The following is a 57,671-nucleotide window of genomic DNA, read 5'->3' on the forward strand; positions in this document are numbered from 1 at the left end:
CCGAACCAACGGCCATCATCACCATCATGGCGATGAGGATCTTCTTGCGGCCCACAATGTCGCTCAGGCGCGGCAGGAACAGCGAGAACAGTGCTGCGGCCGTGAAGAAGGAGGTCTGGGAGAGGCCGATGACGGCCTGGTTGGTGTTCAGTTCCTCACCCATGGTGACCAGGGCGGGGCTGAGCATGGAGGCGTTGAGCTGGAACGCCACGCAGGCGGCCAGCAGGGCGGTCATGAGGGCCGCGATGTTGGCCGTTCCGGTCTTGGTGCCGGTTGCAGACGCGCTCACAGCTCGACCTCGCCGATGTTGACGAGGGCGTCGGTGACCAGGTTCCAGAACTTGGCGTGGTCCAGGTCCACGGCCACGGAGGTCTTGCAGTCGGCGGGGGCCGGGGCGCGGAAATCGGCCACCGTCATGCCCAGCGTCAGCGTGCCGGTGAGCTCAATGTCCACGGGCACCTTGCGGGTGGTCATCACGGTGGGGTCGATGACGTAGGCGACGGCGCAGGGATCGTGCACCGGCGGGTAGTCGAAGCCCTGGGCATCCTTGTACGTCTTGGTGAAGAACTCCATCAGCTCCATCACGAACTTGGCCGGCTTGGTGCCGACGGCCTCGATCTGGGCCACCACCTCGGGGGTGGCCAGCGCCTGGTGGGTCAGATCCAGACCGACCATGACCACGGGCCAGCCCGCGTTGAACACGATGTGGGCGGCCTCGGGGTCGATGATGATGTTGAACTCCGCGACGGCGCTCCAGTTGCCCACGTGGTAGCCGCCGCCCATCAGGACAACTTCCTTCACGCGCTCCACGATGCGCGGTTCCTTGCGTGCAGCCATGGCGATGTTGGTCAAACCGGCGGTCGGGACCAGCGTGACGGTGCCCGGTTCGTGGGCCATGATCGTCTCAATGATGAGGTCGACGGCGTGGCGCGGATCCAGCTCGATGGTGGACTTTGGCTGGGCGGGGCCGTCCATGCCGGTTTCGCCGTGGATGTCCGGCGCCGTTTCGATGGCGCGCACCAGCGGGCGGTCGCAGCCTGCGGCGAACGGAACGCCGGTGATGCCGGCGATGGTGCCAACGGACAGGGCGTTGCGGGTGACCTTTTCCAGCGTCTGGTTGCCGACGACGGTGGTCACGGCAAGCAGGTCGATGTTCGGGTTTCCGTGCGCCAGCAGCAGTGCGACAGCGTCATCGTGGCCGGGGTCGCAGTCGAGAATGATCTTGCGGACCGTTGAAGAGGGGGCAGTCATGGTGTTCTCCACGTCTTTGGGGGCTTTTCATTGGACCTCGCACAGGGGCGGCGCGGGGTCTTCTATTGGCAGTGTGGCATCCATTTCCATGCCGCGTCAAGCGCTTGACGTGATTTACGTCAAGCGTTTGATGTTCAGGTGGGGGCGCGGGGCGGCAATCCGGCTACGATCGATGCATGGGGTCCACAGAATCATCAGCGCACCGCGCGGTGCATGCCGCGCACGACGGCGCGCCCGGCAATGTCCCCGGGACTGTCACGGCCGGCTCCGGTGCCGACGGCCCCTCGGGGGCATCCGACGGCGGCGGAGGGGCACCGCTGGCCGGGCAGCGCATCACGGCAGCCATGGTGGCCGCCCGGGCCGGAGTCTCCACAGCCACCGTCTCCCTGGTGGCCAACGCCAAGACCGAGGGCCGGGTCTCGGCGGAAAATATTGCGAAGGTCACCCGGGCCATCGATGAACTCGGCTACGTGGTGGACGGCATCGGCAGCTCCCTGGCCCGGGGCGGCTCCAATCTGGTGATCCTTGCGGCCCCGGACATCGCCAACCCCTTCTTCGCCAAGGTCATCGGCGGCGTCCGCGCCGCACTCGGAACCGACTACCAGCTCCTGCTGGCCGTCAGCGACCCGGGCATGCTCCCAGTCCCGGCGGAGGTCCGCCAGCTGCTGTCGCTGCGCCCCGCCGGGCTGCTGGTGGACGCCCCCAATGCCGCCTTCCTGGACCAGCTGAACAGCACGGCCCCCGTGGTGCTGATGGATGCGCCGGGCGTGGAGGGCTACGCGCCCTCGGTGAACCTCGACGTCGGGCACGGCGCCCGCGAGCTGGCCCAGCATCTGGCCGCCCTGGGCCACCGCACCGTGGCGTATCTGGACAGCACCGGCGGTTCCGCTACCTTCCGGGTGCGCCGGGAGGCCTTCCTGGCCCGGGCCGCTGAGAGCGGCATGACGGTGGCCGCGGTCGCCAACACTCCCATCGACGTCGGCGCCGCGGCGGCAGCCTTTGCCGCCGCCTGGCCGCGCTGGCAGCGCGAGGGCGTCACCGCCGTCGTCTGCTGCACCGACACCCACGCCTATGGTGTGCTGCAGGAGGCCCGCGCCGCCGGAGTGGCGATTCCGCGGGAGCTGGCCGTGACGGGCTTTGACGATCTGCCCTACTCGGCCACCAGCAACCCGTCCCTGACCAGCGTCCATCTGCCGGCCACCATGCTGGGGCGGCGGGCCGGCGAGCAGCTGAAGTCCCTGATGCAGGGGCGGCCGCTGGCGGCGCCGCAGCTCACGCTGGCCGGGCGGCTGATCCAGCGCGCCTCGACCATCGGTTGACACCGCGCAAAGCGCTCACACCCCGGTGCACAGCCTCTCTCACATCCGGCTCGGAGCGGACATCCAGCTAAAGCCACTAAACTTGGAAACCGTGAGTGCTGAAAATACCCCAATCCCTGAAGCAAGCGACGTCTCCGAGCAGATGCACATCCGCATGGAGAAGCGTGCCAAGCTGCTCCAGCAAGGCGGCCAGGCCTATCCCGTGGGCGTGGCCCGCACCCACACCCTCGAGGAGATCCGGGCCAAATATGGCCATCTGGATCCCGATGAGGCGACCGGCGAGATTGCCGGCATCACCGGGCGCGTGGTGTTTGTCCGCAACACCGGCAAGCTCTGCTTCGCCACGCTGCAGTCCGGCGACGGTGAGCGCCTGCAGGTAATGCTCTCCCTGGCCAACGTTGGCGAGGAATCCCTGGCGGACTGGAAGTCCCTGGTGGATCTGGGCGACCACGTCTTTGTGCATGGTGAAATCATCAGCTCCAAGCGCGGCGAGCTGTCCGTCATGGCCGACAGCTGGGCCATGGCCTCCAAGGCCCTGCGCCCGCTGCCTGTGCTGCACGCGGAGCTCTCCGAGGAGATGCGCGTCCGCCAGCGCTACGTGGACCTGATCGTGCGCGAAAACGCCCGCAAGCAGGTCAAGACCCGCTCGGCCATCGTCAAGGCCATCCGCGACACCCTGCACGGCGAGGATTACATCGAACTGGAGACGCCCATCCTCCAGCTGGTGCACGGCGGCGCCGCGGCCCGCCCGTTCCACACCCACATGAATGCCTTTGACCAGCCGATGACGCTGCGCATTGCCATTGAGCTGTACCTCAAGCGCGCCGTTGTGGGTGGCATGGACAAGGTATTTGAGGTGGGGCGCATTTTCCGCAATGAAGGTGTCGACTCCACGCACAGCCCCGAATTCACCATGCTTGAGGCATATGAAGCCTATGGCGACCAATTCACCATGGCGAAGACCATGCAGCGCATTATTCTGGCCGCCGCCGATGCCGCCGGATCGCGCACCATTGAAACTCCGCGCGGCGTCATTAATCTCGACGGCGAGTGGCCGTGGCTTCCCGTATACAAGGGATTGTCCGACGGCGTCGGCATGGAAATCACACCCGACACCAGCGCCGAAGAATTGCGGGCCATTGCCGCCAAGCATGAAGTAAAGATCGATCCGGCCTGGGATGCTGAAAAGCTGGTGGTCGAGCTCTTTGGTGAGATTGTTGAGCCCACCATTATCCAGCCGACATTTGTCTGCGATTACCCGCCGTCGGCCCAGCCGCTGGCCCGCCAGCACCGGAATGACTCCCGCTTGATTGAAGCCTGGGATTTGATCATTGACGGCAAGGAAACCGGCACGGCATTCTCCGAGCTGGTGGACCCGGTGGTCCAGCGTGAGCGCCTGACCCGCCAGTCGCTGGCGGCGGCGGCCGGCGACCACGAGGCCATGCAGCTCGACGAGGACTTCCTGCGGGCCCTGGAATACGGCGCCCCGCCCATGGGTGGTCTGGGTCTGGGCGTTGACCGCCTGGTCATGCTGTTCACGGGCGTGGGAATTCGTGAAGCCATTCTCTTCCCGCTGATGAAACCCGAGTAGAAGGGGCAACGTTGTGGAATACCTTGCCGTAATTATCCCGTCGCTGGGTGTTGGTGCGCTTTTCTACTTTGCTATGAAGGCGATCTTCAATGCCGACAGGTCCGAGCGTGATGCTCTGGCCCGCGCCGAACAGGAGCATGTGGACAACGGCGAATAGCTTTTCGCTATTCACTGGCGCTATTGCCGCTGTTGACGCTAAGCACCTGCTACTTCATACTTGAACTGAAATTTATCCCAATTTCATATCCGAGTGTGAGGAATAGGAACCGTCCATGGCACAAAAAGTCGAGATCACGCTTGTTGATGACCTAGATGGCAACAGCGCAGATGAAACTGTGCGCTTTGCCTTGGATGGAGTCAATTACGAGATTGACCTGTCCGACGCCAATGCCGCTGCATTGCGCGGCACTTTGGAGCACTTCATTGCCAAGGGCCGCCGCGTTGCAGGACGTCCGGTCCGTGCGCCCAAGGCCGCTGCCCCGGCCCGCAGCAATGAAGTCGGTTTGATCCGCGCGTGGGCCAAGAGCAACGGCTACCCGGTCCGCGACCGAGGCCGCATCCAGGCCGAAATCCGTGAGGCGTACTACGCCGCGCAGGGCTAGGACCTTTCGGGTCCACCACGGCTGAACAACGCAGAATGCCGGCCCCACGGGGCCGGCATTCTGCGTTTGCGGGCCCATCCCATGGACGCTCATGGACCCGCCGGCGGGTGCTCCGCAAGAGGTTCGTATTTCCCCTGTGGCGAACACGCCCCCACACGGGACTTGTTCTGCGTAGCATCAAGGTACGCAGTAGCTAGGAGTGTGGCGAAATGTTTGAGAGATTTACTGACCGAGCCCGACGTGTTGTCGTGCTGGCCCAAGAAGAGGCCCGCATGCTCAACCACAATTACATCGGCACCGAGCACATTCTGCTCGGCCTCATCCACGAGGGTGAGGGTGTTGCCGCAAAGGCACTTGAATCCCTGAGCATTTCGCTGGACGGTGTCCGCGAACAGGTGCAGGAGATCATTGGCCAGGGCCAGCAGGCGCCCAGCGGCCACATCCCCTTCACCCCGCGCGCCAAGAAGGTGCTGGAGCTCTCGCTGCGCGAGGCGCTGCAACTGGGACACAACTACATTGGCACCGAGCACATTCTGCTCGGCCTGATCCGCGAGGGCGAGGGCGTCGCAGCCCAGGTTCTGGTGAAGCTGGGCGCGGACCTCACACGGGTCCGCCAGCAGGTGATCCAGCTGCTCTCCGGCTACCAAGGCAAGGAGCCCGTGGCCAGCGGTGGCACGCAGCAGGAAGGCACACCGGCCGGTTCGGTGGTGCTGGACCAGTTCGGCCGCAACCTGACCCAGGCTGCCCGCGAAAACAAGCTTGACCCGGTCATTGGCCGCGAGCACGAGATGGAACGCGTCATGCAGGTCCTCTCGCGCCGCACCAAGAACAACCCGGTCCTCATTGGCGAGCCCGGCGTCGGCAAGACTGCCGTGGTCGAGGGTCTGGCCCAGGCCATCGTCCGCGGCGACGTCCCGGAGACCATCAAGGACAAGCAGCTGTACACGCTTGACCTCGGGTCCCTGGTGGCAGGCTCCCGCTACCGCGGCGACTTCGAAGAGCGCCTGAAGAAGGTCCTCAAGGAGATCCGCACCCGCGGGGACATCATCTTGTTCATCGATGAGATCCACACGCTGGTGGGTGCCGGAGCGGCCGAAGGTGCCATTGATGCAGCCTCGATCCTCAAGCCCATGCTGGCCCGTGGCGAGCTGCAGACCATTGGCGCCACCACGCTGGATGAGTACCGCAAACACATCGAGAAGGACGCCGCGCTGGAGCGCCGTTTCCAGCCGATCCAGGTCCAGGAACCCAATGTGGCCCTGGCCATCGAGATCCTCAAGGGTCTGCGCGACCGCTACGAGGCGCACCACCGCGTCTCCATCACCGATGGCGCGCTGGTTGCTGCCGCAACGCTGGCCGAGCGCTACATCTCGGACCGCTTCCTGCCGGACAAGGCCATCGACCTGATCGATGAGGCCGGCGCCCGGCTGCGCATCCGCCGCATGACGGCTCCGCCGGAGCTCAAGGCCATGGACGATGTCATCGCCGAGGTCAAGCGTTCCAAGGAATCGGCCATCGACGAGCAGGACTTCGAGGGTGCCGCGTCGCTGCGCGACAAGGAGCAGAAGCTCATTGCCGAGCGTGCCGAGAAGGAGCGCCAGTGGAAGTCCGGCGGTCTGGACGACGTCGCCGAGGTTGATGAGGAACTCATCGCCGAGGTTCTGGCCAATTCCACCGGCATCCCGGTCTTCAAGCTGACGGAGGAGGAATCCAGCCGTCTGCTGAAGATGGAGGAGGAACTCCACAAGCGCGTGGTGGGCCAGAACGAGGCGATCAAGTCGATCTCGCAGGCCATCCGCCGCACCCGTGCCGGCCTGAAGGATCCCAAGCGCCCCGGTGGCTCGTTCATCTTCGCCGGCCCCACCGGCGTCGGCAAGACCGAGCTGGCCAAGGCGCTGGCCGAATTCCTCTTCGGTGAGGAAGATGCCCTGATCACCCTGGACATGAGCGAGTACTCGGAGAAGCACACCGTGTCCCGCCTGTTCGGTGCCCCTCCGGGCTACGTTGGCTACGAAGAGGGTGGCCAGCTGACCGAGAAGGTGCGCCGCCGTCCGTTCTCCGTGGTGCTGTTCGACGAGGTGGAGAAGGCCCACGCGGACCTGTTCAACTCGCTGCTGCAGATTCTGGAGGATGGCCGTCTGACGGACAGCCAGGGTCGTGTGGTGGACTTCAAGAACACCATCATCATCATGACCACCAACCTGGGCACCCGGGACATCTCCAAGGCTGTCACCACCGGTTTCCAGTCCGGCACGGACACCCAGACCGGCTACAACCGGATGCGCGCCCGGGTCACGGAGGAGCTCAAGCAGCACTTCCGCCCCGAGTTCCTCAACCGTGTTGACGACGTCGTGGTGTTCCCGCAGCTGACCCAGGATGAGATCATCGAGATCGTGGACATGTTTGTCGCACGCCTCGAGGGCCGTCTGAAGGACAAGGACATGGGCATCGTGCTGACCCCGGCGGCCAAGGTGCTGCTGGCCACGCGCGGCTACGATCCCGCCATGGGTGCCCGGCCGCTGCGCCGGACCATCCAGCGCGAGATCGAGGACCAGCTCTCGGAGAAGATCCTCTTCGGCGAGATCAAGGCCGGCGACATCGTGGCTGTGGATGTCGACGGTGAGGGCGACGACGCGAAGTTCACCTTCGCCGGCACCTCCAAGCCGCACATCCCCGAGGCCCTGCCCGCAGGCGCCTAGACCTACTGCACCACCGCATTCGGCGGCCTCCCTTCGGTGGGAGGCCGCCGTTGGCGTTTAACGCCCTGCGGGAGCATCCGGTGCACTCGTTGGACTGTGGCGTGCGCCACAGAAAGAAATGTGTTGCCTGGCTCTGGACGTCACGGTATGTTTACGTAAACTTAACCGTGTTCACGCAAACATGAGCCGATTGGATACTTGACAATGTTGTCGACCTCGACTGCACCATCGCGGCACCGCTTTGCCGCGTTGTTGGCCACAGGCGCCATAGCCTTAACGTCTTTACAGCTTGTTCCCACCGCCGCCATGGCCGCGGAAAACCCCACCGTGTTGACCCCCAACCCCGCGCAGGCCGGCCCGGCCTTCAAAGGCTGGGGCACCAGCCTGGTCTGGATGGCCAACGCCACGGGCAACTACCCGGCCGCCATCCGCAATGACCTGATTGACAAGGTCTTTGGCGACGACGGCCTGAACCTCAACATCGCCCGCTACAACATCGGCGGCGGCAACGCCAGCAACATCCCCGACTACCTCCGCCCGGGTGGAGCCGTCCAGGGCTGGTGGAATCCCAACGCAAACCTGAGCGACGGCTCAGGTCCCATCACCTCCAGCTACGCGGACCGCAACCGGTACCTCGCAGCGTGGACCGGCGACAACGCCTCGGACTACAACTTCAATGCCGACGCCTCGCAGCGCGCATGGGTTTCTGCCATCAAGGACAAGGTGACCACCTGGGAGGCCTTCAGCAACTCGCCGCCCTACTTCATGACGGAGAGCGGCTACGTCAGCGGCGGGCAGGACCCCAACGCCGACCAGATCAAGCCCGGCGCCATTGGCAAGTTCACCAAGTACCTCAAGACGGCCGCACAGCAGGTGGAGCAGTCCGCCGGAATCAAGTTCGACACCATCAACCCGCTCAACGAGCCCAACACCAACTACTGGAAGACCACCTTCGGCGGCAACGGCCTGCCCAACGGCGGCGGCCAGGAAGGCGCCCACGCGGGCCCCGGCCTCCAGTCGCAGGTGCTGACGGCCATGGCCGCCGAGCTCGCCAAGCCGGGAACCACCACCACAGCCAAGGTGTCAGGTCCCGATGAGACGTCTCCCACCGGCTTCATTACCGACTGGAACGGGTGGACGGCGCAAACCAAGCAGGCCGTCAGCCAGCTCAACGTCCACACCTACTCCACCGGCGACCGCCTCGGCGTCCGGGACATCGCCAAGGCAGCCGACAAGCCGCTGTCCATGAGCGAGGTCGAGGGCAACTGGGGCGGCGACTCCTGGAACCCCACCAGCATCGATAACGGCCTGGGCATGGCATCGCGCATCACCGATGACCTGCGCGAGCTCGACCCGGAGTCCTGGGTCTTGTGGCAGCCCGTTGAAGACCTCTACAACATGCAGCTCGGCGAGAAGAAAAACTGGGGCTCCGTCTTCATCGACTTCGATTGCAACGCCGACGGCAAGTCCGCCCGGCGGATCGCCGCCGGAGAGGCGGACCCGACATGCCGCACCACTGTGAACTCGAAGTACAACACCATCCGCAATTTCACCCACTACATTGCCCCCGGCGACCGCATCATCCCCACCAGCGACGGGAAGACCACCTCGGCGCTGAAGCAGGACGGTTCGGGGCTGACCATGGTGCACACCAACGATTCCGATCAGGCACACACCGTCAAGCTGGACCTGTCCCGATTTGCCACCATTGCACCGGGTGCCACGGTTACTCCTATCACCACCACCGAGTCCCCCGCGGGCAGCCCGACGGCCAACGCCCTGGTCTCCGGCACGCCCGTCGCGATCGACGCCGGCAGCCGATCGGCCACGCTGACCGTCCCCGCGAAGTCCGTCACCACCTTCGTCATCACCGGCGCCACCGGTGTTGCCGCCGCGGCTCCGGCAGTGCTGGATGGCCAGTCCTACAGCTTCGTCGGGGTCCAGAGCGGACGGGCCGTGACGGCCTCCACCGGCTCGCCGGCAACGGTGCTGGGCGATTCCGTCGCCGGGGCCAACCAGGTGTGGAAGGCCACCCGGATTGTCGATGAAGAGGGCACCACGCGCGACCGTTTCGCCCTGCGGCTCGCCGACGGCCGCACCCTGGCCGCCGACGCCAACGGAACGACGCTGCGGACGCTCACCGATGCGCAGGCCCTCGCGGACACCTCGGCCCAGTGGATGGTCAGCACCACCGATGGAACCTCCTTCAGCCTGCTCAATGCGGGCCGCGGACAGGTCCTGGACGTCTCCAACCAGTCAACGGCCAACGGATCCTGGATTGGCCTGTGGACCTCCAATGGCGGCGCCAACCAGGCGTTCACCCTGCGCAATGCCAGTGAAGGCACCGGTTACAACAGCTTCCGTCCCGGCCAGGATTGGCGCGACAACAACGGCAATCTGATCCAGGCCCACGGCGGCCAGGTGGTCACCTCCAAGGACGCTGCCGGCCGCACCATCTACTACCTGTACGGCGAGGACCGCACCAACGGCTACCACTCGTCCCCGGGCGTGCACGCCTACAGCTCCTACGACCTCTACAACTGGAAGGATGAGGGCGTGGCGCTGAAGGCCATGACCTCCCAGGCCCAGTTCACCACCGATCCCTACTTCCAGACGCTCTATGCCGGGTACACCACCGAGCAGAAGAACGCCGTCTACCGCGACCTGGGAACCGTGCCGTCCGGCGACAAGCTGCCGCCGATCCTTGAGCGGCCCAAGGTCATCTACAACGCCGCCACCCACAAGTGGGTCATGTGGGTCCATGCCGACGGTCCAACCGATCAGTACAACGTGCAGTACGCCAAGGCCAACGCCGGCGTCGCCATCTCCGACACGCCCTTCGGCCCGTTCAAGTACATCGACAGCTACCGCCTGAACAAGGCGGCAGCGGGAGACCCCACCAACAAGGCGCCGAACAACCCGGGCATGGCCCGCGACATGAATCTCTTCGTGGATGACGATGGCACCGGCTACATCATCTACTCCAGCGAAGAGAACAAGACGATGTTCATTTCGAAGCTCAACGCCGACTACACCAACCTTTCCGCCTCGCCGGACACGGCAGTGGAGGGCGTCGACTTCCGGCGTGCGTTTGTCAACGATTCCCGCGAAGCACCGGCCATTTTCAAGTACCAGGGCCGTTACTTCATCATTTCCTCGGGGACCAGTGGTTGGTCGCCGAACCCGTCCAGATTTGGCACGGCCACCAGCATGCTCGGCGAGTGGAGTGACGCGGGCGACCCTTTCAGCAGTGATGTCTCATGGAACTCCAACAACTCGCAGCCGACATCCGTCATTCCGGTCGATCCCGCCAACGGCAAGTTCATCTACATGGGAGACCGTTGGAACGGCGGATCCGACCAGGCACTGGCCACCGCCCCCATGGTGTGGCTGCCCATTCAAATGGGTGAGGGGGGCAAGTCGCTCAGCGTCGTTTCACCTTCCGAATGGCGTCTGGCAGATCTCGATTCCAACGCGGTCTGGAATGTCACGGGCGTTCCTTCCAGTCTGGCCATGGGCCAAACGTTCAGTGTCAACACCGTCACCGTGACCCAGAATGGCCAGAGCTCCTCCCAGGCTGTGACTTGGCAGGTCAGGGGAAACACCAACACCGCGGGGTCCATCACTGTCACGGGCACCCTCCCAGGATTTGGCGGGCGCACCTTCACCCGCACCATTCCGGTGCTGCCTGTGGGAGTGCGCTATGCCGTGAACGCTGGCGGGAAGACGACGGCGGACTGGTCCGCGCTGATGGCCGCCGCTGCGCAAACCGGCCCGGTTCTGAACAGCAAAGCCGACCAGCCGTACGGCGTCGACCCTGTCACGGGGAAGACCTGGGGCTATGAAAGCGAAGGCAGCGGGGCCAGCGGCACCGACGTTGGTGACATATTCTCAACCCTGCGCTATGCAGCTTCCGGGCGCGATCTGACCTACAAGTTCAACGATCTGGCTCCGGGAACCTACACGGTCTACGCGGGCTACTATGATCCGTGGGCCCAGTGGGACGACCGCGGTGCCAAGGTGACAGTCAACGGTGCGGTGGTCGAGGCCGACCACGACTACAGCGGCGACTACCAGACCGGCACGTACCAGAACGTCACGGTGGGTGCCGATGGCAAGCTCTCCTTCGCCCTCAGCCCCACCCGCGGTCCGGACGTGCAACTGAGCTGGCTGATGATCGCCAACCCGGTCCCGACGGTCCCGGCGGCCCCGGCGCTGAACGTCTCCGTGGCGGCAACCGCCAAATGTGTTTCGGGGAAGGTCATGGTGACGGTCCAGGCGACCAACAATGCCACGGTGCCCGTCCAGATTGGCTTCACCTCGACGTACGGGACGAAGTCGTTCGCCGACGTCAAGCCCGGCAAGAACGCCGTGAACGCCTTCGCCACCCGGGCTGCGACCATCCCCGCCGGTGTCGTGACGGTCCAGGCGGCCGGCACCGTAAACGGCCAGCCGGCCACCGTGTCCAAGGACGCTGCGTACCCCGCAACATCCTGCAACTAAGTCCATGGTGGCGGCCCGCTCCGCGGCGGGCCGCCACCATGGCACCGTCGATGCTCCACCTTTTCAATGCACCACCCGTTCAGTCCGGTCGATGGCCGGGCTTCTGCAAAGGATTTTCCAGATGAACAGAATTGGATTTGCCGCGCGTTGCACCACTGCGGCCGTGGGTACGGCGCTGCTGCTGGGCGTTGCCGGCATGGCGATGGCCGAAGAGAACCACGGCAACAAGGATGTGGATGTCAGCGTTGGCATCACCGCCCTGCCCGGCGGCGGCGCGTTGGCCATGAGTGTTGCCGGCACCACGACAACCCTTACCGAGACGGGTTCGACGGCGACCGTGCGCCAGTTCACGGGCTCGCTGCCGACTGTCACTGTCACTGACACCCGGGCACCGGCGGACATACCCGCCGGGGCCAGCTGGTACGTGCTGGGCACCTCGACCGATTTCACCGGTGACAATGGCCAGCCTGCGATCAGTGCCGCCCACCTGGGGTGGACGCCGGACCTCATCAACGGTGGCGATTCGGGGCTGGTGGCCGAGGGTGATCGGGTGGACACCGTGATGGAGACCGGGCCGAATGCCGTGGGTCTGGTTGACCGGGAGCTGCTCGCGATGGCCTTCGATTCCGGTGCCATCGCCTCCGAGGGGCAGTGGACGGCCACCGCGGGCCTGTTCCTGCGCACACCGGCGACGGTCGCTGCAGGCGACTACACCGCGAGACTGACCCTGTCCCTGTTCGAATAACCGGCAACGACGCCGACAGAAAGAGACCATCGTGACAATTGCAAGCACCCCGCTCAACCGGCGGGGATTCCTCGCCACCACGGCACTGGCTGTCGGCGCCGTCGCCTTCCCCTTTTCACAGCGTGCGGCCGCTGCCCCGCCAGGGTCCGCCGTCCTCCCAGAGCGCGGAATCTATGACACCGTCCCCGCTTCGTCCTGGTCCGAAGGGTTCGTGTCGGGCAATGGCGAGTACGGGGCCATCTTCCATGGCACGCCGGGCGCCGAGAGGGTTGTCTTCAACCACCACCGCTTCGTACTGCCCAACGGCACGCGTGGGATGAAGGCCCCCTACCTCGCCGACCGCCTGTCCCAGGTCCAGGACAAGGCCATGGGAGGGGACTACTGGGGCGCGGCATCGACGTTTGCGTCAGGCTGGGACCTGCAGTGGACGCAGTCGTTCCACCCAGGCTACGAACTGCTGATCACCAGCGCAGACCTGTCGACATACAACGACTACGCGCGGACCACGAACTTCAGGACCGGCGAGGTGGCCACCTCGTGGTCCGACAATGCCGGCCTCTGGAAGCGCAGGGCCTTCGTGTCCAGGGCCAGCACCGCCGTCGTCCAGGAACTCCTGCCGGCGGCGAACGGCACGATCAATACGGTGCTCAGCATCAATACCAACCTCGACGCCGTGCCGTCCTCCGTCTCCTACGGGACCACAGCAACCGTCAGCGGGCGCAACGGGTACCTGGGGCTGCGGGGCACCTACCCGGCCGGCCAGGGAGCCTTCGGATATGAGGGCGTGACGCGCGTCATCGTCACGGGAACCGGTTCGTCCATCACGACGGATGGGTCGACGCTGACCATCGCCAAGGCCACCAAGGTGATCCTGTTGACCAAGCTGGGACGGTACGAGTCGGCCAGCGAATGGAACAGCAAGCCGCTGCACGCTGCCCTGGGCGTTCTGCTGGCCGATTACGATGCCCTGCTGCGCAAGCACACGCCGCTGCACCAGGCACTCTTCGACAAATCCTCGCTGCAGCTCAATGTTTCCCAGGAGGACCGCGCACTGTCCACCAGCGAGCTCAATGCGCGCCAGAATTCGGACCGCTCCACCATCGACCTCGCCCTGTTGGAGCGGATGTACGACTCCGGACGGTACTTCTTTGCCAGCTCCAGCGGCGTCCTGCCGCCACGCCTGACGGGCATCTGGACCGGCAGCTGGGATGGGGCCTGGGCCGATGACTTCACCACTGACGCCAACATCAACCTCCAGGTTGCCGGCGGCAACATCCTCAACCACGGCGATGCGATGAAGGGCTACTTCGATCTGGTCCTCGGCCAGCTCAATGACTGGCGCAGCAATGCCACCCGGATGTACGGGGCCCGCGGGTTCCTGGCCCCGAGCCGGACCGATGGTGAGCACGGCAACATGCTCCACTTCAATGGTGATTTCCCCGGCCAGACCTGGACCGGCGGCGCCGACTGGATGCTCTACCCGCTGCTGGAGTACTACCAAGTCACCGGTGACGAGGCCTTCATGAGGGACAAGCTCGGACCGGCCTTGATGGAACTGGCACTCTTCTACGAGGACTACCTGTCCCGGACGGATGCGCAGGGGAAGGCGGTCTTTGTGCCGTCCTTCTCGATGGAAAACTCGCCGTCGAACACCGGCCAGATGGTGTCCATCAATGCCACCGGGGAGATCATGGCGGGCCGCCATGCCCTGGAGTCGGCCATTCTGGCGGCAAATACGCTCAACCGTGAGCAGGGGGCCGGCCAGGGCGTGGCCCGGTGGACGGCGCTGCTGGCCAAGCTCCCCAGCTACACCATCAATGGCGACGAAGCCCTGGCCGAATGGTCCTGGCCCGGGCTGAACGACCGCTACAACCACCGGCATGTCCACCACATGTATGGGGCCTGGCCGCTCCACGAGGTCAACCCGGAGGACAAGCCCGCTCTGGTGCGCGCATCGCACCGTGCACTGGAATTGCGCGGCGATGAGAACTACTCGGCGCATGGCAGCCTGCACCGCGCGTTGGCTTCCGCCCGGCTCAAGGATGGTGCCGGTGTCTACACCAACATCAAGAAGGTGCTGGGCAACAACATGGTGCTGCCCTCGCTCATGACCACACACAATCCCGGGCTGCACATCTACAACTCGGATGCAGCCAACTCACTCCCCGCAATTCTGGCCGAAGCGTTGATCTACAGCCGCCCCGGCATGTTGGAACTCCTGCCCGCCCTGCCCGAACAACTGTCCAAGGGTTCCATCCAGGGTGTCCGTGGACGCAACCGGGTGCTCGTGGAGAACCTCGTGTGGGACACAGCTGCCCGAACCGTGCAGGCCACGCTCACCTCCGACATCAACCAGAGCCTTGAGCTGGTGTGCCGCAGGGGGATCACCGCCATCACCGCTTCCGCAGGGGTGTTGGGCGCATCCTCGATCGGTGGCCATGCCCGCACCCTGCAACTGTCGGCCGGCGTGTCCACCGTCATCCAGATCAGCCTCCTGCCGACGCTCGTCAAGGTGGTCAACCGTATGAGTGGAAAGGCCATGGACGTCGATGGCCAATCCACCAGCGACGGCGCCGCCGTCATCCAGTGGCCCTGGGGCGGCGGTGACAACCAGAAATGGAAGCTGGTTCCTGTCCACGACGGATCGTTCCGCATCGTCAGCGTCAAGAGCGGAAAAGTGCTCGACAATCCGGCGTCGTCAGCGGCCAACGGCACGCAATTGGACCAGTGGAGCGACACCTACGGCCCCAACCAATGGTGGAAGCTGGTTCCCACCGGGAGCGGCTCCTACTACCGTTTGGTGAACGTCTCCAGCGGACTGCCCCTGGACGTGGCGGGGGCTTCCACCTCCGACGGCGCGCGCTTGGTCCAGGCGACTGCCACCAGCTCCCAAAGCCAGGAGTGGAGCCTCGACGCCGTCTAGGTGATACTGGCGGCTCGTCATTTGACGGGCCGCCAGCGCCCCCCCATTTTGTCCGGACCGGTGCCGGATTTCTGCAAAGGATTTAGTGATGTACAGAATCGCTTTCGCCGCGAGGTGGTCGGCCATTGCCGCGGCTACAGCATTGTCCTTCGGCATCGCCGGCATGGCGATGGCTGCCCCTGTCGTTGTCAATGCCGGAACCGGCACGGCAGCACCAACGGTGGCCGCCGAGGCACCCGGGGTCCAGGATGGACAATCGTACAGTTTCGTTGGTGTTCAAAGCGGCAGGGCCGTGACGGCGTCCACCGGCTCCCCGGCGACAATCCTTGGTGACAACGTCGCCGCGCCCACGCAGGTCTGGAGGACCACCCTCATCGCCGATGAGGCCGGCACCACGAATGACCGCTTTGTCCTCAGGCTCGCCGATGGCCGTGTCTTGGCAGCCGATGCCAACGGGACGGTCCTGCGCACGATCACCGATGAGGAGGCAGCCGCGGATGCTTTGGCCCAGTGGCTGTTCAACTCTACGGACGGAACCTCGTTCAGCATCCGCAACGCCGGACGCAATCGGGTACTTGATGTTTCAAACCAATCCACGCAGTCCGGGGCCTGGATTGGCCTGTGGACCTTCAACGGAGGGGCGAACCAGGCGTTCACCCTGCGGAAGGCAAGCGAGGGTGAGGACTATGACAGCTTCAGGAACGGCCAGGACTGGCGGGACAACAATGGAAAGGTGATCCAGGCCCACGGAGGCCAGGTTGTCACATCGAAAGACGAATCGGGACGGACGATCTACTACCTGTACGGGGAGGACCACACCTTCGGCTACAGCGACTCCCCTGGTGTGCACGGGTATAGTTCCTACGATCTGTACAACTGGAAAGACGAAGGCGTCGCCCTCAGGGCTCTGTCGTCGCGAGAGCAGATCGACACGGATCCGTATTTCACCGCGCTCTACGGGAATTACAGCCAGGAGCAGCGAGCCGCGATATATCGGGATCTGGTAACTACCCGCACGGATCCTCAGATGCCCGCGGCCACCATGTGGCGTCCCAAGGTGATTCACAATGAGGCCACCGGAAAATGGGTGATGTGGTTCCATTCCTCCGGCCCCTCCGAGACATCAAATGCGATCTATGCAAAGGCCCGCGGCGGCGTGGCAATTTCCGATTCGCCCTTTGGGCCGTTCCGCTACATCGACAGTTACCCGCTGCATCACGCCGACCCCTCGGATCCCACGAACCACGCACCCAACAACCCCGGTATGGCGCGGGACATGAATCTCTTCGTGGACGATGACGGTACTGGATACATCATCTACTCCAGTGAAGAGAACCAGACGATGTTCATTTCCAAGCTGAATGCCGACTACACCTACCTTTCGGCTCCACCAGAGTCTGCTGTCGAAGGTGTTGACTACAAGCGCATATTCGTCGGATGGTCCCGGGAAGCCCCGGCGATGTTCCGCCATGGCGATCGCTACTTCCTCCTCACGTCGGGCACCAGGGATTGGACCCCCAATCCCACACAGTATGCAACGACAACCAATATTCTTGGTGACTGGACTGCCCTGGGAGACCCCTTCCCGGGTTGGGCACAGCACAACGCTTGGGACACGCAGCCCACATCCGTGATTCCTGTGGACCGTGAAAAAGGAAAGTACATCTACATGGGTGACCGCTGGAATGGCGGAACGGACCTGGCCAACGCGCAGATGGTGTGGCTTCCACTGGACATGGCGGAGGGAGGCGATGATTTTTCCGTGGTTCTCAAGGATGAATGGAAACTTGAAGACCTCGACGACCATGCCGTCTGGGACGTGTCCGGCATCCCCGCAAGCCTCACCGTCGGCTCGGCCTTCAACGTCAGCACTGTGACTGTCACGCAGAACGGCCAGAGCAGCACCCAGGCTGTGCAGTGGCAGGTCAGCGGAAACACCAGCGCTCCCGGCATCATCACGGCCACCGGCACGCTTCCCGGTTTCGGCGGCCGGACCTTCACCCGCGCCATCCCGGTGGTGCCGGTGGGCGTCCGCTATGCGGTGAACGCCGGTGGAAAGGCGACGGCGGACTGGACAGCGCTGATGGCAGCCGGGTCGGCGTCGGGCCCGGTGCTCAACAGCACCGCAGACCAGCCGTACGGGGTTGACCCGGCAACGGGGAAGACCTGGGGCTATGAAAGTGGGGGCAGCGGCGTTGAAGGCACTGCCGACGGCGACCTGTTCACGACGCTGCGCTATGCCACCGGTGGGCGCGATCTGACCTACCGTTTCAACGATCTGGCACCGGGCACCTACACGGTCTATGCCGGCTACTACGATCCGTGGGCCCAGTGGGATGACCGCGGCGCCAAGGTGGCTGTCAACGGTTCCGTGGTCGAGGCCGACCATGACTACAGCGGGGACTACCAGTCCGCTGCCTACCAGAACGTCACGGTGGGTGCCGATGGCAAGCTCTCGTTTGCCCTCAGCCCCACGAGGGGGACGAATGTGCAGCTGAGCTGGCTGATGATCGCCAACCCGGTCCCCGCGGCGCCACAGCTGGACGTCTCCGTGGTGGCCAGTGCCAAGTGTGTGGCTGACAAGGTCATGGTGACGGTCCAGGCGACCAACAATGCGGCGGTGCCCGTCCAGCTCAACTTCACGTCAGGTTACGGAACGAAGTCGTTCGCCGAGGTCAAACCCGGTAAGAATGCGGTGCAGGCCTTTGCGACCCGGGCTGCCACCATCCCGGCCGGTGTCGTGGCGGTCCAGGCGACCGGCACCGTGAATGGCCAGCCGGCCACTGTGTCCAAGGATGCTGCGTTCCCCGCAACATCCTGCAACTAAATCCATGGTGGTGGCCCGCTCCACCGCGGGCCACCACCAGGCTCCTTCAACGTTCCACCTTGATTGCTCCACCCGTTCAGTGCGGCCGACGGCCGGGCTTCTGCAAAGGATTTTCCTGATGAACAGAATTGGATTTGCCGCACGCGCCTCGACAGTGGCCGTGGGCACGGCGCTGCTGCTTGGCGTTGCCGGCATGGCAATGGCCGAAGAGAACCACGGCGACAAGGATGTGGATGTCAGTGTTGGCATCACTGCATTGCCTGTCGGCGAGGCGTTGGCCATGACCGTTTCGGGCACCACGCCGGGGACCACGACCCTCGGTGAGGAGGGCTCGACGGCCACGATGCGCCAATTCAACAGCACGCTGCCGACCGTCACCGTCACGGACACCCGGGACCCGGGGGACATCCCCGCCGGGGCGGGCTGGTACGTGCTGGGAACCGCCACCGATTTCACCGGCGACGCCGGCCAGCCTGCCATCAGCGCCTCCCACCTGGGCTGGGCACCGAGGATCCTCAGCGGCGGAGAGTCGGGCCAGGTTGTCGAGGGCGAGCGGGTGGACACGGTGATGGACTCCGCTCCCATCACCTCTGGCCTGGTTGACCAGGAGCTGCTCGCGCTGGCCATCGATTCTGGTGCCATTGCCTCCGAGCGGCAGTGGACGGTCACCGCGGACCTGTTCCTTCGCGTCCCTGTGACCGTCGCCGCGGGCGACTACACCTCCACGCTGACCCTCTCGCTGTTCGAATAACCAACCAGGAATTGCCACCACCCATGGAAACCACCTCCCGGGCACACGTCCACCCCACCCTCTTGCACCGGATCGCCATCGGCATCCTGGTGCTGTTCGCAATCGTGGCGGCCGGCCTTGCCGGCATCCCCGCAGCCTCCGCCACCAGCGGCGATGCGGGTGGAGACCCCATTACCTGGGCCGTGGGCCCATCCAATGAGACGGCGCCGGACGGGAGGTCATGGGTTGAACTGAAGCTCGATCCCGGCGCTGGCGCCAGCGACCGGTTCGCGGTGCGGAACCTCGGCAACCGGGAAGTCACGTTTGCCCTGACGGCCGCTGACGGATATCTGACGCCGACGGGGCGTTTCAACATGCTCCCCTCGGACAAGAAATCCGTGGATTCCGGCACCTGGATCTCCATGGACAAGACCGTCACCGTGGCGGCAGGTGGCACAGCAGTGGTGCCTTTCACCGTCACGGTGCCGGCGAATGCGACACCCGGCGACCATGCGGCGGGCATCGCAGCTTCGATCTTCTCGGAGGGCGCCCCGGACGGTGCCCGGGTGGGTGTGGAGAGCCGGATCGGCTTCCGCGTCATGACCCGGGTGGCAGGGGAGGTCCAGCCGCGCCTCGAGGTGCAGGCAGCGGGTGGCTACGACGGGACCTGGAACCCATTCCAGCCCGGATCCGCCACCATTGCTGTGGACCTTGTGAACAGCGGAAACGTCCGGCTGACAGTTGACGCCTCCGCCATGTTCAACGGCGTGCGCGCCCCCAGCGACGGAACCGAGGCGGCCCGGCCCATCGAGCTGCTGCCCGGGGACCGGCGCACCATCCAGCTCCACGAGGGTGGTGTGTGGCCGCTGGGCATCGTCTCGGTGCCGGTGACCGTTGCCCAAGGCGTGACGGCCCTGGACGGCTCGGTCAATGACCTCGATCCGATCGTCCGGGACGTCGCCATCTGGGCCATCCCGTGGCCGCAAATGATTGTTCTCCTTGCCCTGGCCCTGGTGGTTTTCGGCATCTTCTGGGGACGCCGCCGCCGGTCCAAAGAGCTGGCCCGCCTGGTGGCCGAAGCGCGCGAAACCGGGCGCCGTGAGGCAGAGCTCCAGCAGGAGGTTGTGTGAGGGTCTCCACGGTGGTGGCCGCTGCCCTGCTGGGGTTGGCAGCAGCCTGCTTCGCGTCGCCCGCACTGGCCTCGGAACCCGACCCCTCCGACGTCGTACTCCATGTCCGCATTGCCCCGGTCCCGGCGCCGGCCCCGGAATGCGGGGGCGGCCGTGGATGCCCTGGGCCGGAACTTGCGGCGACGGGCGCCGATCTGCGCGGCGCACTGCTGGCAGGCACCGCCGCGATCGGTGGCGGCATCTACGTGAGGATCTCTGCACAACGGCGCGGCCGCTCCAATTGACGGGCGGCCCGCCTCTTACCGCTCTACCCACCCGCCATCCACGCACCACTCTTTAGAGAAAGTGCCCCATGACAATGATGTCGTCGTACCGAAGGTCGGACATCACGTCCGCCGTCATGGCTGTGGCAGTTGCCGCACTCATGGCCACCTGCATTGCCCTCCCGGCCCCGGCCCACGCAGACGCCGGTCCGCTGCCCACACCCGCGACGGCGGGATACGGATCCGGAACACCGATCCAGGCCGACGCTTCGACGTCGGCCCAGCACGCCGCCGCGCGCACCATTGTCGACGTCACAGCGTTTGGCGCCGACCCGACAGGGCAGGCGGATTCCGCCGAGGCGATCGCCAAGGCGGTTGACCATGCCCGCGACGCCGGTGGCCCGACGACGATCGTCTTCCCCCGCGGCACGTACCAGATCTACCCGGAGAAGACCGAGAAGCGCGAGCTCTACGTCTCGAACACGACCGGGGCCGACAGTGCGTACCGGATGAAGAACATCGCCATCCTCATCGAGGACATGTCCGATGTGGTGGTGGACGGGCAGGGTTCACAGTTCGCCTTCCACGGCGCCCAGACGCAGTTCGCCTCGATCCGCTCAGAGAACGTGAGCTTCACGAATTTCACGACGGACTGGGTCGCGCCGGCCACCGTCGACCTGACGGTCCTGGACGCGGGCGTGAAGGACGGCGTCCCCTTCCGCGACATCCAGGTTCCGCCTGGCACCGGCTATCAGCTCAATGGCAGCACGGCGACGTTCGTTGGCGAAACCAGCCCGTACACCGGCAACCCGTACTGGACCTTCGGGCCGAACTCCGCAGGCAATGGCTGGAACCAGGTGCGCCACCTCGCCTCGGGGGAGACGGTCCGCTCCGCCGCGCCGATCTGGAACTACTCCACAGGCGTGGCCGAACTGGGCGGGAACCGGCTTCGGGTCTCCTACAGCGGCAGCACTGATCCCGGCGGGCGGGGCGATGTGTACGAGATGCGCAACAGCGTCAGGGACCACCCCGCCGTCCTGGCCTTCGAGAGCACGAACACGGACCTGAAGAACCTCGGACTGGGCTATCTGCATGGATTCGGCGTGGTGGCCCAGATGTCGACAAACGTCACCGTCGACGGCGTGCGCTTCCGCAGCCAGGACGGCACCTGGCGGCAGACCTCGGGCTTCGCGGACTATCTGCAGATGTCCTCGGTGGCCGGGAAGGTCCAGATCCTGAACAGTCTCTTCGACAACCCGCACGATGATCCGATCAATGTGCACGGAACCTACGTCCAGGTGAAGAACGTGGACGTCGCCAACAAGCGGGTCACGCTCGAGTACATGCACAATGAGACCGCCGGGTTCCCGCAGTTCTACGCCGGCAACACCTTGCAGTTCGTCAACCGCGCCACCATGCTCCCCGCCGCGGGCACGTCCTATGCCGTGACGGCCGTCAGCGGTCCGACGGGCTACGACCACAACACCAGCCTGACCCAGATGACAGTCACCCTGGACCGGGCCCCCGAGGCCATCCAAGCGGACTCCTTCGTAGCGGAAAACCTCACCTACACCCCCGAGGTCCACATCGCCGGGAACAGCTTCGTCTCGGTGCCCACCCGGGGAATCCTGGTCACCACGCCCAAGCCGGTGCTCATCGAAAAGAACCTCTTCGACCAGATGTCGATGGCCAGCATCTACGTCTCCGGCGATGCCCGCGGCTGGTACGAATCCGGCGCCGTCCAAGACCTCACCATCCGGGAGAACATCTTTGACCGGCCGGCCACCAGCAGCCCGGTGGTGTTCGTGGAACCGACCAACACCTCCACCGAGGCGGGCCGCACGGTGCACCGCGGCATCCACCTCGAGGACAACCGGTTCAATTTGCTGCCCGGCACACAGCTGCTGAACGCCAGCTCGGTCTCGGACGTCACCATCACGGGCAACCACATCGGCTGGTACGGCCCCACCACCGCCCCGGACCCCGCACGGACATCCTCCACGCCGCTGTATGCCCTGAAGGCCAGCGCTCGCGTGCAGCTCTCCGGCAACAGCTATGCTCCCGGCTTCAACGTGCGGGTCAATACCAACGGCATGGCTGCCTCCGAGATCACGGGTACCGACCCATTCGCTGTCAACCAGGATGCCCCTGTGGCCGCGCCGGTGACACCGCTGGCCAATGGGCTGGGCTGGATCCGCGAGAACCGCGCCACGTGGGCACCCGTTGCCCTGGATGCCGTCCGCCTTTCCGCGGGAAGCACCGGGCTCTGGGCTACCCAGAACGGTGCGGAGAACATTCTGCTGCGCAACGCTGGCGCGGCCGCACCGGCCACCGTGGTGGCCAAGCTCAGCGGCGCGACCAAATCCTCCTACGAGGAGGCCGGGTTGGTCATCTACCTCAACGATGACAACTACGTGGCACTGCAGCGCAAGCACGCCAACGGCAGCCCCGTGCTCGCCGTCGTGACCGAATCCAACGGATCGCCCAATGAGAACACCAAGATTGCCGCACCCAGCGGTACCGACGTGTGGCTGAAGCTGGCCCGCCAGGGCAGCAGCTTCACCGGCAGCTATTCAACCAACGGCACCGACTTCACCACCATCGGCACCATTACCAATGCCGCCGTCGCCGGTGCGCCGTCCCGGGCCGGCGTCATGGCGGACGGATCGACCACCCAGGGAACATCCTTCGTGTTCAGCGGATTGGCAGTGGACGGGTCGGCGGTACCCTTCTTCGACACGGTCCCGCCGCCCATCCAACTGTCGGCAGCACTGGGCACCGCTGCCTGGAACGGCGTGGACTTCGGCAACCCCGTGGCCACCCGCGCCTGGGTGGCAACGACACCCGCCGGCACCACCTCGGTGTCGGGGCTGCTGCCGGCCGCCGATCCCGGCACCTCGGTCCGGTTGACGCTCAATGGCCGCGCCCTCGCCGCCGGCCCGGGCGGCGCCGTCGTTGTTCCGCTGGCGGCGGGGGCAAATGTGGTTGAGGCCCGCACCGTAGGTGCCAATGGCGACAGCCAGACCTACCGGTGGACCATCGTGTCCCTGCAGCCCGGCGTCGTGGTCAACACGATGCAGCCGGCGTCGACCCTGAATGTGGCACTCACGGCGGCAACGCGGTGTGTGGCCGGGAAGGTGCTGGTGACCGTCCAGGCGGCGAACAACGAGGCTGTTCCGGTGTCTGTGGTGTTCACCTCGGCCTACGGAGCGAAGTCGTTTGCCGGGGTGGGGGCGGGCAAGAACGCCGTGCAGGCCTTTACGACCCGTGAGAAATCGGTGCCGGCAGGCATGGTCGCAGTGGCGCTGACGGCCACCGTGGCCGGTGCCCCCGTATCGGTCCAGGCGCAGACCCCGTATGCCGGGACATCCTGCAGCTAGATTAAACAGGAAGGGCGGCCAACCATCTTCTGGTTGGCCGCCCTTCCTTTGTGCCGTTTTAGCTGCAGGTGGTTGCCTCGTAGCTGTGGGCCGAGGAGTGCAGTACGGCACCGGCTGCCTTGCCGACCACCGTGATCTGCCCGGTGGCCAGGGCAGCCACGCGGCTGTTGAACGCAGCCGATGCGGACTTGCCGGGCTGGACGGCGGCAAAGGACTTGGATCCGATCGGTGTCTGGACCTCGATGTCGATGGCCCTGTCGCCGGCGTTGCGCACGGCCACGCTCACATACACCTTGCCGGCCACGCACTTGGTGGCCACCGCCGGCTCCAGGACACCAGCGGCCCACTCGGCCTCGCGGATCGGCTGCCAGTCCCAGCCCGGCAGCGCCGGCATGGCCCCTGCGGGCTTGTCCACCCCGGAGATTCCGTTGTCCCACCCATCGATCTGCACCACCAGATCGGCACGGGCCCCGGCGTCCAGGCGGTTCAAATCGACCGTCCACCGTTCACCGTGGTAGAAATCGTTGGTGATAGTGGTGCCTGCTCCGATCAGGAATGCGCTGCCGCCCCGGTAGTCCAGCACGATGCGGGCCGCGGCGAGGCCGGCCAACGACGCCGGGTCGCTGGTGATCCGCCATCGGTTGCCGCTCTCCGGGGTGATGGTGGGCGCCGCTCCTGCGGCAGGGAGGTCCACCCGGTACTGCGCAAACAGGCCCGAGGTGGAGACCGGGGCCCACCCCGACGGCGGGCGCAGCCCGGCCGTGGGCAGCATCTCGACGGATACCGTGCCGCCGGCGGGGCCTGCGAACCGCAGCGTCGGCTTCACACCCGCCAGCTTGCCGCCGGAGGCAACAACGAGCCGGGCCCTGCCATCGACATCGACGACGGCGGCGTTGAGCGACTCCTGCTCGGTGAGCACCACAATCCGTGCGGCCGGCAGTCCGCTGCTGCCACGGACAATGAGGGAGCTGCGCTGGCCGCCGGGCAGGCGGACGAGCAGTTCGCTGCCCACCACGTCGCGACCGGTGGTGCCGGTCTCGTCGTCGACGACGACAGTGCTGCCGAAGGCCAGCGTCCGGCTGGTCCAGTCCGGGGCCCAGTAGACCCAGGTGGGCAGGTCGCCGCCGTCGAGCTTCGCCAGCGGCTCGACGGTTGCCCAGCGAAGGTCGACGCCGTTGAGGTCTGTTTTGAACGGGAAGAAGTTGTACCGGTCAACCGGCATGGTCAGAGGGGCCTCGGGGAACGGGATGGTTTCCGTGGGGGTGGTGATGCGGATCTGCAGCCCAGTCTGGGGGACCATGGCGACGTTGCGCTGGGTGTTGTTGACGAAAATGAAGCCTCGGCCAGCGCCATCGAAGCGGCCGATGAACCGGGGGCGCCAAGTGACCGTCGGGTCAAGGACCTGGCCCGGATCCCGGGAGAACCTGGTCTTGACGAGCTCGTCGGCGCTTGTCTGCAGGAAAGTGTGCAGGCGGCGGTACTGGGCATAGGATTCCCGGGTTTGGCCGAACTCGCCAATGGGAGCTTGGAAGTCATAGGTCAGCGGCCAGCTGTCCGACTGGCCGGGGATCTGCGTACCGCCGTGGAACATGTAGTAGCCCAGATAGTTCGAGCCGCGGCCGACGCTGTCATACGCCTGGCCCACCACGTACTTGGCCTCCACCCGGAAGCGGGTGTTGCCCCGCATGGGGCTGCCGGTGCCGAGCTCACAATAGCCGCGGGGGTAGTCCAGGGTGTTGTAGTAGGTGCCGCCGATGTCCGTGTTTGCCGTCCACTCGTCGGTGCCAAAGACGTAGCCCGAAACGGCTCCGGTGCCGCCCTGGGATTCCCATCCACGGTAGCTGTAGGAGCCCTGCAGCGGGATGGCGGTGTTCTTCTCGAAGTGCGAGTTTGCCGTCACAGTGTAGAACGGTGCCAGCAACCCATGGCTCTCGCACATCTGCCTCAGCCGCGTAATGTGTGCGGCATCCCCCGAGGCGAACTCGTTCTCCAGCTGGATGCCGACAATGGGGCCGCCGTCCTTGGCCCAGAGGCCGGACAGCTGTTCGGCAATCTTCGCCAGATAGACGTCCGCCTTGGCCAGATACCCCGCATCATTGCTCCGGGAGCCGTTCAGGGCAAAGGAGGGGATCCCGCCGTTGGTGGTCTCTGCATTGATGTACGGGCCGGGCCTCAGCCACAGCTGCAGCCCCTGCCTTTGTGCGGCCTGGACGAAGGCGCGGAGGTTCCTCCGGCCGGAGAAGTCCCACGTGCCCTCGGAGGTTTCGTGCTGGCTCCAGAAGACATAGGTCGCCACAATCGTGACACCTGCGGCCCGGAGCTTTCCCAGCTCGCGTTCCCACGTGGCTTCGGGCGAGCGGACGTAGTGGAATTCACCGCTGACGGGGAACCACGGCTTGCCATCGCGGGAGAAGCCATTGCGCGTCACGCCATAGGCCACTCCGCCCGCTACGCCGCCGGCATTGGGGATGGGATCGTCGGTGCGGTTCTCACGGTTCGAGGTGTCCAGGGTGAAGGGCACTTCGGAACCGGGGGGTCCCTGCAACTCCCAGCGTTGGCTGGCGTGGCCGGTGTCGGCGCTGACCACTATCCAGGCGCCGTTCCACGTCGAATTGTCGGCCACCGTCAGCAACGTCCCACTGGCCCGGTTCCGGATGGTGGCGTAGCCGCCGTCCGCGGCTTCGATGCGCCACTGCTGGCTGGCCGCTCCGGAGGCCGTCCACTGCACGACGCGCGTTCCGTTTGCGGTGGCCCCGCCGAGGAGGTCGAGCACCTTGCCTGAACTGCGGGACGTGATGGTGGCCCAGCCGTCCGCCGCCAGGGTGAAGACCCACTTCTGGTTGTCACTGCCGGAGGATGACCATTGGATGATCTGGGCGCCATCGCTGGTCTGCCCGCCGTATACGTCCACCACGGCGCGGCTGTTGGCGTTGGTTGCCGTTGCCGGTCCACGGGGCGGTGTGGCGTCGGTGGCTGCGAACGCACTCGTGGGGGCCAGGGCCTGCTGGCCGGCGGACAGCACGACGACGGCCGAACCGGCGCCAAACAGCCGCAGGACATGCCGCCGGGTCATGCCGGGCCCGGCTTTGGGTGGGCGCGTTTGGCCCGCTGGATTTGAGTGCATCGTTGCTCACGTCTCAGTAGTTGGGGGAGGAATGGATGCCGCGTGCGCCCTGCAGCTCTGCATTGGGCGTGCAGCAAAAGTTGGCATGTTTACCTAAACACGCTGGCTGCAAATGTCCGCCAACTCGGGGCGAAAGTCAACCCCCACCTGGCGTTCGACATGTTTCGGGAACGGCAGGACTTCTATTGCCAAGATCACAATGTTTACGTAAACTTCAGAAGGTTCAATGTTTACGTGAACATTGAGGCTCCACCAGTTTTGACACGCAAGAACACAAAAGACTTCCTGTCACCCACGCGGCAGGCTGGAGGCTCTCCGGTTTCCGGGAATTCCGTTGACGCAGGTGGGCGACGATGCACACAGAAGCACACAATGAAGGAGTAGTCATGGCAACAAATCTCGGTCCGTTCCCGACGATCGATGGCGCCGGCACGGGGCGGCGGACCTTTCTAAAGACCATGGGCCTTGGTGCCGTTGGACTGGCTGGCATTCCGCTGCTGACCGCGTGCACGGGTGGATCCGCTCCGGCGGCCGGCTCCACGGCAACGAGCCTGTCGTTTGGGTCCGGGTCCTCCGACGACGTCCCCAAGGCCGCCTACAAGGCCGTCACCGACGCGTTCACCAAGAAGTCCGGCATCACCGTGGCCACCAACGTGGTCCCGCACAACGACTTCCAGAACAAGATCGCCACCTACCTCCAGGGCAGCCCCGACGACGCGTTCACCTGGTTCTCCGGCTACCGCATGCAGTACTACGCCGCCCAGGGCCAGCTCGCCCCGATCGATGACGTCTGGGAAAAGATCGGCGGGAACTTCTCCCCCGCGATGAAGAAGGCCTCCACCGGCCCCGACGGGAAGATGTACTTCGTCCCCAACTACAACTACCCCTGGGGCTTCTTCTACCGCAAGAGCCTGTGGGCCGAAAAGGGCTACGAGGTCCCCACCACCTTCGATGCGCTCACCACCCTGGCCGCGAAGATGAAGTCCGACGGCCTGGTCCCGATCGAGTTCGCCGACAAGGACGGCTGGCCGGCGATGGGCACCTTCGACTACATCAACATGCGCCTGAACGGCTACCAGTTCCACATGGACCTCACCGCCCACAAGGAATCCTGGGACCAGCCCAAGGTCGCCGCGATCTTTGACACCTGGAAGGCGCTGCTGCCCTTCCAGAACCCCGCCGCCCTGGGCATGACCTGGCAGGACGCGGCCATCTCCCTGGGCGCGAAGAAATCCGGCATGTACCTGCTGGGCTCCTTCGTCACCCAGCAGTTCACCGACCCCGCCGTGCTGGCCGACATCGACTTCTTCCCGTTCCCCGAGATCGCCGTCGAGGGCCAGGACGCCGTCGAGGCCCCGATCGACGGGCTGCTGCTGTCCAAAAAGGGCGGCACCAACCAGGGCGCCCGCGACTTTATGGCCTTCATGGGCTCCGCCGAGGGCCAGGACGCCTACGCCGCCGTGGACCCCTCCAACATTGCCACCGTCAAGGGTGCGGACACCTCCAAGTTCTCCCCGCTGAACAAGAAGTGCGCGGACGTGATCGCCAACGCCAAGAGCATCAGCCAGTTCTTCGACCGCGACGCCCTGCCCGCGATGGCCACGAACGTGATGATCCCGGCCCTGCAGGGCTTCGTCAAGGACGGCACCATCGACATCAAGAACCTCGAAGCACAGGCCAAGGCGCTCTACGCCGCCCAGTAGCACACCGCCGGGGGGCGGGGCCGAGCCCGGCCCCGCCCCCCGGCTTTTGAACCAATCTAGGAGAACGTCCCATGAGCTCCACCACCGATGTGCGGTCGGACCACCAGGCGGCGCCACCCGCGCCGCCGGCCGGCCGGCGGGGAATGCCCAAGAACCGCCGCATCAAACGCCTCTCCCGCACGGACAAGATCGTCCTGGCCGTCATGGTCGGGGCCCCGACCCTGATCCAGCTGGTCCTGGTCTGGATCCCCACCCTGCTCTCCATCATCTTGTCCTTCACCCGCTGGAACGGCCTGTCGCTGGAGAACATCCGCGCCGCGGGCCTGGCGAACTACCAATACGTCTTCAACGACAGCCCCGCGTTCTGGCCCGCCGTGCAGCACAACATCCTCTGGCTGCTCTTTCTGGCCGTCGTCGCCACCCCGCTGGGCCTTTTGCTGGCCGTGCTGCTGGACCAGAACATCCGCGGCTCGAAGATCTACCAAAGCATCTTCTTCGTCCCCGTCATGCTCTCCCTGGCCCTGGTCGGCATCATCTGGCAGCTGTTCTACCAAAAGGACAACGGCCTGCTGAACTTCGTCCTGGGCACCGCCGGCACACCCCAAGCCGTGGACTGGTTCGGAGACCCCAGCGTGAACATCTGGGCCGCGCTGATCGCGGCAACCTGGCGCCACGCCGGCTACGTCATGATCCTGTACCTGGCCGGGCTGAAGGGTGTCGACGGGTCCCTGCGCGAGGCCGCCTCCCTGGACGGCGCCAACGCCGTGCAAACGTTCTTCCAGATCGTCTTCCCCGCCATGCGCCCGGTGAACATCGTCATCATCGTCATCACCATCATCGAGTCCCTGCGCGCCTTCGACGTCGTCTGGGTCATCAACAAGGGCACCAACGGGCTCGAACTCATCAGCGCCCTGGTCATCACCTACCTCGTCGGAGAGGGCCAGTCCATCGGCATCGGCTCCGCCTTCGCCGTGATCCTGCTGGTGGTCTCCCTGGTGCCGATCATCATCTACCTGTCCCGCACCTTTGGGAAGGAAAGCAAATCATGACCAGCACACCCTCGATCCTGCGCCCCCGCACCGCCCTGCCCGGCACCAGGGGCGCCGGCAAACGCCACTACGGCACCCACATCTTCCTCACCGTCATGGCCGTGATGTGGATGGTGCCCCTGGGCTGGGCCCTGTTCACCGCGCTGCGCCCCAAGGCCGACACCGACAAATACGGGTACTTCAGCCTCGGCGGGGCCTTCAACTTCGACAACTTCGCCACCGCCTGGACCCAGGGCGGGTTCCTGCGCTACTTCGGCAACTCCCTGATCATCACCATCCCCACGATCATCCTGGTCCTGCTGTTCTCCTCCATGATGGCCTTCGCCGTCAGCCGGGTGTCCTGGAAGTTCAACATCACCCTGCTGATCATGTTCACCGCCGGCAACCTGCTGCCCCCGCAGGTGCTGGCGACCCCGTTGTTTGAAATGTTCAAACTCCTCCAGGTCCCCTACTGGTTCTCCGACTCCGGCAACCTGCTCAACACCTACCTCTCGGTCATCCTGGCCAACACCGCCTTCCAGATCGGGTTCTGCACCTTCGTGCTCTCCAACTACATGAAGGCCCTCTCCCCGGACCTGACCGAGGCGGCCCTGGTCGACGGGGCCGGGCTCTGGCGCCAGTACTGGTCGATCATCCTGCCCCTGTGTCGGCCCGCCCTGGCCGCGATGGCCACCCTGCAGGTCATCTTCATCTACAACGACTACTTCTGGCCGCTGCTGTTCATCCAATCCGGCGACAGGCTCCCGGTCACCACCGCCATCAACAACCTCCAGGGCACCTTCCTCTCCAACTACAACCTCCTCGCCGCCGGCGCCACGATCACCGTCATCCCGACCCTGATCGTGTACATCGCGCTCCAACGCCACTTCGTGGCCGGACTGACCCTGGGCTCCAGCAAAGGCTAAGCCCGCACTACCGTCCAACACAGCAAAGGCTGCGGCCACGGGCTCCACCCCGTGGCCGCAGCCTTTGCTGTTGGGCGTGTGCCTAGTGGGCGGGCGCGGCGGTGCTCTTGCGGACCACCAGATGCGTGCCCACGGTGGTGGCATCGTTGGCCGGGCTCTGGCCGGCAATCTTCTGAAGCAGGTGCTCGATGCTCAGACGCCCCACCGTCTGGAAGTCCTGGTGGATGGTGGTCAACGGTGGCCAGAAGGACGTGGACTCGTCGAGATCGTCGAACCCGACAATGCTGACATCCGCTGGAATGGCGCGGCCCAATTCGTGCAGGGCCCGCATGGCCCCCAGCGCCATCTGGTCATTGGCGGCGAAGATGGCGTGCACGTCCGGATTGCGGGCGAGCTCGCGGCCGATCTGGTAGCCGGAATCCGTCGACCAGTCACCGTTCATTACGGGGGGTGCCTCGATTCCGGCGTCGTGAAGGGTTGCCCGCCACGATGCCTCGCGGTGCTTGGCGGAGAACGACGTCGTCGGGCCGCCGATGTGCCAGACGTTGGTGTGCCCCAGGCCGAGCAGGTGGCTGGTGGCAAGCCGGGCGCCTTCGGCCTGGTCGGTGTCGACCATCGTGTAGCCGGACTTCGGGGCGGAATCGATCACCACGGCGGGGAGGTCTTCAGGGACGGTGATGTCGGCCTGGTCGAGCAGATGGGCCTCAAAAATGATGATGACGCCGTCGACTTCCTGCTCCCGCAGCCTGTCGTACGCCCCGGTGACCATGCCCGGGGTGGGGCCTTCGAGGGGAATGAGCGTGACGGAATAGCCGGCCTGGGCGGCGGCCGTGGCGATCGCATCCAGGGTGCGCATATTGCCGAAGCTTGTCAGCGAAAACATGATGACGCCGATGGACTTGAACCGGCCGCTCTTCAGCGCCCGGGCCGCCCTGTTGGGCCGGTAGCCGAGCCGTTTCATGGCCTCCACGACGCGCTTTTTGGTGGACTCCTCGACATTTGTCAGGCCGTTGGACACCCGCGACACCGTCTGGGCCGAGACGCCGGCTTCCCGTGCGACGTCGGCGATGGACGGACCTCGGGACGCGCGGGGGGCCGCGGCCGCCGGATTTCCGGGGGTGTTTTCCCCCGTTTTGTGGACCGGCTTCTTCGTGGCTTCCCCTTGTATGTTCACCTAAACATGCTACTGTTGTTTTCAGAGATGTTTGCGTAAACATCAAACAATGAAACGAAATTCCCATGACAACGAGGTCTGCGCCGGTGGGAAACCTACGGCCCGGCGCTGCCTTTCAGATTGGACTATTCCTATGTCTAGCTTCACCATCGGCGAGCAGGATTTTCTGCTCGACGGCCGACCCTACCGGATCCTTGCGGGCGCCCTGCACTATTTCCGGGTCCATCCGGACCAATGGGCGGACCGGATCCGGAAGGCGCGGCAGATGGGGCTGAACACGATTGAAACCTACGTCCCCTGGAATGCCCATGCCCCGTCCAAGGAGGTTTTCGACACCACCGGTGGCCTGGACCTGGGACGTTTCCTGGACCTTGTCGCCGACGAAGGCATGCACGCCATCGTCCGCCCCGGACCCTACATCTGCGCCGAGTGGGACAACGGCGGGCTCCCGGCCTGGCTTTTCGACAGCGGGGCAGCGGCCATCCGCGTGGACGATCCCGTGTACATGGCTGCCATTTCCAGGTACATGGACCAGCTGGCTCCGATCCTGGTGCCCCGCCAGATCCATCTGGGCGGCCCGATCATCCTGATCCAGATCGAGAACGAGTACGGCGCCTATGGCGCCGACCAGCTGTATTTGGAAAAGTTGGTGAAGATCAACCGCGGCATCGGCCTGGACGTGCCTTTCACCACCGTGGACCAGCCCCAGGACGACATGCTGGCCAACGGCAGCCTGCCGGGGCTGCACAAGACCGGCTCCTTCGGATCGCGTTCGGCGGAACGGTTGGAGACCCTGCGCCGCCACCAGCCCACCGGGCCCCTGATGTGCTCGGAATTCTGGGTCGGCTGGTTCGACCACTGGGGCGCCCACCACCACACCACCACCGTGGAACAGTCCGCCACCGACCTGGATGTGCTGCTGGAGCTGGGAGCATCAGTGAACATCTACATGTTCCACGGCGGCACCAACTTCGGCTTCACCAACGGCGCCAACGACAAGGGCGTCTACCAGCCCATCGTCACCAGCTATGACTACGACGCACCCCTGGACGAGGCTGGCAATCCGACGGCCAAATACTGGGCCTTCAGGGACGTTCTGGCAAAGTACACCGATCTTGACGACGCCGATGTCCCGGCAGCGGCCACTGCCGGTGCCGAACTGGCGGTGTCCGTCGCCAGGACGACGCCGCTCTGGGACTGCCTCGACAGCCTGGGCCGATGGACCTCCTCCGATGTCCCGCCCACGGCCGACGACGTCGGCCACTACTCCGGCTTTTCGCTCTATCGGACCCGGATCAACGTCCACGGCCCGGGCGTCCTGGTGTTCTCAGAGATCCGCGACAGGGCGCAGGTGTTCCTCAACAGAGGGCATCTTGGCACCCTGTCCCGCGACCACCACGAGGCGTCGCTGGCCCTGCCGGCAGATGCCAAAGGCACGCTGGAGATCCTCGTTGAGGACCAGGGCCGGGTGAACTACGGCCCCCGCCTTGGCGAGGCCAAGGGCCTCATCGGGGGAGTGCAGATCAACGGCGAGCCGCTGCTTGACTGGGACCTGCTGGCCCTGAAGCTCACCGACATCTCCCCGGCGGCGCAGGTCCTGGCCGCGGCGCCGTCGTCGTCGAACGACTCTGCCCCACTGGCCGGACCGGCCTTTGCCTACGGCACCTTTGACCTGCCCGAACCGGGCGATCTGTATCTGGACACCAGCGGCTGGACCAAGGGCCTCGTCTGGATCAATGGATTCTGCCTGGGCCGGTACTGGTCCCGCGGGCCCCAGGCCACGCTCTACGTGCCGGGCCCGCTCCTGCGCGCCAACGGCAATGAGATCACGATCCTTGAACTCCATTCCGCGGCGCGGAGCACGGTTTCCTTCGTGGCCGCCCACGATCTTGGCCACATCGAGTTCTGAGATGGAGGCAACCACAATGCACCAGAACTCTTCCGCCGTCGGCGCGCCCACGCTGCCAACCGGCCGGCAGTTCACCATCTCCTGGGACGACGGCGGCCCCGTGGTCGAGGCAGTGGTCACCGAGATTGGCGGCACCATCCGCCAGCTGACGGTGGACGGGTCGCCGCTGGTGGAGGAGTTTGCGGAATCCGGGCTCCCCGCGCACTGCGAGGGCGAGATCCTCATCCCCTGGCCCAACCGGGTGCGGGACGGGCGGTGGGAGCACTCCGGACGAGTGCTCCAACTGCCGCTCAACGAACCCGAGCGGGGCAACGCCATCCATGGGCTCACCCGGGACCTGCCGCACAGCGTGGTCGGGTGGACCCCCAGCGAAGTCATCCTGCGCGTGGACATCGCCCCGGGCCCCGGCTACCCGTTCGCCCTGGTGGTGGAGACGGCGTACTCGGTGTCGGCCCGTGGGCTGGAGGTTCGGCACACCGTGGCCAATGCCTCGGCGCTGCCGGCGCCGGTGGCCATCGGTGCGCATCCGTACATCCGCGTCGGTGCTGCGCCAACCGAGGAGTCCGCCCTCACCGTCAATGCGGCCTCGTACGTGGTGGTCGATGACCGGTTGAACCCCACGGGCTCCAGGCCCGTCGCCGGAACCCCCTGCGATCTTTCCGCGGGTCCGAAGGTGGGCTGGCTCGACCTCGATACGGCGTTCGCGGACCTGGTGCCGTCGGCGGACGGCTGCTACCGGCACACCCTTGAGGCACCCAACGGCGACACCGTGGAGGTCTGGGGCGATGCCAACTACCGCTACGCCCAGGTGTACACGACCAACGAGTACCCGGCCGGCGGCCGGCGGACCGCCGTCGCCGTGGAACCGATGACGGCGCCACCGGACGCGTTCAACTCGGGGGAGGGCCTGCGCTGGCTTGACCCCGGCGAGAGCTGGAGCTCCTCATGGGGCATCGCACACAACTTCACCACCGCGCAGGAACCCAACGCAGCAGAAGGAAGGCAGCCATGACGTGGCTCGTAACAGGAGGAGCCGGCTACATCGGCTCGCACGTGGCCCGGGCCCTGATGGACGATGGGCACGCCGTGGTGGTTCTGGACGATCTCTCCAGCGGCAGGCGGGGGTTTGTGCCCAGCGGGGCCGTCCTGGAGGAGGGCACGCTGCTGGACACAGCCTTCCTTGCGGAGGTCTTTGGCCGGTACGACCTGGCCGGGGTCATCCACCTGGCGGGATTCAAGTACGCCGGCGTATCCGTTGAGTGGCCGCTGCACACCTATTTCCAGAACGTGAGCGGCACCGCCAATCTGCTCGCTGCCATGGAAGCTGCCTCGGTGCGCTCGATCGTGTTCTCCTCCAGCGCCGCCGTCTACGGCAACGCTGCCGCCGAGTTCGTCACGGAGGGCACCCCCACGACGCCGGAATCGCCCTACGGGGAATCCAAGCTCATCGGGGAATGGCTCATCGCCGACCAGGCGCGGGCCACGGGGCTGCGGCACACGTCGCTGCGGTACTTCAACGTCGTGGGCTCGGGCAGCCTCGAGGTGCTCGACACGAGTCCGCACAACCTCTTCCCCCTGGTCTTCCGTGCCTTGAGGGAAGGGTCGATCCCCAAGGTCTTCGGCACCACCTACCCCACCCCCGATGGCAGCTGCGTGCGCGACTATGTGCACGTCTCCGACGTTGCAGCGGCCCATGTGGCGGCGGCCCGGCGGCTCCAGGAGGGTGCCGAGTTGGAGGCCGTCTACAACCTGGGCAGCGGCTCCGGCGTCTCGGTGCGCGAGATCATGGCGGAAATGGCTGCGGCCACCGGCATCCCCTTCAGCCCGCAGGTCTGCCCCGCCCGGCCCGGCGATCCCGCCCGCATCGTGGCCTCGGGCGAACTGGCCCGCCGCGACATCGGCTGGGAGCCCCGGTATTCCCTGCGGGAGATGATTTCCAGCGCCTGGGCGGCTGCCGAGGCCGACGCCGCGGCGACGCTCTAGCAATCTTTCGGAGGTGTCAGAGCCTCCCCACCACCCATCAAAGGAGCACCATGATCGAGGCAGCGGAGCTGCTGGCCACCATCACGGCCACCAGCAAATCCCATATGGAGGACACCCTCAATGCAGCAGTCCGGGAGGCCGAGCTGCGTGCACGCTGCGAGGGCCGCCGGGGCATCCTTGTCACGCGGGTTGACCACGCACGCGTCACGGTGGAACTGTCCGCGGAGGTTCCGTACGGCTACACCTATGAGAAGCAGGACCGCCGCCGCACCGCATCCGGAACCTCGCGGTGATCCCCGTGGTTGCAGGCCCCCCCGCCATCGCGGGGCTGCCGGCGCTCGCCTGGAGCGGCGGGCCCGGCCAAGCGGTCTGGGAGGAAGCCGGCGGCGTCCTGACGCTGACGGCCGCGCCGGGCGTGGATTGGAGCAACGATTCGCTCGGTGGGGAGCAGCAGCACCGAGCCTCGGCGCTGGGGTTTGCGGCCCCCGATGCCTTTTCCCTCTCGGCCCGGGTCGCGGTGGATCCGCCCCGGACCACGTTCGACGCCGGTGTGCTGAGCCTGTGGGCGGACCAGGACCACTGGGCAAAGCTGTGCTTCGAGTACTCCCCGCAGGGCGATGCCATGGTGGTCAGTGTCGTCACCAACACCTACTCGGATGACTGCAACGCGGACATCGTTGCCGGGCCGGGGATCCACCTGCGCGTCAGCCGGGTTGGCCCCGCCTGGGCCTTCCACTCCTCGGCAAACGGCCGGGACTGGACCTTCGTCAGGCTCTTCCGGCTGGACACGGACAAGCCCATCCACGTCGGGTTCATGTCGCAGGCTCCGATGGGCGAACGCTGCGTGGCACGGTTCGGCGCCATTGGGTTTACGGACCAGACTCCGGCCAATCTGCGCGACGGCAGCTAGCCGGAGGAAAGGGATCCCTAGTCCTCGGCGGGCAGGAGGATCAGATCGAAGTATCCGCGCAGGCACGCCGCCACGTCCACGGTGTCCGGGGCCAGCAGCCACTGGGTCTGCAGGCCGTCCCACAGGGCAACCAGGGATGTGGCCGCCTGTCCGGGGTCGACGCCGGGGCGCACTCTGCCCTCCGCAGCCAAGGCGGCGATGCCGCGTGTGTAGCTCGTGCGCAGCCGTTCGAAGCGCGCGGTGAAATATGCGCGGCCGGGATGCCCCTCGGTGACGGATTCGGCACAGAGGACCGTGTAGAGCTCGATGACACCCGGAATGCCCTCGTTGTACAACGCCGTGCGGACAATGCCCTCCATGAGGCCTTCGCCCACGGTGGCGGCGTCCGCCCGGCCCGTGATGTCGTCGCGCCATTGCAGCGCCGCCATCAGGAGGTCGCTCTTGGAGGGGAAGTAGTGCAGCATGCTGGTCTGGCTCATGCCGGCGCGGTCCGCGACGTCCTGCAGCGATCCGCCGCGGTAGCCCTTGGCGGCGAACACCGCATGGGCGGCGTCGAGGATGGCCCGGCGCCGCTCCTCCGACTTGGCGTACGGTCCTCGCCGGCCCGTGCGGGGAGTGTCCTTTGTGGTCATGGCAAGCCACTGTACAGGCGGACAAGAACAACAAATGAAACCAGAGTAACCGCTCGACATTTGTGTTAGCCTTGTCACGTTTCCCTCATCCCGCGAAATTGCCACCTCGGCCACGGCCGCCCGCCAGGATTTCCGGCGGGGTGGCCGGCAGAAAGAAGTCGTTCCGCAATGACCTCATCCCTGGCACTGGCTGCCGATACCTCCTACATCACCGACCGCGGGCCCGGAAACGGGCGGCGCCTTCCGGCACGATCATGGCTGCACAGCGACGCACCAACACTCTCGCTCAATGGCCAGTGGCGCTTCCGCCTCCTGCCGGGTGCGCCCGGCACTCCCGGTGGAAGGGGAGTCCTGCCCGCCGGTGAAGCCGTCGACGGCGTGGCCGCGGAATCCCTTGACGACTCCAGCTGGGAGACGATCGCCGTTCCCGCCCACTGGGTCCTTGAGGGTGCGGGGCGCTATGGCCGGCCCAGCTACACCAACGTGCAGTTCCCGTTCCCCATCGACGCCCCGCACGTCCCGGACGAGAACCCCACCGGCGACTACCGGCGGACCTTCGACATCCCAGCGGAGTGGTCCGCAGCGGAGCGGATCGTGCTGCGCTTCGACGGCGTCGAATCGCGCTACAAGGTATGGGTCAACGGGAGCGAGATCGGCGTCGGCACCGGCAGCCGCCTTGCGCAGGAGTTCGATGTGAGCGAGGCCGTGCGCCCGGGACGCAACCAGCTCTCCGTCCGGGTCCACCAGTGGTCGGCCTCGAGCTACCTTGAGGACCAGGACCAGTGGTGGATGCCGGGCATCTTCCGCGACGTGACGCTGCAGGCCCGCCCGCAGGGCGGCATTGACGACGTCTGGCTGCGGACCTCCTTCGACGGTGCAGGGAGCACCGGAACGGGTGTCATCGACCCCGAGATCACCGCGTCCCCCAGCGCGTTTCCTCTCCGTTTGACGGTGCCGGAACTCGGCATCGACGTGCTCTGGGAGTCCCCGGCCGACGTCGCCCCGGTGGCGCTGGACGCCGTCGAGCCCTGGTCCGCCGAGGTCCCGCGGCTGTATGACGCCACCGTGGCCGGCGCCGGCGAGGCCATTTCACTGCGCCTGGGGTTCCGCACGGTGCAGATCTCCGGCGACCAGTTCCTGGTCAACGGCCGCCGTGTGGTGTTCCACGGCGTGAACCGCCACGAGACCCACCCCGACCGCGGCCGCGTCTTCGATGAGGAGTTTGCCCGGGCGGATCTGGCGATGATGAAGCAGTTCAACGTCAACGCGATCCGCACCAGCCACTACCCGCCGCATCCGCGCCTGCTGGACCTTGCCGACGAAATGGGCTTCTGGGTGATTCTGGAATGCGATCTGGAGACCCACGGGTTCGAGGAACAGGGCTGGGTGGACAACCCCAGCGACGATCCGGCCTGGCGCGCGGCGTTGGTCGATCGGATGGAACGCACCGTTGAGCGCGACAAGAACCACCCCTCCATCGTGATGTGGTCCCTCGGCAACGAGTCTGGCACCGGAGCCAACCTTGCGGCGATGTCCGCATGGGCCCACGCCCGGGACAGCGGCCGCCCCGTCCACTACGAGGGCGACTACACCGGCGCCTACACGGACGTCTACTCGCGGATGTACTCCTCGATTCCCGAAACGGCGGCCATCGGCCGGGACGATTCCGGCTCGCTTCTGCTGGGCTGCTCCGCGGCGGAATCGGCCCGGCAGCGCACCAAACCCTTCATCCTGTGTGAATACGTCCACGCCATGGGCAACGGCCCGGGCGCCATCGACCAGTACGAGGACCTCGTGGACCGCTACCCGCGGCTGCACGGAGGATTCGTCTGGGAATGGCGGGACCACGGCATCCGCACCACCACGGGGGATGGCACGGAGTTCTTCGCCTACGGCGGAGACTTCGGCGAAGTGGTCCACGACGGGAACTTCGTCATGGACGGCCTGGTCTTTTCCGACTCGACGCCCAGCCCGGCCCTGTTCGAGTACAAGCAGATCGTCGCGCCCATCAGACTGGGCTTTGAAACGGAGACGTCCGACGGCGTTGTGCGCCGCTTCGTCTCCGTCGCCAACCTGCGGCACTCGGCCGACGCCTCCGACGTCGTCCTGCGCTGGCGCACCGAGGTGGACGGAAGCCCGGCCGCGTCCGGCGGGCTCGACGTCGCCGCCTCCGCAGGTGGGCCGCTGGCCGCTGGTGCATCGGCGCGCGTCGAACTCCCACAGCTGGCAGCACCCGGACATGGCGAGCACTGGCTCACCGTTGAGGCCGTCCTGCGCAAGGACACGGCCTGGGCCGCAGAGGGCCATGTGCTCTCCGCCGTCCAACTGGACCTCACCGCGCGGACTGCCCCAACGGGTGCAGCGCAGGGCCCGCGTCCGCCGGTTTCCGCCCGCCCGCCCGCCAGTGGGGCCGAGGGGACCATCGCGCTGGGCCCGGCCGTGTTCGAGCATGGCCGGCTCGTGTCGCTTGCGGGGCTGGAGGTCTCCGGGCCGCGGCTGGAGTTGTGGCGCGCCCCCACGGACAACGACAAGGGTTCGCACTTTGGCAGCTACGATCTGGCGGACCCCTGGCTGAACAACGGCAAGGGTGTTCCGTCGCAGTCCAACGCCGTCCTTTGGCGGGCGGCCGGTCTGGACAGGCTCACGGCCCGCGTGGAGAAGATCGCCTCCGATGCGGACAGCGTGCTGATCCATACGCGCTACGCCCCCGCGAACAGCGGACATTCGGTGTCGGTGCAGGAGCACTGGCAGTTGTCCGCCGGCGAGCTGTGGCTGCGCCTGGACATTGCCCCGAGCTCCGGGTGGGACCTGGTGCTGCCGCGGGTGGGTGTGCGCTTCGACCTGCCCGGATCCGTCGACGGCGCATCGTGGTTCGGTGCGGGGCCCCGGGAGTCCTACCCGGACAGCATGCACGCGGCGCACATCGGGCGGTACTCGGCGGGCATCGACGAGCTGGCCGCGCCGTACGCGATGCCCCAGGAGACCGGACACCGCAGCGCTCTGCGCTCCCTTGAGCTCAGCAATGCGGGGGAGCCGTGGCTGGCCGTGGGGACCGTGGCCGATTCCCTCGGCCGGCTGCCGGGGTTCACCCTCTCGCGGCACACGGCGCAGGAGATTGCCGACGCCGCGCACCCCCACGAGCTGCCGCCGAGCACAGGCAGCTTCCTGTACCTCGACGCCGCCCAGCACGGCCTGGGCTCGCGCTCCTGCGGGCCGGACGTGTGGCCGGACTATGCCCTGCGGCCCGAGGCGCGCACGCTGACGCTGCGGATTGCGGCGGCTGGGTAGCAGGGAAGGGGCTGGCCACAGGGGCTCCACTGGCCTAGGTTTGCTGCTGTGGGCAAGAAACTCCGCCGCAGTGGTGCCGGTCCGGCACTGTCCCAGGCCTTGGCAGCGCGTGTGGCTGCCAAGGCCGGTGCGCTGCACCACGGCCCCTCGACGGAGCGGACGGTGTTCTTCTCCGACGCCGTCTTCGCCATCGCGATGACCCTGCTGGTGCTGGACCTCAAGCCCCCGGAACTGCCCGACGGCGCCCCCGCCGCTGCCGTCCAGGATGCCCTGCTGGAGGACGTCCCGGCGCTCGCCGCCTTCATGCTCAGCTTTGCCCTGGTGGGGGCCACCTGGATCAACCACCACCGCCGGTTCAAGGCGATCGCGGCCTACAACGGCACGCTGCAGTCGATCAACCTGGTGGTGCTGTTCTTCGTGGCGTTTCTGCCCGTACCCACGGCGCTGCTGTTCCAGACCAGCAGCGAATCCCCGTGGCCACCGGCGCTCTACGCCCTCACCGTGGTGGGCATCTTCGTCTCACTGAACTGGCTCTGGCGGTACGCACGGACGGCGTCGCTCATGGAGCCCAGCGTCGATGAGCCGCTCTACCGACTGGTGCTGTGGGGCAATGGTCCGGTGTGGGTGGTGTTCCTGCTCTCCATTCCGGTGGCGTTCATCAATCCGACGGCCGCCACGTACTGCTGGATCCTGATCTGGCCGCTGTCCCAGCTGCACGGGAGGTGGGCCTGCAAACGCTTTGCCGCCGCCGAGGCCGCTGCACTTCGGGCCGAGGAAACCGGTCCGGCACCCTCGGCCTGAGCCGGGTCCGCGTCAGCGCGCCAGCCGGGCCGCCAGGGACAAGGCGGCATCGCGCGGGCGCAGGCCGGAGGACGCCATGGCGATCCGGGCCACTAGCGCCGAGCCCCGGACAATCCGTTGGCTGGGCCTGCGGCGGGCGGAATCGTAGCGGCGCAGCGCCGCGGCCACGGATGCGGGGGAATCCGCCGGGCCGAGCAAGGCGGCCAGGGTGGCGCCGTCGAGGATGGCTTCGCAGGCGCCGCGGCCCAGATTTGGTTCCATGGCGTGGGCGGCGTCGCCGATCAGGGCCGTGCGGCTGCCAATGAAGGTGGGCAGGGCCGGCACCACGGAGAGCTGGTGGAACAGGAAGTCCGCCTCCCCGGCGGCCAAAACCCGTCCTGCATCCTCATGCCACCCGGCAAAGGATGCGTGCAGCAGCGCCGCCTGCCCCGCCCGGTCCAGGGACAGCGCTGCACGGCTGGCCTCCACGCCCAGATCCGCACAGGCATACCAATTGGTCTTCCCGGCCTCCCGGGGCGTGATGCCCAGCAGCCGGCCCGGCCCCCAGGTCTCGCTGGCGGGGAATTGCCCGGCCTCCAGCGTGCCGCGCCACACCACCTTGCCCGTCTCCCGCGCGTCGTACCCGTGGCCCAGCAGCCAGGTGCGGACGGCGGAGTTGATGCCGTCCGCACCCACGACGACGTCGAACCCGCCCAGATCCTGCGCGGCACCGTCCACGCCAAAGGCCACGGTGCCCGGCGGCAGAAGCCCGTGGAGGATGCCCAGCAGGGCCGGGCGGGCGATGAGATTCATGGAGATTGGGCGCTGCACGGCGGCGATGACCGAGCCATCGGGCCGCAGCGTGGCGGCGGTGGACATGGCCGTGCCGCCCGCCCGCACCGCTGGCTCGGCACCCACCGTGGCCAGCGCCCTCATGGCCGCCGGCCACATGCCCAGGGCCGTGCCGCGCGTCGGGATCGCCGGGGCGCGTTCGAAGACGGCCACGTCCCAGCCGGCACGGACCAGCCCGGCCGCGGCCGTCAGCCCGCCGATGCCACCACCCAGCACCGCAGCACGGCGGAATTTCCTGTCCATGGGGGAAATCTACCGCCCCACGGCCCCGAATGGGCGCGCCCGGAGGAGGGCCCCGGGGTCCTACACTTGCTTACGTGACTTCAAGCTTCCAGATCCGCCCCGCCCGCACCTCCGACGTCAAGGCCATCAAGGCCCTGGTGGCGCCCCTGGCGGAGCTTCGCATTCTGATGGCCAAGGAAACGGTGGCCTACTACGAAGGGCTCCAGGAATTCCGCATTGCCGAATCCGAGGGCGAGGTCATCGGCTGCGGAGCTCTGCACGTGATGTGGGAGGATCTGGCCGAGATCCGCACGCTGGCCAGCGCCGAGTCCTGGCGCGGCCGCGGCGTGGGGCACGCGCTGGTGGAGGACCTGCTGTCCCGGGCCAAGGACATGGGTGTGGACCGCGTATTCTGCCTGACCTTTGAGGTGGACTTCTTCCTCAAGCACGGCTTTGAGGTCATGGCGGACCAGTCGGCCGTGGACCCGAACGTCTATTCCGAGCTGCTGCGCTCGCACGATGAGGGCGTGGCGGAGTTCCTGGACCTGGCCCGGGTCAAGCCGAACACCCTGGGCAACACCCGGATGATCCGCCAGCTCTGAGGTCCACGCCGCACGCTGTGCCGCCGCGCCGGGGCGCTCTACCCAACGGTGGGGCCGCCCGGTAGGGTTCTGAGTGTGGCCACTGCCGGCTCCCGCCGCTCGTTCACGGCCACTTCACGCCACGTCGCTCAGGAGTGCTGGAATGAAGAAACTCATCAATGATCCGCGCGCAGTTGTCGATGAATCGGTGGAGGGCTTCGGCCTGGCCCATGCCGATCTGGTGACGGTGAGCATGGATCCCATGTTTATCACGCGCAAGGACGCACCGGCCCCCGGCAAGGTAGGCCTGATATCAGGCGGCGGCAGCGGGCATGAGCCCCTGCACGCGGGGTATGTAGGGCTGGGCATGCTGACGGCAGCCGTCCCCGGCGCCGTTTTCACCTCCCCGACGCCGGACCAGATCATTCCGGCCACGATCGCCGCCAATTCCGGCGCCGGTGTGGTCCACATCGTGAAGAACTACACGGGCGACGTCCTGAACTTTGAGACGGCCGCCGAAATGGCCCAGGCCGAGGGTGTCGAGGTCCGCACCGTCCTGGTGAACGACGACGTCGCGGTGGAGGACTCGCTGTACACGGCCGGCCGCCGCGGAGTCGGCGGCACGGTGCTGGTGGAAAAGATCGCCGGCGCCGCGGCGGAGCGCGGGGACGACCTCGACGCCGTCGCCGCCATCGGCCAGCGAGTCAATGACAATGTACGCACCATGGGCGTGGCCCTGTCCGCCTGCACTGTGCCGCACGCCGGCGTCCCCAGTTTTGAGTTGACCGAGGACGAAATTGAAATCGGCATCGGCATCCACGGCGAACCCGGCCGGCACAAGATTCCCATGGAGAATGCCGACGGCATCACGGACCGGCTGCTGGAACCCATCCTGGCGGACCTCAAACCATCCGCGGGGGACAAGGTGCTCCTGTTCGTCAACGGCATGGGCGGCACCCCGGCCAGTGAGTTGTACATTGTCTACCGCCGCGCCCGGCAGATCCTCGAGGCCGCCGGCCTCACCGTGGAACGTTCGCTGGTGGGCAACTACATCACGGCCCTGGAAATGCAGGGCTGCTCCGTGTCAGTGCTGCGGCTCGACGACGAGATGACGGCCCTCTGGGACGCGCCCGTCCACACCGCCGCCCTGCGTTGGGGGGTTTAGTGGTGGGCCAGCCTTTGGACGCCGCCTGGGCCATCGCGTGGCTGAAGTTGAGCGCCGCCGTGGTGGCGGAAAACAGGCTGCGGCTCATTGAGCTGGACAGGAGCATCGGCGACGGCGACCACGGCGAAAACATGGACCGCGGTTTCGCCGCCATCGTGGCCAAGCTGGCCGAGGAAACACCTGCCACGCCGGGGGCCGCCTTCAAGCTGGCGGCCATGACGCTGATGTCCAAGGTGGGCGGCGCGGCCGGACCCCTGTATGGCACGGCGTTCCTGCGTGCGGCGACGGCGGTGGGCGAGTCCGCCACGCTGGATCCCGCCGCTCTGGCCGGCGCGCTGGCCGCCGCTCGCGACGGTGTGGTGGCTCGGGGCAAGGCCGAGCTGGGAGACAAGACGATGGTCGACGCCTGGTCACCGGCGGTGGACGCCGCAGCGAGCGCCGCCGCTGCCGGGGCGGATGGAGCCGCCGTGCTCGACGCCGCCGCCGAGGCTGCCGAGGCCGGAGCCGTCGCCACGGATCCATTGACAGCCCGCAAGGGCAGGGCGAGCTACCTGGGTGAGCGAAGCGCCGGGCACCGCGACCCGGGGGCGGCCTCGTCCGCCTTGATCCTGAGGGCGGCCGCGCGTGCGGCAGCGGGGGAGGCGGCGTGAGGGTTGGGCTGGTCATCGTCTCGCACAGCGCCCAACTGGCCGATGGCCTGGTGGAGCTGGCGGCGCAGATGGCCCCGGACGTCACCCTGCTCGCGGCCGGTGGCATGGACGCCGGGCCGGACGGAGTCTCCGGGATCGGAACCAGCCTGGAGAAGGTGATGGATGCGGTGTCCGGCGCGGACGCCGGTGCCGGCGTGCTGGTGCTGGCGGATCTGGGATCGGCCGTGATGACGGCCGAGGCCGCTTTGGAGTTCCTGGGCGGCCCGGAGAACGTGGTGCTGGCCCATGCCGCGCTGGTGGAGGGCGCCGTCGCCGCGGCCGTCACGGCGCAGTCCGGGGCGGACCTTGAGCTGGTCAAGAAGGCGGCGGAGACGGCGTTCACCCCCGTCGACGGCCCCGTGCAGGGCGGCACCGGCGGCGGAACCGCCGTCGTCGATCCTCCAGCCCCCTCCGGAGCCGGGAACGGCGCGGTGTCTGCCGAACTGCAGCTGATCAACCCCATGGGGCTGCATGCCCGCCCCGCGGCCACCCTCGCCGGCGCGCTCGGTGCCATGGATGTAGACATTGAAATCAACGGCGTGGACGGCCAGTCCGTGATGATGCTGATGACCCTGGGTGCCGGCGAGGGGACCACCCTGTCCGTGACGGCGAGCGGCTCCGATGCCGCCAGGGCTGTGGACCTGGTCCGCACCGAGGTCGAGAACGGCTTCGGCGAGCTCTGACCCCCCCAACTGAGTGACAGTTATGACACGTTCCGGGCCTCGGAACGTGTCATAAGTGTCACCTAGTTGGGCAGGTGGAGGCCGGTGGGGGAGTGCTGGGCGAGGCCGTCGGTGAGCAGGCCCGCAATGGCGCGCTCCAGCTGGCTGGGGTCCGTTTCGAGGGCGTGGAGCTTCTCCAGCGCGGTCCGAACCGGCCCGCGGTGCGCCGCGTCCAGGCCGGGCTCCGCCTCAACGGCAAGGTCCGCGGCGGGCGCCAGGAACAGATCCCTGTGCACCGGCTGCTCGGCGGCCCGCAGCACGGCCATCACGGCACCGCGCACCTGGCGGTCCGTGCCGGCCCACGGCTGGCCCTTGGGAATGTAGTCCGGCTCCGGCCGGCCCGCGGCAATCCACGCACACTCGCCGGCCACAGGGCAGAGCCCGCATTTGGGCGAGCGGGCCGTGCACACCAGCGCCCCGAGTTCCATGACGCCGGCGTTCCAGAGCACCGATTCGCCCACGTCCGCCGGCAGCAGGCTGGCCGACAGCGCCATCTCCGCCGCCGTGAGTGCCTGGGCGGGCAGCGCCTTCCCCGACACCAGCCGGGCATGGACCCGGCGGATGTTGGTGTCCACCACGTTTTCGCGCCGGCCAAAGGCAAAGGCGGCGACGGCGGCCGCCGTGTAGCTGCCGACGCCGGGCAGGGTCAGCAGCTCCTCGCGGCTGCCGGGCACCTCGCCGCCGAACCGTTCCACAATCGCCGTGGCCGCCGCATGCAGGCGCAGCGCGCGGCGCGGATAGCCCAGCCGGCCCCAGGCCCGCAGCACCTCGCCGCTGGGCTCGGCGGCCAGCGCGGCAGGAGTGGGCCAGCGGCGCAGCCATTCCTCCCACACCGGCTGCACGCGCACCACGGGGGTCTGCTGCAGCATGATTTCGCTGACCAGCACGCCCCACGGGGAGCAATCGCCGCGCCAGGGCAGATCGCGGGCGGTGGCGGTGAACCAGTTTTCGATGGCGCTGTGCACTGAAGAAGATCCTTGGGAGAGGGGTTGTGACCAGTTCAACTGTAGATGACCTGCCACCTCCGGCGGCGTGGTGGGGGCGGTGGGCCCGTGCCAGTGGATACGCTGGTTTGATGGCCAAGCAGTCAGGCGCCGACGGCGGCAACAAGCGCAACGCGGCAGCGTCCGGGCCGCGCCCTGCCGCCGGCCGGGCGGTTCCCTCTTCCGCGGCGGGCAAGGCCTCCTCGGGCAGGGCCCCCTCTGGCAAGACGGCGCCCGCACGGAACGCCACCGGCCACCAGCCTGCGCCGCGCTCCGGTGCACCCCGTGCGAACGGCAGCCGGCCCGCGGCGGCCAAAGCCCCCGCGCCGCGGCCAAAGGCGCCCCAATCGGGCAACGCCCGGGCAACTCCGCAACGCTCCAATGGGGCCCGCCCTGCACCGCGTCCGGCGCCCCGCTCGGGGGGTTCCGGCGGCCGTCCGCCGGGCGGTGCCGTGTACCGGCGCCGCCGTCTGGTGCTGGGCTTCTTTGCCCTGTTGGTGGTGGGCGCCTTGGCCGCGGCTGGGATGACCATTTCCCAGCTCTTCACCTCGGAGTCCCCGGCCGCGGCACCGGCGGCCAGTGAAGCGGCATCTGCGCCCACCGCCGCAAGCCACACCAGCGCCGCGCCGACAGCGACGCCGTCGTCCACGGCACCGGCCACGCCGGTGTGCGACGAGTCCTTGGTGACCGTTGCAGGATCCCTTGACGCGTCCAGCTACGCCCCCGGCGTCGAGCCCGTGCTGACGCTGAAGGTGACAAATGGCGGAACCGTGGCCTGCAGCGTGAATGTTGGCACCAACCAGATGGAATACCTCATCACCAGCGGCACCGACAGGATCTTCTCGTCCCGGGACTGCCAGGACGGCGGCAGTGATCTGGTGAAGTCGCTGGCACCGGGGGCCTCGGAAACGGCCAACTTCACATGGAAGCGCAAGCGCTCCGCGCCGGGCTGCGGCCACATTGAGGCCACACCCGGCGGTGGCGGGGCGTACTACGTGCTGAAGGTGTCGCTGGGGTCCCGGACCAGTCCGAACGCCGCCTTCCAGCTCCAGTAGCCTGTGGGACTGCCTTAGAGGAAGCGGTCCAGCAGGCTGGCCTCGGCAATGCGGGAGAGCCCTTCGCGCACATTGCGGGCGCGCTGGTCGCCGATGCCGTCCACCACCATGAGCTCGTCGATGGTGGCGGCCATGAGGTTCTGCAGACCGCCGAAGTGGTCCACCAACCGGTCCGCCACGGAGCGAGGCACGGCCTTCAGGCCGGAGACCAGACGGTAGCCGCGCGGCTGGATGATGTTGTCCAGGGCGTCCGAGCCGCTGGCCAGCCCCACGATGGTGGCGATCTTGTTCAGATCGATCAGATCCCCGGGCCCGATGTCCTGCAGGGCGGCGACGGCGGCGTCAATGTCCTCGTCGGTGGTGGAGGCGGAGTAGTCGCGGATGACCATCTCGCTGCCCGGCCCCCGCCCGGCCGTGAGCTCGTCCAGCTGGAGCGAGAGCAGGCGGCCGTCGGTGCCCAGTTCCAGTACGTACTGGGCGATCTCCTCGGAGATGCGGCGGACCATTTCGTGGCGCTGAAGGGTGACGGCGACGTCGCGAACCGTCACCATGGCCTCGATCTCCAATGCCGAGAGGGAACTGGTGACCTGGTCCAGCCGGGACCGGTAGCGTTCCAGGGTCGCCAGGGCCTGGTTGGCGCGGGCCAGCACCTTCTCCGAGCCCTCCAGAACATAGCGCAGGCCGCTCACGTAGAGGGCGATGATCTGCATGGACTGGCTGACCGACACCACGGGTACGCCGGTCTGGATGGCGACGCGCTCGGCGGTGCGGTGGCGGGTGCCCGATTCCTGGGTTTCGATGGTGGGGTCCGGGACCAGCTGGACGGCGGCGCGCAGAATGCGGCTGGCGTCGCGGTCGCAGACGATGGCACCGTCCATCTTGGCGAGTTCGCGCAGGCGCGTGGGGGCGAAGTCGATGCCGATCTCAAAGCCGCCGGAACAGAGCTGCTCGATGGTGCGGTCCGAGCCGAGCACAATCAGCGCACCGGTGCGGCCGCGCAGAATGCGTTCGAGTCCGTCGCGGAGCCCGGTGCCGGGGGCAACCTTGGCGAGGGTAGCCTTGAGGGCCTCTTCGGGGCTCCGAACCATGGGCTATTCCTTCCGCCGTGCGCGCGGAGGATCCGCGGGGGTCACTAGGCCAATAATAGTGGCCAGTGGAGCCTGAACCGCGCCGTTTGGCCCGAAAGGAGGGGTGGATGTGCTATTTAGCGCCGCCGAAGAGCAGATCCATGGCCTCCGTGAGGTGGTGGACCTCACGGACGGAGAAATTCGCCGGTATCGGGCCGGGCCCGTTGGGGCTGGCCGGGACAATGGCGTGCGTGAATCCGAGCCGGTGCGCCTCGTGGATGCGCTGGGTGATGCCGGGCACCGGGCGCACCTCGCCGGCAAGGCCCACCTCGCCGAACGCCACCATGCGGGCGGGCAGGGCGATGCGTGATTTGGAGGAGGCCAGAGCAAGCGAAATGGCCAGATCCATGGCCGGCTCGGTGAGCTTGACGCCGCCCACGGTGGCCACGTAGCTGTCGTCCATGTGCAGCTGGGCGCCGGCCCGCTGCTGGAGCACGGCCAGCAGCATCGACACCCGGGCGGAATCGAGCCCGCTGGTGGCGCGGCGCGGCTGGGAGTTGTTGGTGGCGGCCAGCAGCGACTGCACCTCGGCCAGCAGGGGCCGGCGGCCCTCCAGGGTGACGGTGATGCAGGTGCCCGAGACCGGGTCCTTGATGCGGGAGACGAACAGTCCGCTGGGATCCGCCAGTCCGTCGATGCCACTGTCGGTCAGGTCGAAACAGCCCACCTCGTCCGTGGGGCCGTAGCGGTTCTTAACGGCGCGGACCAGCCTGAGCCGGGAATGGCGCTCGCCCTCGAATTGGCACACCACATCCACCAGATGCTCCAGCAGCCGCGGCCCGGCAATGGAGCCGTCCTTGGTCACGTGGCCCACCAGCAGCGTGGTCATGTTCAACCGCTTGGCTGCGGCGATCAGCGACGCCGCCACCTCGCGGACCTGCGAGACGCCGCCGGCGCTGCCGTCGACCACGGCGCTGCTGAGCGTCTGGACCGAGTCCACAATCAGAAGTTTGGGGGAGATGGCCTCCACCTGGCCCAGGGCGGCACCCAGATCCGTTTCCGCCGTCAGGTACAGCGTGTCCGCGACGGCGCCGATCCTGTCTGCGCGCAGCTTCACCTGGGCGGCCGATTCCTCGCCGGTGACGTACAGGACGTCGCGCGTGGCGGCGCCGGCGTCGTTGCGGGCAAACTTGGCGGCCACATCCAGCAGCAGCGTGGACTTGCCCACGCCGGGCTCGCCGGCCAGCAGGATGACGGCGCCGGGCACCACGCCGCCGCCCAGCACCCGGTCCAGTTCGGAGACGCCGGTGGGCAGGTAGGCCGCCGTCGTCGCATCGACCTCGGCAATCCGGCGGGCGGGTTCGGAGACGGCGGTGGCCGCCGTCGTGCGGGCCACTGTGGCACCGGATTCCTCCACGGAACCCCAGGCCTGGCACTCGCCGCAGCGGCCCACCCACTTTACCGTGGTCCAGCCGCATTCGGAACATTTGTAGTTCGCAGTGCTGGTGCGCCCGCTCCGGGCAGTCTTTGTAGCCATGACCCAAGGGTATCGGCGCCCACCGACACCCGGTGGGCCCACGGCCGCGAGGGGCCCGGCCGAGCGGAGCGAGGTTCGGAGCGGGTGGGTGGGCCCACGGCTGCGAGGGGCCCGGCCGAGCGGAGCGAGGTTCGGGAGCGGCTGGGGACTAGAGCTCGGGCAGCATGGCGCGGGCCTCGTCCACCTCTGCCCCGGCGGCCTCCAGCAGATCCACCAGCAGCGGGCGCAGCAGCATCACCACCGTTTCGCCCTCGGTGCGCACAATGCCCAGCCGGCGCGGATGCAGCGTGATGGCGATGGCCTCCAGCGATTCCTTGGCCGCGGCCAGCTGGGCCGAGCGGGCACCCGCGCTGGGGTCGGACAGGGCGGCACCCAGCTGTTCGACGGCGTCCGCGGCCTCGGCCAGCAGATCGCTGATGGCCGCGGTGCCCTCGTCGGACAGGGCCGAGTTGGTGATGGCGCTGGCCAGCCGGCGGGCAAACACCCGGCTGGAGCGCAGGGCCAGATCCACCCGTTCCAAGGCCTCGGCCAGGCTGCCCACCTCATGCCGGTAGCGCCGGTAGACGGGGGACAGCTGGGCGATCTCCGTGGAACCGCGCAGGGTGGCGCGCAGCGCATCCACCAGCGGCTGCGCCTGGCGGGCCCGCACCAGCGCATGCCACGCGGCGGTGGAGTCGTGGGCGGACAGGGCGCTGGAACATTCGCGCAGCACCTCCGCCAGTTCCTCCAGCAGCGCGCGCAGATCGGTTTGCGGCGCCCGGCGCGGATCCCGCGGTGCCAGGAAGGTCACCGCCAGCGCAAAGCAGCCGCCGACGACGGCGTCAAGGCTGCGGGTGAACGGCCCCCCGGCCGGGGCCGGCAGGAGCACCACCAGCAGCGATTGCAGGGCCAGCTGGGTGGTGAAGATGGCGCCGCTGTCCAGGAACCGCGCCAGCATGATCGAAAAGAACAACACGATGGCGGCCTGCCAGATGCCCGAGCCCAGCCAATGCAGCAGCAGATCCCCGACGGCGATGCCCAGCGTGCAGCCCAGGCCCACCTCCAGCACGCGCCGGACCCTTGGTTCGCGGGAGAAGCCCAGGGCGATCAACGACGACGTCGCGGCGAAAAGCGGGCCCGCGTGGCCCAGAACCCGTTCGGCAAAGTAGTACGCGCCCACAGCACAGATGGTCATTTGGATGGCCGGAAGGATGCTGGAGGCGCTGCGCCGCACACCCACCTGCGCCCGGGTGGAGAGGAACAGTACAGGAGACTTGGCGGTGCGGGTCCTTGCCATGGGGAAAGTCTATTCCGTGGAAAGGACACGTTTGGAATGTACAACCAGTGCCAAGAATCCCACCCGCGTTAACCTTCCGTTCACCTTTAACCGTCAGTTCCTTTACCTTCGCTCCCTATCTTCGAAGAGGTTGATAGTGCGCCCTTGCCGGGCGTGGACTTGCCTGGCGCGGCGCTGGACCGCAAAGGCACACACATTCTTAGATATTCCCTGAAAGGGGCATCCTTGTGAAGGCTCTCCACATTGGCCGCGCCGCGGCTGTTGTCACCGTCGCTGCACTGGCACTCACCGCCTGCGGCACGGACAACGCCGTCAACTCCGGTTCCACCGCCGGCGCAACCACCTCCGCAGGTGTCCCGGTCACGGGCACGCTGACCGGAACGGGCGCCAGCTCCATCTCCGCCGCCATGGACGCGTGGAAGGCCGGTTTCGAGACCGCCAACCCGAACGCCAAGGTCCAGTACTCCCCGGAGGGCTCCGGCGCAGGGCGCAAGGCCATCGTGGCCGGCGCCGTCCAGTTCGCCGGCTCGGACGCCGCCATGAGCGACGCCGAAATGACCTCCGCTGCCGAGAAGTGCGGCACCAACGGCGCCATCAACGTTCCGTGGTACATCTCGCCGATCGCCGTCGCGTTCAACGTCCCCGGCGTGAAGGACCTCAAGCTCGACGCCGCAACCGTGGCCAAGATCTTCCGCGGCGACATCAAGAACTGGAACGACGCCGCCATCGCCTCCCAGAACTCCGGCGCCAAGCTGCCGGACCTGGCCATCACCCCCGTGCACCGCTCGGACAACTCCGGCACCACGGACAACTTCACCGACTACCTGGCCACCGCGGCAGCCGATGTCTGGACCGACAAGAAGTCCGGCGACTGGCCCGCAACCCTGACCGGCGAGAACGCCAAGGGCACCTCCGGCGTCGTAAAGACCGTCACCGAGACCGCCGGCGCCGTGACCTACGCCGACGACTCCGCCGTCACCGATGCCCTGGGCAAGGTTGAGCTGAAGGTCGGCGACAGCTACGTCAAGATCTCCGCAGACGCCGCCGCGAAGGCCGTCGACGCCGCCACGCCCGTGGCCGGCCGCGGCGCCAACGACCTGTCCCTGAAGCTGGACCGCAAGACCACCGTGGCCGGGGCCTACCCGGCAGTGCTGGTCTCCTACGCCGTGTTCTGCACCCAGTACCCGGATGCTGCCACGGCCGACCTGGTCAAGGCCTTCGGCACCTTCGTAGTGGGCGATGAGGGCCAGAAGGCCGCCGTCGCCGCCGCCAAGAGCGCTCCGCTCTCCGCCTCACTGGCCACCAAGGCCAAGGCGTCGATCGCCTCGATCACGGCCGCCAAGTAGCACTTCCATCCGCGGGTCCCCGGCGTCGACCACGATGCCGGGGACCTGCGGATTCAGGCTTTAGCCACGCATGACGCAATGACCAGCAAGAGTTCCACCAGCCGTGAAGGAAAAACAGTGTCCACCAACTCGCTGCGAAGCACCACCGGGATGGGGCGTACCGGGGACAAGGTATTTTCGGGGGCCGCCATGGCCGCCGGAATCCTGATCCTCGTGGTCCTGTTCAGTGTTGCCATCTTCCTGCTGGTCCAAGCCCTGCCTACGTTTAGTGCCAAGCCTGCGGATCTGACCGGGGGCGAGGGCTTTTTCAGCTATATTTTCCCGATTGTCATTGGCACCCTGATTGCGGCAGCCATCGCCCTGATCATCGCCACGCCCATTGGGATTGGTGTTGCCCTCTTCATCTCGCACTACGCCCCCCGCCGTCTGGCACAGGGGCTGGGGTACGTCGTCGACCTTCTGGCAGCCATCCCCTCCGTGGTCTACGGTGCCTGGGGTGCCAGCTTCCTGGCCTCCAACCTCAAGGAACCGTACGCCTGGCTGGCCGAGAACCTCGGCTGGATCCCAATCTTCGCCGGACCCGCGTCCGGCACCGCCAAGACCATGCTGACTGCCGGCATCGTCCTGGCCGTGATGGTTCTGCCCATCATCACCTCCCTGACCCGGGAGATCTTCCTGCAGGCCCCCAAGCTTCATGAGGAGGCCGCACTGGCCCTGGGCGCCACCCGCTGGGAAATGATCAAAATGGCCGTCCTGCCGTTTGCCCGCCCGGGCATCATCAGCGCCGTCATGCTCGGCCTGGGCCGCGCCCTGGGCGAGACCATGGCCGTGGCCCTGGTGCTCTCCTCCGGCCCGTTGATTGCCTCGCTGATCCAGTCCGGCAACCAGACGGTGGCGGCGGAAATCGCTCTGAACTTCCCGGAGGCGTTCGGGCTCCGCCTGAATGAACTCATCGCTGCAGGTCTGGTGCTCTTCCTGATCACCCTGGCCGTGAACATGGTTGCCCGCTGGATCATCAGCCGGCACAAGGAATTCTCGGGAGCCAACTGATGTCCCTCGCCACGATGACTCCGCGCAAGCGCTCCGCCCTGACCCGCGGACAGCTGCCCAAGTACACCCCCTACGCCATTGCCGGCGCCGCCATCATCCTGGCCGCCGCGCTGATGTCCGTGATCGGCTTCAACGCCTTCGGCTGGGGCGTGCTCTCCGCTGTCCTGTTCGCCGCCGGCTGGGTGGCCACCACGGCCGCCGTTGAGGGCTCCCGCAAGGCGAAGGACCGACTGGCCACCTCGCTGGTGGTCGGCTCCTTCCTGGTGGCCCTGCTGCCGCTGGTCTCGGTCATCTGGACCGTGCTGGCCAACGGCATCCCCGGGCTGCTCCAGCCCGGCTTCCTGGGCACCTCCATGAAGGGTGTGACGGGCGTGCAGGACAACGCCTCCGTCGCCAACGGCACCCCGGTGCTGGGCGGTGCGTACCACGCGCTCATGGGCTCGGTGCTGATCACCCTCTGGGCCACGCTGATCTCGGTGCCCATCGGCCTGCTGACCTCCATCTACCTGGTGGAGTACGGGCAGGGCAGCCGCCTGGCCAAGGCCATCACGTTCTTCGTGGACGTCATGACGGGCATCCCGTCCATCGTGGCCGGTCTGTTCGCCGCCGCGTTCTTCGGCCTGGTCATTGCCCCAGGCACCAAGACCGGCATCGTCGCCGCCGTCGCACTGTCGGTGCTGATGATCCCCGTGGTGGTCCGCTCCTCCGAGGAAATGCTCAAGATCGTCCCCAACGAGCTGCGCGAGGCCGCCTATGCCCTGGGTGTCCGCAAGTGGCGCACCATCGTCAAGGTGGTCATTCCGACGGCGATCTCAGGCATCGCCTCCGGCGTCACGCTGGCCATCGCCCGTGTGATCGGTGAGACGGCCCCGCTGCTGGTCACCGCCGGCTTCGCGACGTCGATAAACCTCAACGTCTTCTCCGGCTGGATGGCCTCGCTGCCGACGTACATCTACACGCAGATCATGTCGCCCACCTCGCCGTCGAACCCGGGCCCCTCGGACCAGCGCGCCTGGGCCGCGGCCCTGCTGCTGATCCTGCTGGTCATGGCGCTGAACCTGATTGCGCGCCTGGTGGCCCGCATCTTCTCGCCCAAGACCGGCCGCTAAGCGCCGCCGCCCTCCCTCCTCCTTCGCTCCACAAGAAACGGAACACCACATGTCCAAGCGCATCGACGTCACAGACCTGAACGTCTACTACAGCAAGTTCCTGGCTGTGGAGGGCGTCAACATCAACATCGAGGCCAAGTCGGTCACGGCCTTCATCGGTCCGTCCGGCTGCGGCAAGTCCACGTTCCTGCGCACGCTGAACCGCATGCACGAGGTCATCCCCGGCGCCCGCGTGGAGGGCGAGGTGCTGCTGGACGGCGACAACCTCTACGGCGACGGCGTGGACCCGGTGACGGTGCGCAGCCAGATCGGCATGGTCTTCCAGCGTCCCAACCCGTTCCCGACGATGTCCATCCGCGACAACGTGCTGGCCGGCGTGAAGCTGAACAGCAAGCGGATGTCCAAGTCCGACGCCGATGCGCTGGTGGAGAAGTCGCTGCAGGGTGCCAACCTGTGGAACGAGGTCAAGGACCGCCTCGAGAAGCCCGGTTCCGGCCTCTCTGGTGGCCAGCAGCAGCGCCTCTGCATCGCCCGCGCGATCGCCGTGCAGCCCGATGTGATCCTGATGGACGAGCCCTGCTCCGCCCTGGACCCGATCTCCACGCTGGCCATCGAGGACCTGATCAACGAGCTCAAGGACGAGTACACGGTGGTGATCGTGACGCACAATATGCAGCAGGCGGCGCGTGTTTCGGACAAGACGGCGTTCTTCAACATCGCCGGCACCGGCAAGCCCGGCAAGCTGATCGAGTACGCGGACACCACCACCATCTTCAACAACCCCACCGAGAAGTCCACCGAAGACTACGTCTCCGGCCGCTTCGGATAATCCCCAAGCGCTCCCACCGCTCGCAAGCTCGCGGCGGGGCCCTCGCGCTCGTGGGCCCAGGCTTTTTCCAACTGAGGCGCGGCAACTGTACGAAATCCGTAGATTTCGTACAGTTGCCGCGCCTCAGTTGTTGGTGGAGGAGGTGGCCGGTCAGATGATGGGGGAGATCGCCAGGTAGAGGATGCCGCCGAGCAGGGCCGACACGATCGGGGTGGCAACCCAGGCGCCCAGGATGCGCAGCACCAGCGGCCCGTTGATGACGGTGAAGCGCTGGTTCAGCCCGGCCCCCACCGTGGCGGAGGTAACCGTGTGCGTGGTGGACAGCGGCAGGTGCAGGGCGATGGCGCCAATGAAGAGCATGACGGCGCTGACCAGCTGTGCCACCAGACCCCGCATGGGGTCGATCTTGGCCAGCCGGGTGCCCAGGGTATGGGAAACCCGCCAGCCGCCGGCCAGCGTGCCCGCGCCGAGCATGGCGGCGGTGAAAATCGGAACCCACAACGGCACGGCACCGGTGCCCCCGGCCAGAGATGCCGCAGCCAGCGCCAGCAGCACCATCGTCGTCGTGCGGGCCCCGTCCTGCAGCCCATGGCCAAAGGCCACGGCTGCGGCTGCCACCGACTGCATGCGCCGCACCCGCCGATTGACGTAGTTCGGCTGGGCATTGCGGGCCGCCCACATGGCCGGGAACACGGCCACGTAGGACAGCGCCAGGGCGATGACGGGGGAGAGCAGCAGCGGCAGCACCACCAGTGTCAGGACGGTCGTGTCCAGCCCCTGCAGGGGGCTCTCGCCCACCAGCAGCGAAGCCAGCGAGGCTCCGGCCAGCGAGCCGATCAGCGCATGGGTGGAGGAGGACGGATAGCCCCGCCACCACTGGTGGACGCCCCAGAGGCAGGCGCCCGCCAGGCCGGCAATGAGCAGACCCAGCCCGTCCTCCCCGGTGGGCAGGGTGAAAAGCTTCTCGCGCATGGCCGTGGCAAACGTGACGCTCAGCAGGGCGCCCAGCACATTGAAAAGGCAGGCCAGCAGGACTGCCACAGTGGGGGTCAGCGCGCGCGTCCGCACGGCGACGGCGACGGCGGTGGAGACATCGCGGAAGCCATTGAGGAACGCGAAGGCAGCGGCCAGGGCCAGTGCCGCGACCAGCAAAACGGTGGTCAAGTCAGGATTCCTTGACGATGATGCTGCCTACCTGGATGGCGACGTTGCGGTAGGCGCCCGAGACATCCACCAGGGCATCGGCCAGTACGCGGTACTTGACGAGGGCCGCCGGGGTCAGATCGCGCATCAATTCACTGACAAAGACGCGGTGGCTGCGTTGGGCACGCTTGGACAGGCGGATGACCTGGATCCAGTACTCTTCCAGATCATCCAGGTTGTCCAGCCGGCGCATGGCGTCCACCGTGAGTTCTGCCTGCCGGGTGATGATCTCCAGCTGGTCCGAGGCGCGGGGCGGAATCCTGTCCAGCTGGTGCAGGGCAATGAGCTCGGCGGCGCCGGTCAGGGACTCGCTGGCCTCGTTCAGCCGCCGCCCCAGGGCGAAGAGATCCTCGCGGGGGAGCGGGTTGACGAAGCTGGTGCGCATATTGGTCAACAGTGCGACGAAGAGTTCGGTGGAACGGGCCTCGGAGGTGCGCAGCTGCTCCGCCAGGTCCTCAAAATCCGTCGGGGCGGTCCCCAGCAGTTCGGAGAGGGTGTGGACGGCGGAGACGCCCTCGGTTGCCATCTTGGCCAGAATGGCCAGACCCGCCTTCTCCTGTGGAAA

At 66.8% G+C, this 57,671-nt stretch carries 44 protein-coding genes (2 of these 44 running past the window's edge); 32 read left to right on the forward strand and 12 right to left on the reverse strand.

The features are described 5' to 3' along the window. Nucleotides 1–235: the beginning of a uridine transporter UriT gene (gene uriT, locus K254_RS0118475; protein WP_051389502.1), read on the reverse strand. 1,136 nt of this gene lie to the left of the window's left edge; the window shows 235 of its 1,371 coding nt (coding positions 1–235); the start codon lies at nt 233–235; the stop codon falls past the left edge of the window. Between the two features lie 50 nt (nt 236–285). Continuing rightward, a complete protein-coding gene (gene uriH, locus K254_RS0118480) occupies nt 286–1,251 on the reverse strand; it encodes a uridine-preferring nucleoside hydrolase UriH (protein WP_026556602.1) in 966 nt (321 codons plus the stop codon). A 344-nt stretch (nt 1,252–1,595) separates the two neighbouring features. On the opposite strand from uriH, the gene K254_RS0118485 reads away from it, so the two are divergent. The 13 genes from K254_RS0118485 to K254_RS25020 all read left to right on the forward strand — a co-directional run bounded on the left by K254_RS0118485 (nt 1,596) and on the right by K254_RS25020 (nt 23,963). Continuing rightward, the gene (locus K254_RS0118485) at nt 1,596–2,570 is read left to right on the forward strand and encodes a LacI family DNA-binding transcriptional regulator (RefSeq protein ID WP_026556603.1); all 975 of its coding nucleotides are present in this window, start codon (nt 1,596–1,598) and stop codon (nt 2,568–2,570) included. 91 nt (nt 2,571–2,661) lie between these two features. Beyond that, nucleotides 2,662–4,161 carry a lysine--tRNA ligase gene (lysS, locus tag K254_RS0118490; protein WP_026556604.1) on the forward strand — a complete coding sequence of 500 codons (1,500 nt, stop codon included), beginning with the start codon at nt 2,662–2,664 and terminating at the stop codon, nt 4,159–4,161. A gap of 13 nt (nt 4,162–4,174) precedes the next feature. Then, the gene (locus K254_RS26040) at nt 4,175–4,318 is read left to right on the forward strand and encodes a hypothetical protein (protein ID WP_196811010.1); all 144 of its coding nucleotides are present in this window, start codon (nt 4,175–4,177) and stop codon (nt 4,316–4,318) included. Between the two features lie 115 nt (nt 4,319–4,433). Continuing rightward, complete coding sequence (locus K254_RS0118500) at nt 4,434–4,763, forward strand: histone-like nucleoid-structuring protein Lsr2 (RefSeq protein WP_026556605.1); 330 nt, start codon at nt 4,434–4,436, stop codon at nt 4,761–4,763. Between the two features lie 209 nt (nt 4,764–4,972). Next, nucleotides 4,973–7,462, forward strand: coding sequence for an ATP-dependent Clp protease ATP-binding subunit (locus K254_RS0118505; RefSeq protein ID WP_026556606.1), 2,490 nt, complete (start codon nt 4,973–4,975; stop codon nt 7,460–7,462). 306 nt (nt 7,463–7,768) lie between these two features. Then, a complete protein-coding gene (locus K254_RS25010; protein WP_051389383.1) occupies nt 7,769–11,965 on the forward strand; it encodes a glycoside hydrolase in 4,197 nt (1,398 codons plus the stop codon). 121 nt (nt 11,966–12,086) lie between these two features. Continuing rightward, a complete protein-coding gene (locus K254_RS0118515; RefSeq protein WP_026556607.1) occupies nt 12,087–12,710 on the forward strand; it encodes a hypothetical protein in 624 nt (207 codons plus the stop codon). 31 nt (nt 12,711–12,741) lie between these two features. Then, the gene (locus K254_RS0118520) at nt 12,742–15,633 is read left to right on the forward strand and encodes a glycosyl hydrolase family 95 catalytic domain-containing protein (RefSeq protein ID WP_026556608.1); all 2,892 of its coding nucleotides are present in this window, start codon (nt 12,742–12,744) and stop codon (nt 15,631–15,633) included. Nucleotides 15,634–15,721: 88 nt separating this feature from the next. Continuing rightward, on the forward strand, nt 15,722–18,460 hold the full coding sequence (locus K254_RS25015; RefSeq protein ID WP_051389384.1) for a family 43 glycosylhydrolase: 2,739 nt from the start codon (nt 15,722–15,724) through the stop codon (nt 18,458–18,460). 118 nt (nt 18,461–18,578) lie between these two features. Continuing rightward, entirely contained in the window at nt 18,579–19,211 is a 633-nt protein-coding gene (locus tag K254_RS0118530; protein ID WP_026556609.1) for a hypothetical protein, read from the forward strand. Nucleotides 19,212–19,234: 23 nt separating this feature from the next. Next, on the forward strand, nt 19,235–20,320 hold the full coding sequence (locus tag K254_RS0118535) for a WxL protein peptidoglycan domain-containing protein (protein ID WP_051389385.1): 1,086 nt from the start codon (nt 19,235–19,237) through the stop codon (nt 20,318–20,320). Continuing rightward, the gene (locus K254_RS0118540; protein ID WP_026556611.1) at nt 20,317–20,604 is read left to right on the forward strand and encodes a hypothetical protein; all 288 of its coding nucleotides are present in this window, start codon (nt 20,317–20,319) and stop codon (nt 20,602–20,604) included. The genes K254_RS0118535 and K254_RS0118540 overlap by 4 nt, the downstream gene beginning before the upstream one ends. A 68-nt stretch (nt 20,605–20,672) precedes the next feature. Then, entirely contained in the window at nt 20,673–23,963 is a 3,291-nt protein-coding gene (locus K254_RS25020; protein ID WP_081710243.1) for a DUF1349 domain-containing protein, read from the forward strand. A gap of 58 nt (nt 23,964–24,021) precedes the next feature. Here the strand turns inward: K254_RS25020 and K254_RS0118550 are convergent, their stop codons facing one another. Then, entirely contained in the window at nt 24,022–27,036 is a 3,015-nt protein-coding gene (locus K254_RS0118550) for a beta-galactosidase (protein WP_026556612.1), read from the reverse strand. A 437-nt stretch (nt 27,037–27,473) separates the two neighbouring features. Here K254_RS0118550 and K254_RS0118555 point away from each other — a divergent pair, with 437 nt between their 5' ends. The 3 genes from K254_RS0118555 to K254_RS0118565 all read left to right on the forward strand — a co-directional run bounded on the left by K254_RS0118555 (nt 27,474) and on the right by K254_RS0118565 (nt 30,744). Then, nucleotides 27,474–28,790 (forward strand): ABC transporter substrate-binding protein, encoded by a 1,317-nt coding sequence (locus K254_RS0118555; RefSeq protein WP_051389387.1) that lies wholly within the window; start codon nt 27,474–27,476, stop codon nt 28,788–28,790. 71 nt (nt 28,791–28,861) lie between these two features. Further along, nucleotides 28,862–29,839: a carbohydrate ABC transporter permease gene (locus tag K254_RS0118560; protein WP_026556614.1), complete on the forward strand. Its 978-nt coding sequence runs from the start codon at nt 28,862–28,864 to the stop codon at nt 29,837–29,839. Next, nucleotides 29,836–30,744, forward strand: coding sequence for a carbohydrate ABC transporter permease (locus K254_RS0118565; RefSeq protein ID WP_026556027.1), 909 nt, complete (start codon nt 29,836–29,838; stop codon nt 30,742–30,744). Before K254_RS0118560 ends, K254_RS0118565 begins: the two co-directional genes overlap by 4 nt. Nucleotides 30,745–30,826: 82 nt before the next feature. Here the strand turns inward: K254_RS0118565 and K254_RS24155 are convergent, their stop codons facing one another. After that, nucleotides 30,827–31,918 (reverse strand): LacI family DNA-binding transcriptional regulator, encoded by a 1,092-nt coding sequence (locus K254_RS24155; RefSeq protein WP_231391906.1) that lies wholly within the window; start codon nt 31,916–31,918, stop codon nt 30,827–30,829. Nucleotides 31,919–32,051: 133 nt separating this feature from the next. Here K254_RS24155 and K254_RS0118575 point away from each other — a divergent pair, with 133 nt between their 5' ends. The 5 genes from K254_RS0118575 to K254_RS0118595 are packed head-to-tail and all read left to right on the forward strand — an operon-like array spanning nt 32,052 to nt 36,720. After that, nucleotides 32,052–33,827 (forward strand): glycoside hydrolase family 35 protein, encoded by a 1,776-nt coding sequence (locus K254_RS0118575; protein WP_026556615.1) that lies wholly within the window; start codon nt 32,052–32,054, stop codon nt 33,825–33,827. A gap of 16 nt (nt 33,828–33,843) precedes the next feature. Continuing rightward, nucleotides 33,844–34,839, forward strand: coding sequence for an aldose 1-epimerase family protein (locus K254_RS24160; RefSeq protein ID WP_051389388.1), 996 nt, complete (start codon nt 33,844–33,846; stop codon nt 34,837–34,839). Continuing rightward, nucleotides 34,836–35,810, forward strand: a complete 975-nt coding sequence (gene galE, locus K254_RS0118585) for a UDP-glucose 4-epimerase GalE (RefSeq protein ID WP_026556616.1) — start codon at nt 34,836–34,838, stop codon at nt 35,808–35,810. The genes K254_RS24160 and galE overlap by 4 nt, the downstream gene beginning before the upstream one ends. A 50-nt stretch (nt 35,811–35,860) precedes the next feature. Beyond that, on the forward strand, nt 35,861–36,103 hold the full coding sequence (locus K254_RS24165) for a hypothetical protein (RefSeq protein ID WP_051389389.1): 243 nt from the start codon (nt 35,861–35,863) through the stop codon (nt 36,101–36,103). Between the two features lie 5 nt (nt 36,104–36,108). Continuing rightward, on the forward strand, nt 36,109–36,720 hold the full coding sequence (locus K254_RS0118595; RefSeq protein ID WP_035751010.1) for a DUF1349 domain-containing protein: 612 nt from the start codon (nt 36,109–36,111) through the stop codon (nt 36,718–36,720). 17 nt (nt 36,721–36,737) lie between these two features. On the opposite strand, the gene K254_RS0118600 is transcribed toward K254_RS0118595, so the two are convergent. After that, nucleotides 36,738–37,352: a TetR/AcrR family transcriptional regulator gene (locus K254_RS0118600; RefSeq protein ID WP_026556618.1), complete on the reverse strand. Its 615-nt coding sequence runs from the start codon at nt 37,350–37,352 to the stop codon at nt 36,738–36,740. A gap of 168 nt (nt 37,353–37,520) precedes the next feature. On the opposite strand from K254_RS0118600, the gene K254_RS0118605 reads away from it, so the two are divergent. Beyond that, complete coding sequence (locus tag K254_RS0118605; RefSeq protein ID WP_026556619.1) at nt 37,521–40,640, forward strand: glycoside hydrolase family 2 TIM barrel-domain containing protein; 3,120 nt, start codon at nt 37,521–37,523, stop codon at nt 40,638–40,640. A gap of 48 nt (nt 40,641–40,688) precedes the next feature. Further along, complete coding sequence (locus K254_RS24170) at nt 40,689–41,441, forward strand: TMEM175 family protein (RefSeq protein WP_231391907.1); 753 nt, start codon at nt 40,689–40,691, stop codon at nt 41,439–41,441. Nucleotides 41,442–41,453: 12 nt separating this feature from the next. Here K254_RS24170 and K254_RS0118615 read toward each other — a convergent pair whose 3' ends face one another. Further along, entirely contained in the window at nt 41,454–42,515 is a 1,062-nt protein-coding gene (locus K254_RS0118615) for an FAD-dependent monooxygenase (protein WP_026556620.1), read from the reverse strand. A gap of 74 nt (nt 42,516–42,589) precedes the next feature. On the opposite strand from K254_RS0118615, the gene K254_RS0118620 reads away from it, so the two are divergent. The 4 genes from K254_RS0118620 (at nt 42,590) to dhaM (ending at nt 45,612) form a co-directional block, all read left to right on the forward strand. Beyond that, nucleotides 42,590–43,096, forward strand: a complete 507-nt coding sequence (locus K254_RS0118620) for an amino-acid N-acetyltransferase (protein ID WP_026556621.1) — start codon at nt 42,590–42,592, stop codon at nt 43,094–43,096. Nucleotides 43,097–43,238: 142 nt separating this feature from the next. Beyond that, nucleotides 43,239–44,240: a dihydroxyacetone kinase subunit DhaK gene (gene dhaK / locus K254_RS0118625; protein WP_026556622.1), complete on the forward strand. Its 1,002-nt coding sequence runs from the start codon at nt 43,239–43,241 to the stop codon at nt 44,238–44,240. A 2-nt stretch (nt 44,241–44,242) separates the two neighbouring features. Continuing rightward, a complete protein-coding gene (dhaL, locus tag K254_RS0118630; RefSeq protein WP_155848627.1) occupies nt 44,243–44,890 on the forward strand; it encodes a dihydroxyacetone kinase subunit DhaL in 648 nt (215 codons plus the stop codon). Then, complete coding sequence (gene dhaM / locus K254_RS0118635) at nt 44,887–45,612, forward strand: dihydroxyacetone kinase phosphoryl donor subunit DhaM (RefSeq protein WP_026556624.1); 726 nt, start codon at nt 44,887–44,889, stop codon at nt 45,610–45,612. The genes dhaL and dhaM overlap by 4 nt, the downstream gene beginning before the upstream one ends. A 62-nt stretch (nt 45,613–45,674) precedes the next feature. Here the strand turns inward: dhaM and K254_RS0118640 are convergent, their stop codons facing one another. Continuing rightward, a complete protein-coding gene (locus K254_RS0118640) occupies nt 45,675–46,616 on the reverse strand; it encodes a Fe-S cluster assembly protein HesB (protein ID WP_026556625.1) in 942 nt (313 codons plus the stop codon). A 110-nt stretch (nt 46,617–46,726) separates the two neighbouring features. Between K254_RS0118640 and K254_RS26255 the strand changes: the two genes are divergently transcribed. Continuing rightward, nucleotides 46,727–47,689 carry a hypothetical protein gene (locus K254_RS26255; RefSeq protein ID WP_231391908.1) on the forward strand — a complete coding sequence of 321 codons (963 nt, stop codon included), beginning with the start codon at nt 46,727–46,729 and terminating at the stop codon, nt 47,687–47,689. Nucleotides 47,690–47,703: 14 nt separating this feature from the next. Here the strand turns inward: K254_RS26255 and disA are convergent, their stop codons facing one another. The 3 genes from disA to K254_RS0118660 form a co-directional block, all read right to left on the reverse strand. After that, nucleotides 47,704–48,777 carry a DNA integrity scanning diadenylate cyclase DisA gene (gene disA, locus K254_RS0118650; RefSeq protein ID WP_026556626.1) on the reverse strand — a complete coding sequence of 358 codons (1,074 nt, stop codon included), beginning with the start codon at nt 48,775–48,777 and terminating at the stop codon, nt 47,704–47,706. A gap of 112 nt (nt 48,778–48,889) precedes the next feature. After that, nucleotides 48,890–50,293, reverse strand: a complete 1,404-nt coding sequence (gene radA / locus K254_RS0118655; protein ID WP_026556627.1) for a DNA repair protein RadA — start codon at nt 50,291–50,293, stop codon at nt 48,890–48,892. Nucleotides 50,294–50,441: 148 nt separating this feature from the next. After that, complete coding sequence (locus K254_RS0118660; protein ID WP_051389391.1) at nt 50,442–51,569, reverse strand: FUSC family protein; 1,128 nt, start codon at nt 51,567–51,569, stop codon at nt 50,442–50,444. 227 nt (nt 51,570–51,796) lie between these two features. On the opposite strand from K254_RS0118660, the gene pstS reads away from it, so the two are divergent. The 4 genes from pstS (at nt 51,797) to pstB (ending at nt 55,903) form a co-directional block, all read left to right on the forward strand. Further along, a complete protein-coding gene (gene pstS / locus K254_RS0118665; protein ID WP_026556629.1) occupies nt 51,797–52,915 on the forward strand; it encodes a phosphate ABC transporter substrate-binding protein PstS in 1,119 nt (372 codons plus the stop codon). A gap of 150 nt (nt 52,916–53,065) precedes the next feature. Further along, nucleotides 53,066–53,965, forward strand: a complete 900-nt coding sequence (gene pstC, locus K254_RS0118670; protein WP_442853069.1) for a phosphate ABC transporter permease subunit PstC — start codon at nt 53,066–53,068, stop codon at nt 53,963–53,965. Next, the gene (gene pstA, locus K254_RS0118675; protein ID WP_026556631.1) at nt 53,965–55,074 is read left to right on the forward strand and encodes a phosphate ABC transporter permease PstA; all 1,110 of its coding nucleotides are present in this window, start codon (nt 53,965–53,967) and stop codon (nt 55,072–55,074) included. The genes pstC and pstA overlap by 1 nt, the downstream gene beginning before the upstream one ends. Before the next feature lie 49 nt (nt 55,075–55,123). Beyond that, complete coding sequence (gene pstB, locus K254_RS0118680) at nt 55,124–55,903, forward strand: phosphate ABC transporter ATP-binding protein PstB (protein WP_026556632.1); 780 nt, start codon at nt 55,124–55,126, stop codon at nt 55,901–55,903. Between the two features lie 150 nt (nt 55,904–56,053). On the opposite strand, the gene K254_RS0118685 is transcribed toward pstB, so the two are convergent. Together K254_RS0118685 and K254_RS0118690 are read right to left on the reverse strand one after the other, a co-directional pair. Next, nucleotides 56,054–57,067: an inorganic phosphate transporter gene (locus tag K254_RS0118685; protein ID WP_026556633.1), complete on the reverse strand. Its 1,014-nt coding sequence runs from the start codon at nt 57,065–57,067 to the stop codon at nt 56,054–56,056. 1 nt (nt 57,068) lies between these two features. After that, nucleotides 57,069–57,671 carry the 3' portion of a DUF47 domain-containing protein gene (locus K254_RS0118690; protein ID WP_026556634.1) on the reverse strand. Its footprint extends 15 nt past the window's final position, so 603 of the gene's 618 nt are visible here — the last part of the coding sequence; its start codon lies beyond the right edge, outside the window — the gene reads right to left on this strand; the stop codon is at nt 57,069–57,071.

The sequence above is a fragment of the Arthrobacter sp. 35W genome (genome assembly GCF_000482545.1).
In the GTDB taxonomy this organism is placed as follows: domain Bacteria; phylum Actinomycetota; class Actinomycetes; order Actinomycetales; family Micrococcaceae; genus Specibacter.

Excerpts from the sequence above, each read along its gene's own strand:
- K254_RS0118485 (WP_026556603.1), top strand. The coding sequence starts at position 1,596 with ATGGTGGCCGCCCGGGCCGGAGTCTCCACAGCCACCGTCTCCCTGGTG.
- K254_RS0118515 (WP_026556607.1), top strand. The coding sequence starts at position 12,087 with ATGAACAGAATTGGATTTGCCGCGCGTTGCACCACTGCGGCCGTGGGT.
- K254_RS0118500 (WP_026556605.1), top strand. The coding sequence starts at position 4,434 with ATGGCACAAAAAGTCGAGATCACGCTTGTTGATGACCTAGATGGCAAC.
- uriH (WP_026556602.1), bottom strand. The coding sequence starts at position 1,251 with ATGACTGCCCCCTCTTCAACGGTCCGCAAGATCATTCTCGACTGCGAC.
- K254_RS0118615 (WP_026556620.1), bottom strand. The coding sequence starts at position 42,515 with ATGGACAGGAAATTCCGCCGTGCTGCGGTGCTGGGTGGTGGCATCGGC.
- K254_RS0118535 (WP_051389385.1), top strand. The coding sequence starts at position 19,235 with ATGGAAACCACCTCCCGGGCACACGTCCACCCCACCCTCTTGCACCGG.
- pstB (WP_026556632.1), top strand. The coding sequence starts at position 55,124 with ATGTCCAAGCGCATCGACGTCACAGACCTGAACGTCTACTACAGCAAG.
- K254_RS26255 (WP_231391908.1), top strand. The coding sequence starts at position 46,727 with ATGGCCAAGCAGTCAGGCGCCGACGGCGGCAACAAGCGCAACGCGGCA.
- K254_RS0118550 (WP_026556612.1), bottom strand. The coding sequence starts at position 27,036 with ATGACCCGGCGGCATGTCCTGCGGCTGTTTGGCGCCGGTTCGGCCGTC.
- K254_RS0118600 (WP_026556618.1), bottom strand. The coding sequence starts at position 37,352 with ATGACCACAAAGGACACTCCCCGCACGGGCCGGCGAGGACCGTACGCC.
- K254_RS0118565 (WP_026556027.1), top strand. The coding sequence starts at position 29,836 with ATGACCAGCACACCCTCGATCCTGCGCCCCCGCACCGCCCTGCCCGGC.
- K254_RS24165 (WP_051389389.1), top strand. The coding sequence starts at position 35,861 with ATGATCGAGGCAGCGGAGCTGCTGGCCACCATCACGGCCACCAGCAAA.
- galE (WP_026556616.1), top strand. The coding sequence starts at position 34,836 with ATGACGTGGCTCGTAACAGGAGGAGCCGGCTACATCGGCTCGCACGTG.
- K254_RS0118530 (WP_026556609.1), top strand. The coding sequence starts at position 18,579 with ATGAACAGAATTGGATTTGCCGCACGCGCCTCGACAGTGGCCGTGGGC.
- K254_RS0118660 (WP_051389391.1), bottom strand. The coding sequence starts at position 51,569 with ATGGCAAGGACCCGCACCGCCAAGTCTCCTGTACTGTTCCTCTCCACC.
- K254_RS24160 (WP_051389388.1), top strand. The coding sequence starts at position 33,844 with ATGCACCAGAACTCTTCCGCCGTCGGCGCGCCCACGCTGCCAACCGGC.
- disA (WP_026556626.1), bottom strand. The coding sequence starts at position 48,777 with ATGGTTCGGAGCCCCGAAGAGGCCCTCAAGGCTACCCTCGCCAAGGTT.
- K254_RS0118555 (WP_051389387.1), top strand. The coding sequence starts at position 27,474 with ATGGCAACAAATCTCGGTCCGTTCCCGACGATCGATGGCGCCGGCACG.
- K254_RS25020 (WP_081710243.1), top strand. The coding sequence starts at position 20,673 with ATGACAATGATGTCGTCGTACCGAAGGTCGGACATCACGTCCGCCGTC.
- K254_RS25015 (WP_051389384.1), top strand. The coding sequence starts at position 15,722 with ATGTACAGAATCGCTTTCGCCGCGAGGTGGTCGGCCATTGCCGCGGCT.
- pstA (WP_026556631.1), top strand. The coding sequence starts at position 53,965 with ATGTCCCTCGCCACGATGACTCCGCGCAAGCGCTCCGCCCTGACCCGC.
- radA (WP_026556627.1), bottom strand. The coding sequence starts at position 50,293 with ATGGCTACAAAGACTGCCCGGAGCGGGCGCACCAGCACTGCGAACTAC.
- pstC (WP_442853069.1), top strand. The coding sequence starts at position 53,066 with ATGGGGCGTACCGGGGACAAGGTATTTTCGGGGGCCGCCATGGCCGCC.
- K254_RS0118605 (WP_026556619.1), top strand. The coding sequence starts at position 37,521 with ATGACCTCATCCCTGGCACTGGCTGCCGATACCTCCTACATCACCGAC.
- K254_RS0118505 (WP_026556606.1), top strand. The coding sequence starts at position 4,973 with ATGTTTGAGAGATTTACTGACCGAGCCCGACGTGTTGTCGTGCTGGCC.
- K254_RS0118575 (WP_026556615.1), top strand. The coding sequence starts at position 32,052 with ATGTCTAGCTTCACCATCGGCGAGCAGGATTTTCTGCTCGACGGCCGA.
- dhaK (WP_026556622.1), top strand. The coding sequence starts at position 43,239 with ATGAAGAAACTCATCAATGATCCGCGCGCAGTTGTCGATGAATCGGTG.
- K254_RS0118560 (WP_026556614.1), top strand. The coding sequence starts at position 28,862 with ATGAGCTCCACCACCGATGTGCGGTCGGACCACCAGGCGGCGCCACCC.
- K254_RS25010 (WP_051389383.1), top strand. The coding sequence starts at position 7,769 with ATGGCCGCGGAAAACCCCACCGTGTTGACCCCCAACCCCGCGCAGGCC.